We start from the raw sequence: 52,278 nt of genomic DNA, 5'->3' as shown, positions 1-52,278 counted from the left end.
GCCTGTATATCGCCGTTATGGTGCTCACCCTCGCCATTGGCGGCGGCGCTCAGTGGTACGTCACCACGATGCTGCACAAATACCAAAAAATCCCCTGCTCGTTCAACGTCACGGGCGCGCAAATGGCGCGCAAAATGAGCATCGACAAAGGCATTTCCAACGTCGGCGTGCTTTCTGGCGGTCCGAGCCAAGACTTCTTCGACCCGCGCAGCAACTCGGTCACCCTCGACCCCGATGCCTACCATACCACCTCCATTACCGCAGTTGCCACCGCCGTGCATGAAATGGGCCACGCGACCCAGCATGCTGAAGGCTACGGCATGATGAAGTTCCGCAGCGCGCTCGTCCCCGTCGTGAACCTGTGCTCAAACGCATGGATTATCATCTTCATGATTGGCCTGTTCGCAGGTGCCGCCGGCGGCGCATTCATCAAGCTCGCCATTATCATGTTCGCAGCCACGCTGCTGTTCCAGCTCGTTACCTTGCCCGTCGAATTCGACGCGTCGCGCCGTGGCCTCGCATACCTCAAGGCTTCTGGCATGAACGGCGCCGAACTCGCTGGCGCCTCCAACGTGCTTCGCGCGTGCGCGCTCACCTATGTCGCCGCCGCGCTCACCTCGCTTCTGCAGCTCATTTACATGGTGCTTTCGACGCGCTCGGAAGAGTAATCGCATATGCTCGCTTCTCAAGTCGAACAACAACAGGGCGATGACGAGAAAAAGCCCTTGAGCATTTCCGAGGCGCTCGATGTCGCAAAAGGTTCGCTCGAGAAGCTGAAGCTGCGCGTGCTCGGCGAGGTCTCGGAAGTCAACGTGAAACCGGGGTATGCCAACGCGTACTTCACGCTGAAAGACGAGACTGGCACGCTTCCTTGCCAAATGTGGCACGACCGATTCGAGAAATGCGGCGTCACGCTCGAAGTAGGCATGATGGTCGAACTCGTCGGTCGATTTTCGCTCTACCCGAAAAAAGGGCGCATGCACTTTCAGGTGTTCGCCATTTCCGTGGCGGGCGAGGGCATGCTGCGCCAGCAGGTCGCCATGCTCCAACGCAAGCTTGAAGCAGAAGGCCTTATGGCACCCGAACGCAAAGTTCCTGTGCCCGCATACCCCATGAAAATCGGCGTGGTGACCTCACCACGTGGCGATGCGATTCATGACGTTTTGCGCACAACGCGCCGCCGTTTCCCGCTTGCCCATATCTATGTAGCAGGCGTTCCGGTCGAAGGCGCGCATGCTCCTGAATATATCGTCGAAGGCATGCGTGCGTGTTTTCGCGCCCGCGTCGAAGTCATATTGCTCGTACGCGGCGGCGGCAGCTACGAAGACCTCATGCCCTTCAATGACGAACAGCTCGCCCGCGCCATTGTGAAATGCCCCATTCCCGTCGTAACGGGCATCGGACACGAACCCGACACCACGATTGCCGACTTGGTTGGAGACTTGCGCGCCTCCACGCCTACCGGCGCTGCCGAAGCGGTCACCGTGCAAACATCGCAGCTCGCAGCCCAGTTGCAAGCGATGGGGGAGCATATCGCTCAGCGTCAGCAGCAGCGCATCCAGCATGCATCGCTTTCGCTCGAACGATACGCCACACGCCCCGTATTCAAAGACCCTCGGTCGATGTTCGCAAGCGACCTCATCACGCTCGACATATTGCACGACAAGCTCTCTCGGGCGCTGCCGGCCAATATCGAACGAGATAAAACCCGCCTCGACGCATACGCATCACGACTTGCCGTAAAGCCAGCCGTGTTCGATCGCGCTTCGGCAAAACTCGAAAACTACTCTTCGAGGCTTCGCGGCTCCACCGCCTCGCTCGATCGCGATGCACTGCGCCTTTCCGCGCAATGCGACAGGCTTCGTGAAGTTTCCTCGAAACTGCTCACCCCCGCGCAGCATGAAGTAGCATTGAGGGCAGGACGCCTTCACGATTTATCGCCACTCGCAACCCTTTCCCGCGGCTATGCGATAGCGCGCGACGGGGAAGGGCGCATCGTGAAACACGCTACCGCGCTTTCACCTGGCGATACGTTTGAAGTAACCGTTGCCGACGGCAGCATCTGCGCGACCGTTGATTCCATTCGCGCTTCGGAAAGGAGCGACTCATGACCGACACAACCACCGCAACCGAGCCGAAACAGGTGAGCGACCTAACTTTTCGCGAAGCCATGGCGGAACTCGACGCCACGGTCACCACGCTTGAGAGCAACTCTCTTGAACTCGAGGAGAGCCTAAGAGCCTACGAACGAGGCGTCGCGCTGCTTGCCGATCTGCAGGCCCGACTCGCGAACGCCCAACAAAAAGTCGATGTGCTTATGGGCCAGCTCGACGCTCCCGCCGACGATGCGACCACTGACAGCACTCTTTCGTAGTATTCTTGGCATTTGCATTACACTAAAGTGCATAAAACTCTCTCAATGCGCGCATTGCGCGAGAAAGGCAGCATGGCATATGACCGACTGCGTATTCTGCAAAATTGCCGCTGGCGAAATTCCTGCCAGCGTAGTATACGAGGACGACAAGGTTATTGCGTTCGACGACCTTGAACCCCAAATGCCCGTGCATACGCTCATCATCCCTAAGCAGCATTTCGCCAACATTGGCGACGGTTTGCCAGACGACCTTATGGGCCATCTTTTCAACACCGTGAAAAAGGTCGCGGAAATCAAAGGCATCAATAAAACCGGCTATCGCGTCATCGTCAACACCGGCGACGACGCCCAGCAATCGGTTCATCACATCCATGTGCACGTTTTGGGCGGCGCCCCGATGAACTCTGGATCGCCTGCTCTCTAAAATCGTTCGACACGGGGGAACTTCGTGAAAATTCTCGTCATCAATGCTGGTTCTTCTTCATTGAAATACCAGCTCATCGACACTGAAAATAACAAGATGCTCGCCAAGGGCCTGTGTGAGCGCGTCGGAAGCAAAGATTCCTATATCAAGCACGGCGCCGACAAAGACGAACGCATCTTCGCTCAATACATGGCCGACCACGAAGAGGCCCTGGCCGTCGTGTTCGATGCGCTGTGCCACAGCGAGCGTTCGACCATTCATTCCATTAATGAAATCGACGCCATCGGGCATCGCATCGTGCATGGTGGCAATTATTTCGACTCCTCGGTGCTCATCACGCCCGATGTCATCAAGAAAATCGAAAGCCTCTGCACATTGGCGCCGCTTCACAACCCGCCCGCGCTCAAATGCATCAACGTGTGCCAGAGCATGGCTCCCGACATGCCGCAGGTGGCCGTTTTCGACACGTCGTTCTTCCAGTCGCTCCCGCCTTCGGCGTACATGTATCCGCTGCCATACGAACTGTGCGAGAAGCATCAGATTCGCAAATACGGCGCGCATGGAACGTCGCATCGCTATATCGCGCAACGCTGCGCAGCCCTCATGGAACAGCCAATCGAAGATTTGAAGATCATCACATGCCACCTGGGCAATGGTTGCTCGATTTCAGCCGTCGACCATGGCATCGCCGTTGACACGTCTATGGGATTCACCCCGCTCGACGGCCTTATGATGGGCACGCGTTGCGGCGCCATCGACCCAGCCATCATTCCGTTTTTGGAAGAAGCCGAAGACCTTACGCCACCTCAAATCAATGAGCTCATGAATAAGAAATCGGGTCTGTTGGGCGTTTCCGGCATCAGCAACGATATGCGTGACGTGCGCAAGGGCGCCGAAGAAGGCAATGAGCGTGCGGTGCTTGCCTACGAGATGTACGCGCACTCCATTCGTAAATACCTCGGCCAATATCTCGTTGAAATGGCCGGTTGCGATGCTATTGTGCTTACCGCGGGCGTCGGCGAAAACTGCGACCGCATGCGGCGCATCGTGTTCGCAGGTCTGCAGCCTCTGGGCATTATCCTTGACCAGGAGAAGAACCGCCGCGATTACCACGGCAAAGAGCGCTTCATTTCCCGTGACGATTCCCCAGTTAAAATCATCGTGATTCCAACCAACGAGGAATTCATGATTGCCCAAGATACATTGAGCATCGTGTCGAAACTCAAGTAATAACGAGCTCGACTCAAAGCAAAGGCCCCATGTTTTGACCCCAAGAATCGCGAACGATCGGGGAGCAAAACATGGGGCCTTTCTCGTTAAGAAAGCAACTTGGCGCCACGACCCTTGATTGCTTGACAAGGCATTCACGTTCATACGAGGCCGCACTTTAGACCACAACCATTGCGGACTCCTTCAGACAATCAATGACATGCAGTCCGGAGCGCGAAGATTAGGATCGAGGAACGCCTTTCGCCTTCCAAACGACACAAAAAGGGCCGCACGAGGCGGCCCGAAATATTTTCCATAAGAAGGTCAGCCCAAAAGGCGATTAGGCCTCCTGCGCCTGAACGGCGGTAATGGCAATAACGCCCAGCACGTCATCGGCAGAGCAACCGCGAGACAAATCGTTCATCGGAGCGCCCAGGCCCTGGGTAATGGGACCATACGCCTCCGCCTTGGCCAAACGCTGCACGAGCTTATAGCCAATATTCGCAGCATCGAGATCGGGGAAGACCAAAACGTTTGCCTTACCGGCAACGGGGGAGTCGGGAGCCTTGCTTGCGGCAACGCTCGGAACGAGCGCGGCATCGGCCTGAAGCTCGCCGTCAATAGCGAACTCGGGAGCCTTCTGCTTAGCAAGGGCAAGCGCCTCGACAACCTTTTGCGTATCGTCGTCTTTCACCGAACCGTAGCTCGAGTGCGAGAGCATGGCAACGCGCGCCTCGGCCCCGAGAAGCTTCTCGTAGCTCTTCGCCGTCGCGACGGCAATCTCGGAAAGGTCTTCGGCGTTCGGCTGAATGCACACGGCGCAGTCGCTGAACATGAACGTGCCGGCATCGCCGAACTCGCAGTTCGGCACTTCCATCACGAAGAAGGAGCTCACAAGCTTGCTGCCAGGAGCAGTTTTAATGATGCGCAAAGCAGGATGCAGCACGTCTTTGGTTGCATGGCAAGCGCCGCCAACCAAGCCGTCTGCATGGCCGGTCTTCAGCAGCATGGTGCCGAAATACATGACATCGTCCATCTGCGCATCGGCCTGTTCGGGAGTAACGCCTTTGCTCTTGCGCAACTCGTAGAAGGCCTCAGCCATTTCCTTACGAAGTTCGCCTTCGGTATTGTCGATAATGGTCGCGCTATCGAGTTTGAAGCCCTTCGCGGCGACTTCTTCAGGTTTACCGACGATCACGATGTTCGCAAGACCCTGCTCCAGCGCCTTTTCGGCGGCTTCCAGGATACGCTCGTCATTGCCCTCGGGCAAAACGATGGTCTTCTTATCGGCCTTAGCGCGGTCGATCATAGTGCTCAGAAACGTTGCCATGCAGCGTCCTTTCTCTTGAATCTGCATGCCCCCAATAATAACGCAGAGCCGCGCTTCAGAGATTTATCAACATTCAATCTGGTGATTTCATAGGCTGAACGGCGGCAGGGAAGAGACGGCGCGGTAAATCCCTATAATAAAGCGCGTTTAAGGTATCGCTGGTGCGAAAGGCGCATGTGATTCGCGTTTCGCACGGTCGATATGAATTATTCCCAGGTCGTATGCGTTTCTATGCATGGCCTCGAAAGGGCTCGAAAAATGAAAACCATTTCTTTCGCCGTTCCTTGCTACAACTCCGCAGCATACATGGACAAGTGCATCGAATCACTGCTCGCATGCGACGAGGGCAAAAACGACATTGAGATCCTTATCGTTGATGACGGCTCCACGAAAGACAATACGGCCGAAATCGCCGATGCCTGGCAGGAAAAGTACCCTGGCACGATTCGCGCAATCCATAAGCCCAACGGCGGCCATGGCTCGGCTGTCAATACCGGCCTCGCCAACGCTGAGGGCCGCTACTTCAAGGTCGTCGATTCCGATGACTGGCTCGACAAAGACGCCATGCATGAAGTTATGGCATACCTGCGCCGTCAAATGGAACTCGCCGAGCCTACCGATATGGTGATTGGCAATTATGTCTACGAAAAGGTGCATGAAGGCACTCGCACCGTCATGGGATACAAAAACGTTTTCCCCGTAGGCGAGGAATTTGGCTGGGACGACACGAAGCATTTCCGCCAATCGCAGTACTTGCTCATGCATTCGGTTATTTACCGTACCGAGCTTCTGCAAGATTTGGGCTTGAAGCTTCCCGAGCACACGTTCTACGTAGATAACATTTTCGTGTTTGAGCCTCTTCCAAGCGTTCGCACCATGTACTACCTCGACGTAGACATGTATCGCTACTTCATCGGCCGCGAAGATCAGAGCGTGAACGAAAAGATTATGTACGCCCGCCGCGACCAGCAACTTCGCGTGACGCGCATCATGATTGATGCGATGAACGCTGCCGAAATCGAGTCCAAAAAACTCGAACGCTACATGCTCAACTACCTCTCCATGATGATGTGCATCTGCTCGATTTTCCTGCGCATGGAAAAGACCGACGAAAATGAGGAGAATCGCGCTGCCATTTGGGAATACCTCAAGGAGAAGGATCCCGAGCTCTACAAGCGAGTCAAGAACACCGCGTTGAACTGGGGAACGAACATTCCCACCGAAGCAGGTCGACAGTTCGGCTTGGCGGCTTACCATCTCGCGCAAAAGATTTTCAAATTCAACTAGCAGCGAACTTCGCAGTACAGCAAACGGCCCCAATGGGGCCGTTTTTTCGGGCGAATGTGCAGCAGGGACGACGAGCGACGCGTTAGGGATTCCCGCCTCGAGGCCTCACGATTCGACCGCCGGCAAAACAATGCTCCGTTATGCCGCCAAGCGCCAAGAGCCGTAATGCGCGCTATCGAGAATAATCGGCAGGATTTTTAGCCGCAGTGCCTGTTGTTTTATCTTTGAAGCGCAGATCGCGCCCGAAAAAGACCGCGCCTTCACCAAAACGGTCTTTCACTTTATCGGTCGCTTTCGAAAGGCTCCTGCCAACTTCCGCATCGATCGACGACTTCTTGGCAGCACCTTGTTCATCCTGGGCGGACGCATCGAAAGGGGCCGTATCGAAAAGCGATTCTTGAACCACTTCATCTTTGTCGAAATGAGACACTGCGACGCCGACCAAGCGCACGCGCATTCCCGGCTTCCATATTTGAGAAATCATGCGGCGAATCTCGGGCATGAACACATGCTCGTTATCGTCTTGAGCGCGAAGTTGCGTTTGACAGCTTTTCGATGTGCAGTCGGCAAAGCGAAGCTTAAGGGCGAGCGTCGACCCCTTGAGCCCATTTTTGCGAAGCCGGCGCGCCACTTTAGTCGCGAGCATATTCGCTGCATTTTCTATCGCATCGAAGGTAACGAGATCTTGAGAAAACGTCATTTCATTTGAAACGGATTTCACGGTCTCGTCCTGCTTTACGGCAGTTGCATCGATTCCCAAGCATCGCATGCGCATCATTTCGCCGTTTTTGCCGTAAATCGAGCGTAAGAGATCTTCCGAAGCTTCAGCCATATCGCCGAGCGTGCAAATGCCATGCCGTAGCAGTTCTTCTTCAGCTCGCTTGCCAACGCCTGACATGACGCGAATGGGCAAAGGGAAAAGGAAATCAAGTTCCGAACCCGGGTATATCACGGTAAGGCCGCGTGGTTTATCCTGGTCAGAAGCGATTTTCGCAACCGTTTTACTCGTTCCGACGCCAATTGAGCACGTAACCCCAAGATGAGCAACTCGCTTTTGGATTCTAGCGGCGATGGCGGCTGGATGTTCAGAGTTGACTTCGGTAGGGGAGACGTCGACAAATGCCTCATCGATGCTCACTTGCTGCACGTAAGGACTCTCATCCTTCAAAATAGCCATGACTCGAGCCGACATTTCCTTATAGCGATCAAAATGACCATGCGTCCATATTGCCTGGGGACAGAGTTCTCGCGCAGCAGATGCGGCCATTGCGGAATGAACACCATAGGCGCGAGCCTCATAGCTCGCGGTTGAAACAACGCCGTGCTTGTCGGCATCTCCGCCAACAATTACCGGCTTGCCGCGCCACGCCGGGTGGTCAAGCTGCTCCACAGAAGCAAAAAATGCATCGAGATCAACGAGTAAAATCGCAGGTCCTGTCCATGGTTGCAGGTATGTCGAATCAAATTCCGCCATTGAGCTTTCTCACAGTACATCAACGTCGCGCAAGGCGCAGCTTTCTTAATTAGGTCCATGGTATCATGAAATCGGCAACTCCCCTGTTGCTATGTACAAATGTTCGATTTTCAAAATCGAACGGAAGGAGCACGCATGAATTTGAGCAAGTCAACCTGCCGCAACTTTGCAATCGGCGGCATCGTATGCGCTGGCATCAGTATTGTGATTGGCGGTGCTTTGCTCGATATCGTCGGCTTCGTTATCGGATTCATCGCACTTACCTCCGCCAAGAAAATGATTGCAGCAATGCCTGGCGACGCCTATGTCGAAAATGTTTTGAAGCTCGCAAAGATCGCTGTCGTCGTATCGCTGGTCGCATTCATTGCGAACATTTTGACCGCCGTTTTCCTGACGCCCGTTCTGGTCGATCAAGCGAACAGCATGGTTGCCAAGTCTGCATCCACGTTCTAGGAAATCGCTCGAAAGCATAGAACGAAACACGTCCGGCAACTCTTGGCCACACGTCTTTTCTTGGTCCGGCGACGACTTTTTCTAACAAGCCAAACGCGTGTCACCAAGCAGCAATCAAGCGAATCTCTTTCAAAGCCTTCCTTCGGCATAATCTGAAGGAAGGCTTTTGTTTGCGCCTTTTTGTTATCTATAATTCTGATAATACATGTTATGTAAAGTAACAACGTGAGGTCCCACGCGGCGTCACGCGGTTTCACGAGCGCATCGCCGCAGCTCAAAATACCGTTTTGCACCGTGAGCGCTCGCAACGCCGCGTGAGAGCTCGTATAAAACGCCGATTTTTGTTGGCATTTTGTTGGCATTTTTCAGAAGGCGTGACAAAGGGACGCCCGAAAGCGTCCCTTTGTCACAGCTTTGTCATAGCTTGTCGCAGCTCCTAGGCCTCCAGCGAGTGCGCGAGCATCTTGCCCGTCTCGTCGAAGCCGTAGAACTTGCCGTCGATTCGCAAAACCTCGTCGTTGCTCATGGAGCCGTCATCCTTGAGCCAGTACCACTTGCCGTCGACGAGCTGCCAGCCCTTGACCATCTCGCCGCTCTCGTCCATGTAGTAGTACGCGCCGTCGACGAGCTGCCAGCCCGTCGCCATCGCGCCCGATGGAGTGAAGTAGTACCACTTGCCCGAGATTTCGCGCCAGCCCGTGACCATCGCGCCGAAGGCGCCGTCGTGCTGGTCGTTGAGGAAGTACCACTTGCCGCCGTCGGAAAGCCAGCCAGCTCGCATGTAGCCGCTCTTGTCGAACCAGTACCAGGCGTCGCCTATCTTCGCCCAGCCCGTCGGCCAGGTGCCGTCGCCGTTGGCGTACCAGTAGCGGCATTCGGCGTCCTGCTGCCAGCCAGACGGGTAGTCCTCGCCGCCGTAGCCCAGGAGCTTGTTCGCCTGCGCGACCGCGTAGTCGACGTTGGTCGTGGACGGGCACGAGGTCGCGTATACCTCGCGGTGGTAGATGATGTTCTCGCCGTGCACGAGCTTCTCGCCCCCGAGGTGGCGCTTCGACATGTCCGCGAGCAGCTTCGCGCAGGTGTCCAGCGTCTCGGTGCTCGGCGGGTTCGCCGTGGTGCCGCAAAGCTCGATGCCGAGGCTTCGGCGGTTGTACCAGTAATTGCCGCAATGCCAGGCCGTGTCGTTCTCGCTCACCAGCTGCGCCACGTCGCTGCCGCTGATTACGTAGTGCGCTGAAGCCTGGCGCGCGGGGTTTTGCAGTGTCGCGATGCTGCCGTCCCACCATCCTTCGCAGATGTGCACGAAGATGTAGAAGCGGCCGTTGTTTCCGTAGCTGAAGTTCGGCGTTCCGTACCAGGTCAGGCTCATCGGCCTACCCCCTCGATTGGGCCGTCGCTCGGGTCGCCCTTGCCCATGCCCTTAATCTCTTCTTCGTCCATTACTCCCCCTTCGGCTCCGCGTATTCCATCGCTCGCTCGCTGTCACCCACGCCTTGCGTGGTCGGATCTACCACCACGCCGAGCGCCACGAGCAGATTCACCAGCAAAAACGCCGCCTGCGCCACCGCGTCCTGAGACACTGGCGGCACCACGCCGAAGATGCCCGCGACCTGGTAGCCGAAGGCCAGCGCCGCCGCGATGAGCGCGGTCAAAGTCGCCTTGTTCTTCAGCCGCAGAATCCAATTGATATTCATTCGTCCTCCTATCTCGGTATTTCCCCGCGGACTTCGAAGTCCTCGTTCGCGTGCCGCATGAGCGCGTGCACGTAGTTGTTCCCGCCGAGCGCGTAGTAGCTCTCGGCCCGTCGGTTCATCGTCTCCAGCTCGCACGCGCTTATGTAGCCGTCGCGCTGCGCCGCCTCGTACGACTGCACGATGGAGGCCTTGAGCGCGTTTCGCTGGGCGGTCCTCATCGCGCCCCACTCGTCCCGAATCTCCTCCATCTGCCTCGACATGAAGCCCGCAAGGCCAGTGATAGCGGCCAGCGAAAGGCCGCTGATAACGCTCGCGGCGATTGCCGCCATGTCCAATCCGTCTCCCTTCTGCCAGCCGTCCCTGCCTCGATTCTGCGCGAGTGGTCACGCGGCGCAGTTTTCGCCGCGCAAAAGAAAACCCAGGCGGGTTCGGCTTTGAAATCGCCTCCCGCCTGGGTCTCCAGCTCTCTTTGTGTGCTTTGTCTCAGTTTCTATCCGTCGGTGTCCAAGAACCACGTGACCTGCCCGCGCACGCCCGTGCACGTTCCGCCCATGGTCTTGACGTACACGTAGCCGTCAGACGACACGTCCGCGAGCATTACATTGTTGCTGCCGGTGTTCGCGCCCGCCGCCACGGCGGCGTACACGTCGAAGCTCGGCTTTAGGTCGTCCGAAATCTTCGTCCATTTTTTCCAATCCGTGCCGAAGCTGCCGGTGTCGGAGTAGATGAACAGCGTCACGCAACAGCCTACGCGCCGAATCTTGACGGTATGGTTGGTGTCGCTCCAGACTGTTCTCCAGCCGCTGTCGACGATCATGTTGGCAAAGCCCACCATGCTGATTCCACTGCTCTGGTCTGTTCCATCGGACTTCCTGGGCGGGTTGACGTACAACTTATCGCCGCCAATCATTACGATGCCTTCTTCCGGCCCAGCATCGGCGTAAACATACGCATAGCGCTCCACGCCTCCATAGTTCCCGCCAATCCCCGCCCCAGATACGCCCACGTTTACCGAGCCATTGAATCCGTTGGTCGTCTTCGAAGCTAATCTCACGCCGCCACCGTTCGTTCCGGAAATGACGCCGTATCCGTCACAAAGCTCTATAACGGCATCGGCTGAATTCTTTCCAAGCTCGATTTTTCTGTCCGAGAACTTCGACAGTACCGCTCCCATGCTGCTCAGAATCGAGAAGCCCGTCTCATCCGTCAGCGTTTTGGTGGACGTATAGGAGCCGTCCACCTTCTTGGCGACTTCGATGCCGTTGCCAGACTGGCGAATCAGCGTCTCAAGCGTGGTCGATTTGCTCAATGCGCTCGACGCGTTGGTCGAGGCCGTGCTTGCAGTCGATTTCGCTAACGAGGCATCCGTTGCGGCGGCATCGGCCTTAGTCAATGCCGACGAGGCATTGCTGGAAGCATTATCGGCCGCAGACTTGGCCGAGTCGGCGGTGCTCTTCGCGCCATTGGCAGTGGCTTCCACGGCCGCGATGGTCGTAGTGATGCTCTCGCTTGTGGCCGTGACTTCGGCCTTGGTGGCGAACTTCTTGTCGGCATCGGCCGTAGAGGTGTAGTTCTTGGACAGGTTGAGCGTAACCGCGTCGGCGGTCTGCTGCGCCTTGGACGCCGCCGTTACCGCGCCGTCGGCGGTTCCCTGGGCCTTCGTCACGTTGGCGGTGAGCGATTCGCTGGTGGCTTTCAAACTCGCCTGCGTGGCGTAGGTCGCGTCGGCCTGCGCCTTCGTCTGGTAGCTTTTCGACAATTCGGCGCTTATGCCGTCGGCCGTCTGCTGCGCCTTGGTCGATGCGGTCACGGCGCTGTCGGCGGTTTGCTGCGCCTTGGTCACGTTGGCGGTGATGCTTTCGGCGGTCTGCTCGAACGACGATTTGGTGACGTATGTCGCGGGAATGTCAACCTTGAGCTTGTCAACGTCGCCCTGGGCCTTGCTTGCCGCGCCCGCCGCGCTATCTGCCGCACTCTTGGCGGTGTCGGCGGCGGATTGGGCGGCGTCGGCCTTGCTGCCCGCGGCGTCGGCGGCGCTCTGCGCCTTCGATGCGGCGGTTGCCGCGCTGTCGGCTGTTGACTGCGCGGCGCTTGCGTCATTCAGCGCCTTAGTAACGTCGGAATCCTGGTTCAGCTCCCACGTGTACACAATGCCGTCGTCGCTGCCCCAGCGGTAGGCCTTGCCCGTGGCCTTGTCGTAATAGAGGTCGCCGTTGTGCTGCTTCTTGAGCGCGACGGTAGTCCAATCGCTCGCGGGCTTGTTCTCGGCCGTGGGCGCGCCGCTTCCGCGCCATGATTCGATGGCGTTGTCGGCGATGTTCTGCAAGGCGTCGACGGTCGCCTTTGTGGCGTAGGTCTTCGACACCTCGCTGGCGATGCTCTCGCTGGTGGCCTTGAGGCTAGCCTGCGTCGCATACACCTTGTCGGCATCGGCCTTGGTCTGGTATTCCGTCGCGAGCTTTGCGCTCATCTCGTTGGCCGTCTGGGTGGCCTGGCTCGACTGCTTCAGACTGTCATTGGCCGTCTCAGCCGCGCTCTCGGCGGTCGTTTGGGCCTTTGAAGCCGTCTGGGTCGCGGTCGTGGATGCGGTGAGCGCTGTTTGGCTGTCCTTGTAGGCCGTCTCGGCCTTGGTGGTGGCCTCGGTCGCGGTCTGCTTCGCCTCGGTTGACGCGACGAGGGCGGAATCCGCCTTCGTTGCCGCGTTGCTCACCTTGCTAGACAGCTCGCCAAGCTCGCCAGCGTGGCTCTCCACGGTGGCCTTCGTCGCATCGAGGTCGGAGGCCGTTGCATCTGCCTTTGACTGCGCTGCGGCTGCGGCTTGCTTGGCGGCGTCGGCCTTCGCATCGACTCTGCGCACCTCCTCGGCCTGTTTCGAGATGTCAGCGCTCGCCGCCGAGGCCATCTTCTTAGCCTCGTCGGCCGCAGCCTGCGCTTGGCTGGGAACATCGACCACATTGAGGGCGACGTTGGAAGACTTGACGCTCGCGTTGCCCTGGACGTCGAAGGCCACGGCCCAGCAGGCCAGATGGTCGCCCGCATCGAACAGCATGGAAAGACTGCCAGCTTCGGTCAGGCACCCCATCGTTGACGTCTTCTCGCCATTCTTTGCATAGAATTCCACGCGGTCGAAATCGGCGGGGACCCCGCCTTCGAGCCTGCCGTCCCAGTACGCCGTCGCGTCGCATGACACCGACGAGAACGTCACGCCGAGCGGCATTCCCGGCGGCACGGTATCGCCCCTGAAACTGTCAATTCCCTTCGGCGCGCCCGTCTCGTCAACGCCCGCGCCAGCGCCTATGACGGTAGTGGTTCCGTCGGCGTTGCGCACGCTCACGGTGCCGTTGCCCGCCGTTTCTTGCGAATTGGCGGCATGCAGGGCCTTTAGCGCCGTGCGCGCAACGCTCTCGCGGAAATCGGGCGTCAAATCCCTGTGTATTGCCATCCCCTATACCTCCATCGGGTCTATAAACGGGTCGAATTTGAGCCTCACCGACATGCCGAGGTCGCCAGACATCTGCATGAGCCTCAGGGCGTAGTCGCCGTCTGGCACAGTCGGAAAGCCCTGGAAGCGAACGTTCACAACATCGCCAGGCCAGAGGTCGCCTGGGCGCGGAGCGTCGGCGTCGCCCAGGTTCACCTCGCAGGTCAGCTGCGCCATAGGGCGCGAGTCGGCCGCGAGCCTGCCGCCGGCATGCGCGGCCAGGAGCGCGCCGTCCTCCGCCGACGAGTCGTTGAACGTCTCTTCCATGAGCGGCCACGGGTCGGCCGCATTCACGCGCGACAGGTCTTCGGCCAGGTGCACCAGCTCCTCGGCCTCGCTTCCCGCGCCCGTGGCGTACACGCGGGAGACTGGAGCCAAATGCGCCACGCTGGCGTTTCCCGCGTTTCCGCCAGGGCCTATGCGCAACGTCCTGACCGAACGCTGCCCTATATACGCGTCCGCGTCGCTGCCAGCCTCGAACCTGAGGCGCACGCGAGCGCCGTCGGCCATATACGGGCGAAACGCGATGTCTGGGCCTCCGATCACGTTCGCGATTTTCTCGAAGATGTCGGCGCATGCAAGGTTGGACACGTTGTACGGCCAGTACGTGCGCTCATGCTCGCCCTTCTCGTAGAAATCGCCCCAGTCGATGGGCAGAGACCCGCCAGGCTTGCCCTCCGTGCAGTACCAGCCAACATTCGCGGCGATAGCCCGCAGCGACAGGCCAGACAACGACAACGCCCCCGCGCCTTTGTAGAACTCCCCTTCGCGCACCATATAGCGGCTTGCGAGAATCTGCATCACCGAATCAAGCGAGAACGACGTGTCGTCAACGGTGTCGGTTCGAGCCCCGACCGCCCCGAACACCACAGGATAGAACGAGCCGCCATCGTCCCAGCCGAGCAGCAGCGCTCGCCTGCCCGCCGATAGGCTTGACGCCTTCTCGCGCCATGTCGAGCCCGGGACGGCCGACCACGGAACAACGATGGAGCGAGCCTCGCCCTCGCCAGTGCCCTTGCCCTTCGTTGTAGACAGGCTTGCATCGGATACCGTGAGCGACCACGAAAGGCTCGGGATGTCGATTGGCGACCTGACGGCTCCAGTTGCGGTGTCGCACAGATAGCAGCGCCACATCTATCCGTTCGCCCCCAAATCTATAAGACGCATGTAGCAGCCAGGGAAATAGCCGTCTTGGTATTGGGTCGTGACAGACGAAATAACGTCGGTCCCGCTTCCCCAAAGCCGAGCTGCGATAGTATGCTTGCCCTTCCTCAAGCCAATCGTCCAGAAGAAGCCCTTTGTCTCGGTGACGTAAGGCGAGCAGGTGAATCGGAATGTCTGTTCCACCTTCCCATCTACAAGGAGGTCGACGTATCCTGAGCCGAGCCATTCCTTCGTTTGGCAATCGCTCGCCCAAACGCTGACCGCCATGAGCGCCAGGTATTCGCGGTACGCCGTTCCGACAGACACCTCGCGCGTTGCGAAAGTCCATGCTTCGCCGATGTTGACCTTGCGGCCGTTCGAGTGGTTAAGCCATTGGCCGCTGCCATCGTCTCCACGCGATACATTGCGAAGGCTCGCCACGCGCTGGCCGTCCGTCAAGTTCGCGTCGTCCGCTGCCACTTGTCCAGCATCGACATACACGAAGCGAACTATCTCCGCGCCAGTCGGCAATGTGGGAACATCAGGCGCGCCGCTTTTCGGCGTTCCAGCGGTACACCCAACCTCTATGCGATTGTCCACGTCGCCCTGGCTCGCGTCGTGCGCGCGAATCCAGATAACGTCGAGTCTTCCAAGCGACGCGTCTGCGGGGTCTAGCTCGATTGTCCCGCCGCCAAAGTATGCCTCGGCATAGCCGTCGGCTTCGCTTCGACATACGACCGCAACGCCTTCCGAGACGTCGTACTTGAGGCCACCTGTCTTGGAAGCCGAAACATCAAGCCCCCAAACGATGCCAGGGTTCTCCCATTTCGCCTGGATGAGCTTGCGATGAGTCAGCGGGTCTAGCCCATTTCCGTCGACGTCTTGGGCGATGCCAAGCGCCGTCCTGTCTGTCGTGATGCATGTCATGATGCAACTCCTTAGATGTACGTATCCCTGCATTCGACGATCGCGGAGCCGGCCGCGCCGCCGCCCTGCAAAGCGAACCGCGCCCACGAGCCAGGCGGCACCGAATGCCAGCCAGCTATCGAGGCGTTTGCCGTCGCATCGATGCCTCCCGCCCTCGCCGTTCGCGACAGGAAGTCAAGCTCAACCGAACCGCGCACCGGCGCGGAATACTCCACAGAAGACGCCCAGCCATCGCCCGAGATATCGAGCCTGAATCCGTCGGGCATCGGCCCACGGGCGACAACAACGGGCCACGCCGGGGCGGTGCCCCTGTTCTCGACAACGCCGACGTTGCGCGCGTCGGTGGCACCCTTCCCATACGAGAGCGGGTAAGAGAGCCCTTGCGAATACCGCAGCCCCGCTCCCGCCCCCGTTCCAGACGGAAGCAGGATGGCAGTGCGCTTCTCCGACGAGCGGCGGCGCGGGTCGGGGCAAACAACGGTGACCGTCCCGGACGCAAACGCGCCGACAACATCATCGAGCTTCGTTTCGACATACCCGTCGCAATAGGTGTCCTCCCCGTCGGCATTGACGCGCACCCTGACGATGCGCCCCGCCATTGCCTGCAAGCCCGCGATGGCCTCAAGCGCTACCGACCTGGAATAGGCGGCGAAATCGATAGTCACGGTGCGGGCGGAATAAACCACAGCATCGGAGAGCACCGCGTGTGCGCCGTCAGCGCCCTGTCGTTCCGTCAAATCGACCTTTGCGTCAGGCGTGCCCCACCAGCCTTTGAGGGGCGTCCTGTTGGCAGTCCAAAGGCCCTCGGCTGGCGCGAGGGCGAGCCTTACGGCTTTGCTTCCGTCGGAAATCTCTATGAATCCATCGGTCATGCTAGGCTCGCCTCCCTCATGGCGTTTCGATAAATGATTGGCGCTGCCGTATATAAATCCGAGTCGGCTCGCACCACCTTCGTATTGAACGTCTGCACGATTGTGCGACCTCGGTCGCCGCCCGAAGCCGCGCCGTGTCCCCGATCAACCCCAACGACAGTTGCAGCGTCCGCAACCGCCTGCGTGGCGGAAATGCCCTCCATCACGGAGGCCATCGCGTCCGCAGGCTCGTCGGCCAGTTCCGCGATGCCCTCGGCCAGGCCGTGCACGATCGCGCGACCGCTGTACGGCGTCCAGCCCTTGCCGCTGAACGGGCCGCGCTTCGCGGGCGAGTGCGGCAGGTAGCTCGCTATCGTGTTCAAAACGCCCTCGATGGCGCTTCCCGCCGCCCCGATCATTCCCGTTATGCCGTCGATAACGCCCTGGATAATCGCCGAGCCAGCCGATTGCGCCTGGCCGACGATTCCCATCAATCCATTGATGAGGTTCGAGCCGAAGGTCGAGGCCGCTTCCGCCGCCTTCGAGCCCATGCTCGAAACCCAGCCTCCCACGGTGCCTATCACCGAGGAGAGGAAGCCCCCGACTTGCCCCGGCAGCTGTCCGAAGAAGCTCCCGACGCTTGAGAGGAATTGCGAGCCAGCCTGCACGGCCTGGGCCACGATTCCCGAGACCCACGCGCCGATGCTTGCTATCACGCCCGCGAGGAAGCCGCCGATAAGGTCAGGAAGCTGACCGAAGAAAGCTCCCACCTGGTCGACGAAGGATTGCACGCTTGCGGGGACTCCCAAAAGGAAGTTTACGAACTCGGTCACGGCGTTCACGAGCAGCGTCACAGTGTCGACCGCGAAGGTGAAAGCCGCCACCACGATTTCGAGCGCTGCCACCAGCACGTCGCCGAGGAACGTCGCGAGCGGCTCAAGCCACACCTGCGCGTCGGCCACGGCCTGGAAGAAGGCCGACATGGCCTCGCCAGCCGCCTCAAGCACTGGCATGAGGTATTCGCCCGCCTGGTCTGCCAGGTGCCCGATGAAGCCAGCCACCGTGTCTATGACGGTCGCGGCGGCCTCCATGGCGGATGTTCCGTCGAAACTCTCAAGGAACTGCGCGATTCCCTCAGCCGCCTTCGCGCCGAAGTCGGCGACGGTCTGCAGCGCCCCTGTTATCGCGTCGGCGAAATGGGAGTTGCCCGTAAGCGCCTCGATATCGCCGTTGAGCATGTTGAGCGCGTTCTTCGCAACGAGCGTGAACGATTCCACGGGGTTGTCGCCCATGCTCCAAAGCGACTTGAAGCCGTTGAACCTCTGCTCGATTTCGTCGAGCGCCGAATCGATGCCGTTCACCAGCCCGAGCGCGAAGTCGTTGCCCTCGAACGACGCTCGAAGCGCCTCGATTGCCGAATCGCCTATCTGCCCCGCGGAAGACACGAGCGTGGGCCCGATTTCGGCCACCATTCCAGGCACGGTGCCGATGAGCGTCCCCAGGATTTCGGCCACGCGCGGCACGACCTGCGAAGCCGCCGTTTCCACGCTCGTGACAAGGTTCTCAGTGAGCTGCGACATGTCCGCGTCGGAATCGCCCAGGCCAGTCAGCCAGTTCTCCCACGCGGCCTTCGCCATGTTCAGCGAGCCTTCAATCGTGGTCGCGGCCTCGCGGAAGGTTGTGCCCGCGATCTGCTGCTTCTGCTGGATGAGGTCGATTGCCGTGATGATGTCGGAGAAGCTGTCGATGCTCAGGTCAGAAGCCTCGCCGATGCTGGCGGCGTACTCGTTCGCGTCGGAGATGAGGCGCTTCATCTCTTCCTGCGTGCCGCCATAGCCCAGCTTGAGGTTGTCCAGCATCGTGTAATTCTGTTTGGCGAAGCCCTGGAACGCGTTCTGCACGTCCTGCATGTCGGTGCCGAACGTGTTCACGTTGTCGCTCATGGCGACCATGGCTTTCTGCGCCTGCGCAGCCGCCGCCTCGGTGTCTCCACCGAGCGAGCTGATGAGCGATGCCGAGAAGCTTGTCGCCTGCTCCATGTACTGGTTCGCCGACATGCCGCAGGTCTTATAGGCCTCTTGCGCCTGCGACAGCATGGTGTTCTGCGCGTTCTCCAGCGATTGCCACTTAGCGCTCACCTGGTCGACGCTCTGTCCCATGCTCGCGGCGTAGTCCTCAAGACTCTGCCCCATGTTGCCGAAGAGCTTCTGAATGCCGCCCACGTTCTGCTCGTAGGCCGCGTAGGCATCGAGCGACTGCTTCGTGACCGCCGCCGTGGCGGCAGTCACCGCCGCGCCCGCGGCCGCAACGCCCTTCGCAGCCAAGCCAGCAGCATTGCCCAAAGTCCCCGTGACCTTGGACGCTATTCCTCCGATTTTGTCCGACGCCTTGTCGTCCACGCCGATTTTGATAAGCAGGTCGAGCAGATTCAATCTGCACCACCTCCTAGATTTTCGCTTTAGCCAATACCTCCTCCGCGATTTCTTCTGCGCTTCGCCTGTCCACGGGCTTCCGGGCAGAACCTACGATTTCCCTCCAGGGCTGCTTTATGAATTTGTGCTGGGGCGTGAGCGCGGCCTGCGTGCTCATGTAGACCCGCCAGCTCCGCTCTTCGTCCTCGCGCTCGTGCCTGGCCTGGCAGTAACGCAAAAAAGGGCGAGCACGCTTTACTCCTGCGTACTCGCCCATGCAGAGCCATATAAGGGACGGGTCGCGGGCCGCTAATCGAAAAAACCCGACAGCATTTCTCGCAGCTCGCCGCCTTCGCCGAACGCCTTCTTGAGGTCGGCAACGTCCTTCACGATCTTTCGCACGTCGGAACACGCCTCGTACTCTTCCAGGCTTTGGCCGTCCACCGCCGCCAGAATCTTGTACAAGTCTTCGACGTTCTCCTTCATCAAGCGCGGAATGTAGTTCGCGACTACGCCCATCGCCCAATCGAGGGCGTCGCTCGCGTCTTTCTTCTGCAATCCTCGGTAGGCCTTGATTTCGCCCAGAATGTCTTCGCCTACGCCGCCTTGCATGATGTGCTCGGCGGCTTCCGCGATGAGCGCCATCGAGTCCATGGCTTGCTTTGCCGTGAGTTCATAGAATTTCATGCGGTTCCCTTTCGATTTACGCCGCGTCCGCGGTGCCTTGCTTGATATGAATCTCGAATGGGGCCTTCTCGGGGTCTTCCATCGAGTAGTGGCCAGTGAATTCGAACGCGAACTGGCCCTTCGCCTTGTCGCCTGTCTGCAACTGGAACCCGCCAGTCGAGAGCGCGTTGAGCACTTTGATGGCCAAGAAGCCAGCCTTGCCCGTGGTGCCGTCTGCGTTGATTTCCGAGTAGTCTCCAATAACCCACAGGTCTTTGAAGTCGGTGCTCTTCAGTACGGAACGAGGGATGATTCCGCCGCCAGACGCGTCAGCAGCGGCGCACAGCATCGTTCCAGCTGTGGTGTTTAGAGAAACGAAGGTCCCTGAGAGCTTCGTTTCCCAAGAATCGAGGCGCTTCATCTCCTTCATGTTCTTTGGACAGTTGTCAATATCCTCGCCGTAGTCCGAGAACGTCGGCGTGGCGGTGAAGTTGATGCCGCCAGACGTTGCGCCAAGTCGCGCATTCTCCGGAGCCTCTCCAGTCTCAAGGTTGAATTCGGTTACGATCATGCCCGCGTTGAACTGGATGTTCTTGAACATGTCAGCAGGCAGTTTGCTGTATTTCATTCGACCTCCTAGTAATTCGTGATGTACTCAATCGAGACGTTGATGTATCGGCGCTTGACGGCGCTGTCGCCCGAGTCCATGGGCTGGCAGAACGGCGTTCCGCGCTTGAGCCATAGAACCCCCTCGTCGCAAGCGGCAATCGCGCCGCCGCGCGCAAGCGCCTTTCCGATTTGTCGCGCCTTCGCGTTCGGAAGCGCCTCGCTCGTGGTGCGGTACCAAAGGCTCAGCGTCGCGGCCTGCTCCCCATCGCCGAACATCGCCGTGGGGAGGTAGTAGGTCATGTAGGGCTCTTTCGCGTCCTCGGGGACGGCGTTCTCCGCGTAGGCGGGAATGCCGAAGCCCTCGGCCCAGGCCTTGAAGGCCGCCTCCTTATTCATTGGGCACCTCCCAGGCCTCGGCGCTGTGGCGGTAGAACTCGAAGCTCGCGGCCTTCGGCGGCTTGCGGTCTTCGCCGTTCGACGTGATTCGGAAGGTCTGGCCGTCGGATGAGCGCTGGAAAACATCGTGGAATTTGAGCGGCGCTTTCGTCGTGACCGTGTAGCGGTCTTCCGCGCCCTCCTTGGCCGCGATGCGGGCCTCGGTGCTCGAATCGAGCTTGATGGCCGCCTCGAACGGAGCCGATGGCGCGTAGACGGATGCGAAGCCGCCCTCGCCGTCGCTGACGCGCTTCAGCTCGAAGAGCGTGCACGGCTGCATTGCAGCCTCCCAAAGGCTCATAGCTTCCTCCATCGGTTCAGCTCGGATCTAAACGCGCCGCGCCAATTCGCGGAGCCTTCCGCGCCTTCCGCCTTCGTGTAGCTGTAGCCGTCGAAGCTCTCCGAGGAATACGGGCTCGCCGCCTCCTCGCCGTACTTCGCCTGCCACTCGCCGATGCTTGCCGCCAGCTCGGTGACGGCCTTGGGAATCGCCAATGCCGCGACCTCGCCCGTGAACGTCTCGTCTTGCAAATCAACGGCGGGCCACTGGTGCAGCCCGTCGTTGAAAACGCTTCCCTCGATGCGGAAGTACTGCCCGTCGAGCAGCCAGCCCTCGGGAAGGCCGATGCTTCCGCCCGAGATTTCGAAAACGCCCGTGGCGTAGTCGCGCTCGAACCAGTTGTTCAGGCTTCGCAGCACTTCCTCAAGCATCGCTAGCCCAGCTTCGCTGCGGTGCCGATGCCCTTGAGCACGCCAGCCTTGAGCGTGTTCTTCAGGACAACGCCAGCGACAAGCTCGACCTCGCCAGTCTTGACCGCGCCAGGCTCGGACATGTTGGGCATGAAGGACTGGATGACGCCAGTGCCGGTGGGGGAAATGCCGTGGAAGCCGTCGAGGCCAAGGGAAACCGCATAGATGTCGGACTTGCCGAGCGCGGATGCGGTGGCCGCGGTGTCCGCGACAGTGTCTACGGCGGTGGTGCCGTTGAAGTACTTGCCGAGGTTGACCATCGGGATGCCGTTGTACGTCTCGATGACGTTGCCAGCGTCGTTCTTCGTGCGCTCGTAGTAGCCAGCGCGGCGTGCGATGCCGCGGAACTTCGTCAGCATCTTGCCGTTCATCATCAGCATGTTCGCGCCGTCGACCTGCGAGAGGAGGGCGTCGATTTCGTCGAGGAACGCCTGCGCGTTCTTGGTCATGAGGTCTCCGGTGGAAACGTCGACCTCGGAGGTCAGCTCGTTGGAGGAGCCGGAAAGCAGCTTCGCGAGGCCGTCGAACGTGCCGTCGGGCTTTCCAGGGGTCGCTGTGCCAGCCGCCTTGCCGTTGATTGCGTAGTAATGGAACTCGTTCGCGGTAGCCTTGATTTTCTGCTCAAGCTGGAAAGTCAGCTCGTCGACGGCGCCCGAGGTGTTCTGGAGCACGCGGTCGACGGAGAACTTGCCGCCCATGATGATGGCGTTCGCGGTCTTCTTCTCGCGCTTGGCCTCGTTGGCGGTGTACTCGCTGTTGATTGCGCGGACTCCTGCGGTCGCGGGGGTCTTGAGCTGGGTGTAGCCGTACGCCAGCGTGGAGCCGCCAGTGCCGGGGGAAATCGCGTTGTCGAACGTCAGCTTGTCGAGCAGCAGCGAAGAACGCTGGAACGTGTCGATAACCTTCTGGTCTACGTGGTCGGCCATTCCGACCTTTGCCTCTTGGAGGGTGATAGCCATTCTTAGCCTTTCTGTTCATAGCGCTCGCGCAAAGCGTCGCGCAGGGTCTTCGGGGCCGCGGTTCCGCCGTCGCCCGCTGGGGGCTTGGCGACGCTCGCGCCCTCTGTCGTGATTACGGGAATGAAGTCCGCGAAGTCGGCCTTGATGCCTTCGACCAGCTTGTCGGCGTCCTTGATGGCCCCGTCCGCGACCTCGACGGAATCCAGGTCGGAAATCTTGAGCACCGCGTCGATGCGCTTCGCGTCAACGCCAGCCTTGGCGATGAGGTCGCGGTAGAGCGCCTTCTTCTGCGCCGCCGCCTTCTCCCCCTCGACCTTGGCCTTGAAGTCCTCGAAGGCCTTCTCCGTGGCCTCGAACTTCTCCTTGTACTCGTCGCTCGGCTCGGCCTTCGGCTCCTGCTTCGGGGCGGGCTTCGCTTCGAGCTGCGCCTTGTACTCGTCTCGCTGCGCCTTGAGGGCGTCCGTGCTCTCGATGTGCGCCGAGATGATTTCCTCTGCCTTCTCGTCTTCGATGCCCAGTGCCTTGAGCATGCGTCGGGTCAGTGCCATATCCCAATTTCTCCTTTGCCTCGGAATGTCGCCACGCTGCCTCGTGGCTGGTTGCGGGCATTGCCTTGCCCGCGTCTTGGTACGATTTTGCGCCGCTGGTCACAGCATCAAAAAAGCGCCCCCGAAGGGACGCTCCAATGGGGCATGCTCACTTGCCCATGTTGCTGCGAAGAATCGCGCGGTATTTGTCTCCGTGGTTCGTGGCCGCGTTCTTGAGGAAGTGCACGCCCTCGACCTTCGTTCCGCTCCTGGTCGAATGGCCTTCCTCGACGTACACGGCGTATTCGACGTTGGTTCCGATGTACGCGGCCCGCCCGCCGTCTCCCACGAGGTGCGTGATGCTGTTACGCAAGCGGCCAGTGTCCACGGGGCACGCCTTCTTCGCGTACCCTTCCGCCACGAGCCCGATTTCCTCCATCGCCTTCGCGAGCGCCTTGTTTATCGCCTCTACAATCGCCTGCGTGTTGTTCTCCCGCACTTCGAGCAGCCCGCTGATGTCGGAGGCGAGCAGGCCTTTGGTATTGCCGCTCGTGAAGCCGTTCTCGCGCATCCCATGCACCACGTCGCCGTTGCGGTCGGTGTACGTGTCGTTCTTTCCGCTGAAGCCCTGCTTTCCCGCCATATGTCCCCCTAAAAACGAAATGCCCCAAGTTTCCCCAGGGCACTCCGCGCCGCCCGAACCGCACGTAGCACGAACGCGGCGACTTCCCGCAGGCCCAGGGTTGCGGCCCCTGTAACTCGAAGCCTGCGGGCTTAGGGCTCAATTGTCGCGGGATTGTCACAGCAAAGGAAAAGGCCCGCCGAAGCGGGCCTTTCTTAGTACAGAGCACCCTCGTCGTACTCGGGCACGTACTCCCTACCTGTCCTTATGGATTTCTCGACTAAATCGACGAGTTTTGCGCAGTCCATACCTTGAAACGCCCACGGCACTCCGCCAAAGCGTTTTTGGTACTCGCGAATCGCCGCATTCGCCTTCTCTTCTTCGGCCTGCTCGGACTCTAGTTGCTCTGGGAGGGGGTTCCCTTTCTCGACCGCATCGTTTGCAAGCTTCACGAATTCCTCGTCGCTCAAGCGGAGCATCCAGCCGGGGATTTCGTAAAAGGCGGCGCGGTATGCATCCTCGGCCTCAATCACCTGCTCTTGCGTCAGCATTCGAGAACCTCCTTGACTATTCTTTCGAACCGCCCCATTGCCGTCGGGAACAGTTCGCGCAGTATCTCCAACGACCCGTCATTCATGACCTTCGCAGAACACGCCTCGGCGAAGAACTCCGTGGCTCGTCTTTCCTCGCCGCTCAGCGCATCCGTGAAATAATCGCCGCCGTGTCCCGCCCCAAGCGGAAACGGTACTCCCGTTGCTCCTTCGATAACGTCGCTCGCATCGTAGTACGAATGCTTCGTCCTTTCGTTTACGAGCTTCTTCAAGTCGGCAATTACCAGGTTGTTCAGCTCCCTTCTATTATACTTTAGCTCCCATCGCGCATTAGAGTCGAGCAAGGAATCTGCGACCTTTGCAAATCTCTCGTCGTCCATCAGCTGAACGAGGAGCGTGCGCCAACCAGTGCCATATTCCCTATTCGCACGCGTTGCTTCTCTGCAAAGTCTGACCACGCTGCGCTCGCCGATTTCCTTCGCCCGTTCGCGAATCAGTTTGATTGCCTCACTCGGGTCGCTTTTCGACAGTTCGTTGAACTTATTCGATGCCTTGCGCTTTGCAGCCTTGCCGATATACGAAGTCCAATCGTTGTCGATGCATTCAACGATTCCACTGCCATTTGACGTAAGCCCTTTCCGTCCAGAAGAAAGCCAATCTATCATATGGCCGAACTCATGGAAGGCTACCTCGTGATGCAAGTAGACCTCGTTACCGCGTTTCACTCTGGCTATATCGAGCTCTACGCCGCCGAGTTTGCGCTTGAACGAGCATCCGATTCCGGGCTCGTCGATTGCAATCACCAGCTGCGGGCCATACTTCCGGTATAGCGCCTTTATGTCAGCGTCCTTCGACTTCGCCAGTATATGGGCCATATCGACGGCCAAATCTCGCTGCGCCCTGGTTTCAGACATACCTACCGGGACGAAGCCTCCAAGTGGCCCCATCTCAATACTCTTAAGGGCGTTGCTCCATGCCCTTTGCTGTTCAATCCTCTGCAATGACTTGAACGTGCTACTGCTTGCCCCTCGCGTTTTCAAGTGCTCAGACAACGCCTTGCGGCCCTGCGCCTCGGTCATGCCGCGCTTCTCTAGCTGCGCCTTCACGCTCGGCTGCTCGAAGAACTCTCCCATCGTGCGCCCGCTGCTGTCGTGCGGTGGCCTCGCCGCATCCCCAGCCTTCCATTCCTCATACGTCATGTCCTCTGGCAGCTTGCTCCACCGCTCGGCATCGTCCGTCTCGAAGCCCTCCACGGCTGCGATCACAGTGCAGCGGCAGTTGCAAATCTCGGCGTAACGCCCCTGCGGGTCTCCAGGATAGCGGCACCCGTTCGAGAACTTGGCGCTCTCCTTGTTGTCGATGCGCTCGCCGTCGAGCTGCCTGTGGCTGTGTCGCGTGCGGTTGTCGAGCGTCGAGAGCCATTCCTTCTTGAGCTTGATGCCCATGCCCTTCGCCCGCTTGTAGCTGCTCATGCGCCCCGCGCATTCAGCTCCCGTCACGGCAGTCCTGGCCGTGCGCATGGCCGTTGCCATGTTGCTGCCCGTGACGTTCTGCACTCGGCGGGCTATCTTCGGAATGGATTCGCCCAGCAAAACGCCCTGGGTCAGCTGCGATGAGACAAGCTTGCGGTTCCACGCCATATCCTTCGCCACGTCAACGGCGGGGAGCAGCGCGGCGCCAGCCGTGAGCATGTGCCCCACCGTGTCGGGGTCTACGAGGTCGAACGCCACGGCCACGCCAGTGTCCTTGCAGATGGAGAAGGCGGCGTAGTTGGCGTTCTCGGCGTACACCTCGGGCAGCTTGCCGCTCAGCGCAGCCATGGCGACCTGGTTCGCATCGGTCATGGCCTGCGAAACCTGGTCGAGCGTGCTCGAGAGCTGCCTTGAGCGCAGGATTTTGCCCTTGCGCCAGGCCTTGTAGTCGGCCTCGGAGAGCTCGCCAGCCTCCACCTTCGCCCGCTGCTCCCCGTCCTCCTTCTCGAAGCGCTTGAGGAACCGCGAGAGGGCTTCCTGCGCGTCCGCCTGCGCCTGCTGGTACGTCTCATAAACGTCGGCCTGGAACTCGGCTATCTTCCGCTCCGCGAAGTCGTGCGCCTGGTCGCTCATGCGCTACTCCTCGGCTTCCTCTTCGCCATCGTCCTGCTTGGCGTTCGCCTGCAACGCTGGGGGAAGCGCGGCCATCTTGTCCGCCGCCTCCTCGTCCTTGCGCTTCAGGATTTCGGCCACCTCGTCGGGCGTTATGTTGGGCAGCTTGCGCAGAATGGTCTCGTCGTCCAGGTATTCCGCCTCCATCAGAACCGTCTCCACCTGGTCGCGCACGTTGCTGATGCGGTTGCGGGTGAAAACGGGCGTGTCGACGATGCCCTGCAACGCCACCAAATCCATGATGCCCTCGCGGATATGGCGCTCGAACTCGTCGGCCTCCTCGTCCATCGGCTGGTACGCCGCGTCGATGTGGTCGTTGGTCGCGCCTGCTGCCACGGTGTGCACGTCCAAAGCGCCGAAATCCTCGTACATGTCCGCCTTGATTGCGTCGAGCACGGCCTTGCGGGCCGCATACGGCACCTCCTGCGTGTACGGCGAAATCCTGCCGCCGTCCTCGGTGTCGGCGTTCGCGATGTGCGTCAGCTTCAGCCGGTCTCGCAGCTGCTGCAAGTCCTCGTCCTTCATGCCGCCAGCGTTCTCCACGATCCAGTAAATCTCGGCGCAGTCCTGCGTGTCGTTCGCCAGGCCAGACTTGATTAGGTCGTAGGCGTCCACGCTCTCGCGCAGCCCCACGAGGGTAGATTGATGCGCGTCGCTGCCCCAAATCGGGATGATGGGGAGGCGCGAGTAGTTCTCCTCGTCCACGGCCAGCTTCAGGCCGTCGGCCGGCACCTCTGCGTATGTGGCCTTGTACGGGCGCTTTCCCTCTGGGCATACCTGCAAATCGTCGGTGGTCTTCGCGTCGAAGGCCGTGTAGCCGTCCTGCTCGTACAGCACCGCGTGAAGCGGGCGCGTCGAATCCAAGCGCCAGAAACGGATGCCAGCCATCAGCGCGCCAGAGGTCTCGTCCCAAATCGGAGCGAACTCGGTCGCGGAGAAAACGTCGATGTGGTCGAGGTTCCAGAATGGAAAAGAGATGCCGTGAATCAAGGCGTTGAGGCCTATCTGCTTCACGTCGTCGTCGAAGCGAGGCCCCATCTTCGCCTTCGTGGTGTCCTCGCCGCCCTCGCCGACCTCAACGAAGCTCACGCCCTTGCCCAGCGAGTACATGCAGCGCTGAACGTTCAGGCGCTTGAAGAGGTTGCTCGCGATTCGCAGCTTCGATGCCGTGAAATCGTCGAATCGGCTGCCGTCGGTGCCGAACAGCGTGCGCGTGAAATTGCAGATTGTCTCGTTACGCTGGCGGTAGTAGTTGTCGGCGCTTCGGGCATTCTTGTACATCTCGCTCGCCTTGTGGCGCTCGATGGCCTCCTTGACGAAGCCAGGCGTAGCGCCATCCTCCAAAAGCTCCTGATACGTGATGATTGTCGAATTGGAACCCATCAAACCCCCTTGAACGGTGAAATGTACGTGCTCTTTTCCTTCCACATGCGCAAGGTCGCGACCCCGTACCTCAGCGCGTCCATCAGGTGGTCGTTCACCTTCACGGGCTTGTCCCCGTCGGCCTTCGCGTCCCACACGTAGCCAGCGAATTCCTTCGCCAGCTCTGGCAAATCGTCGGCGTACTTCACCTTGCCTTTGGCCATGCACATGGCCGTCTCCCTGATGCCGTCTGCCACGTCGTTGCGCGCCTTGCGCACCTTGAAGCCAGCCTGCCGCATCGCCGCGTGGAAGCTGGTCGCGCTCGGGTCGATTATGAACGGCGTGTCCCTCGGCAAACCGCCCAGGAACGCCGCCATGTCCGCCGCGTAGTCCGCGTCGGTCTTCTGGTGCCCCGTGTCGCGCCCGCTGTATCGGTACTCCTTCACCACGTGCCAGCAGCCCCCGCCGCGTGCCCACAGAAGAGCGGCGAAGGCGTTCTGAGTGCCGTAGTCGCACGACACCGCGTACTCTTCCGCATCGCCCTCGAATCGGGCCTCTGCTGCGTTCTTGTGGTCGGGATAGATAAGGCCCTCGGCCTGCGTCCACAGGCCCTTGATGTATCGGTCGTAGTAGATGGTGCCCGCGTAGTCGGCTTCGAGCTGCGCCACGACCTCGGGAAGCAGGGCGCCGTCCCAGATGGTGTAGTCCTGGCGGTATATGTCGATTCCCTCTGAATCGAGGAACCTTTTGAACCAGTGGTTAGGCGAATCGGGGTTACACGTGCCGTCGAAATGGCTGTGGGGGCAGCGCAGGCGCGATTTGAGCATCTGGAACACGGGCTCCGCCCACGTGGTCACCTCATCGCCGTAGACCCACTCGAACGTCGCGCCCTGAATCTTGCTGACGCTGTTGCTCTTGTCCGCGCCCAGGCAATACACCTTCTTGCCGAAGATTATCGCCGTGTTGTCCACGCGGATGTTCCCCACCACGTCGTCGCTGTAGAGCGAGCGCATGGGCTCCAGGATGTTGCGCTCCAAGGTGGAGCGGGTGTTTCCAATCATCACGAGCAGGCCTTCGCCCCTCGCCGCCATGATTCGCTGCGGAATCGTCACCGCTATGTCGAGGTACGATTTGCCGCTGCCCGTCGCGCCGCATTTCACGTTCCATCGGTGCGTGCACTCTTGCAGGTACTCCTGCTGCATCCTCGTCAGCATGGCTACCTGATCGCGCTAGGGACGGCCGAGACGAGCTCCTTGGCCGCCTTGAGCACGGCGGTGTCGGTGTTGTCCTCTGGCCTCGTCGGCCTTGCGTACCGCTCCGGGTATCTGCGCTCAAGCAGCCACGCAGCCGCCTGCCACGTGTCATCGGATGCCCTCATGATGCGCGAGACAAGGTTCGCCTCGCGCTCCGCGTCGGCCTTTTTAAGGCGTTCGCACAGTTCTCGCTGGTTCGCCGTCGTGGGGTGGTTTATCCATCGGCTGTATGTAGTCTTCGGAACGCCGAGAATCGCCGCTATCTGGCAGTCAGGAAGCCCGGCGCGGCAGTACTTCACCGCCTTCTCGATTCCCTCTTTGGTAAGTTTCTCTTTAGACATTGGCTCACGTTTCCGCAGGTAGATATCCGTTGCTTGCCAGAAACGTTACGCCAGCAGTCACAAGAAAGCCCCAGCTTGCGCCAGGGCTTTTTTAGTGCTGTCAGCCGATTCTCTCGGCGCTTCCACCCGTCAGGCGCTCCCATCTGTCGACTATGACGCTGGCGTAGTGCGGGTCGAGCTCGATGCATGCGCAGTGCCTCCCCGTCTGCTCGCACGCGACGACGCTGGTTCCGCTGCCGCCGAACATGTCGAGGACGGTCTCGCCGCGCCTTGTGCTGTTCATGATTTGGTACGCGAACAGGCCGACGGGCTTCATCGTCGGGTGCAGCTCGCTTCGCGTCGGCTTGTCGAATTCGAGCACCGTTGTCGCGCCCTTCTGCGCGAGCAGGTCTTTGACGAACTCGACGAGCTCAGCCTTGCTCATGCCGTTTGGGCTGCGGTCGTCGGTAATGACGGTCGATTCCTTGCGGCTGTCTGTGAAGTAATGCGCCGCGCCGCCCCTCCAGCCGTACAGGCACAGCTCATGCCGCCACTGGTAATCCTGCCGCCCAAGCGCGAAGGTGTTCTTGGCCCAGACGAGAATCTGCTTCACGTCCATTCCGGCCCTCTTTGCGGCCTCGAGGAAGTTGGCGCTCTGCGTAGATGCGTACCAGACGTAGAAGGCCGCGCCGGGCCTCATTGCCGACAAGGCGCTGCAAAGCACGGAGCGTAGGAACTCGACGAATGCCTCGTCGCTGCTCCAGCTGTCGTTCGCAATGACCAGCCCATCCGTGCGCCTGTGCAGCTGCTTGGCCTCGCTCGGACTGTCGTGCTGCCCCAATGCGACGTTGTATGGCGGGTCAGTCAGAAGCAGGTCTGCGCTCGCCGCCCCCCGCGCTGGGCATCGCCGACATCAAGCGACCGACGGCTTTCGCGTCGGTCGAGTCGCCGCAAAACAGCACGTGCCCTCCCATGCGCCAAAGCTCGCCAGATTGCACTCTGCCGCTGGCGTCGTTGTCAGGCTCGTCCTCGGTTATCTCCACATCGTCGTCGCTTGGAAGATCCATATCGTCGAACCCGAAGTCTGCCATGTCGAACTCGCCCGCAAGCTCGTCCAGCTCAGCGTCGAGCTTCGCGAAGTCCCAGCCGGTGTTCATCGTGAGCTTGTTGTGCGCCAGCCCGTAGGCCTTGCGCTCTTTGTCGTCCATGTGGTCGAGGCGGATGATAGGCACCTTCGCCATTCCCAGCTTCTTCGCAGCCATGACGCGACCGTGGCCCGCCACGATTTCGGTTCCCTCGGGGCCGTCCCAAACAGCCACGGGGTCGTTGAACCCGAACTCCTCGATGGAGCTGCAAATCTGGTCGATTTGCTCGTTGGTGTGAATCTTGGCGTTTCGCGCGTATGGAATCAACTCGTCGGTCGGCACTTCCTCGACCGACAGCTCAGGCTGCTCTTTCATGCCGTCTCCTTCCTGGTCAGTAACTCCATTGTCGCAGGTCGGTCACAGCAAAAGAAAAGGCCCAGGCATGAGCGAACCTGGGCCAAAAGGAAGGAAACCGCTCTCGCGGCCTCCCTAATTATCCGTAACGTGTCACAAAGTACCGTAAAACGCCGTAAAACGCCGTCGTGAACCGTTCATAGCCACACGGCGGGCATCCCGCCAACCTCCTTCGCATTCCTTCGCCTCGCGCTGCATATCTTCCCCTTGGTTATGCCCGTCTCCCTCGCGGCCTGCGCGATGCTCCAGTACTTCACGCCCCCGATAATCATCGGCGAGCTGTTCGGCATCGATATGAAGCTCACCTTGCTCGACAGCGCGATGGAATGGCCGTCGAGCTCCGTCATTCCGCGCTTCAGCGCCGAGCTCAACCGCGGCTGGCTCCAACCCATCGCCCTCGCGGCGGCCGTTATCGTCGGGTACTCCTTCCCGTCGACCAGGCACCAGCGCGGCAGCCTCTTCATCGGCGGCTCCCGCCTCGCGCCAGGCTCGTACGGCTCCTGCACCGTGGGGCTTTTTCTGCCGTCCTTGCGGTTCCCGTATACGATCATCTTGCTTCCTCGTACTCTATCCTCTTCCCGCGTATCTCGCCGCCGCGCTCTGCGGCCCTGGATACCTCGCTGCAAAGGCACCCGAGGGCCAGGGCGGCGCTCCGCCTCGAAGGATACGGAACGCCTCCCACGATTACGCCGCGGCGCGGGTTCTGCGGATTCCTCACTTCTTCCTCGACATGAGCATCGTGAAGGTCTTCCGCGAGATGCTGAGCGGCTTCTCGTAGCCGCCAGCGCGCCACTTGACGGCATTGTCTATGTCCGCCTTCTTCTCCTCGATGTACGACGACGGCTTGCCATTGAAGACGTACTCGCGGAGCGTGTAGCTGCCTGCGCTTGTGACCTTCACCGCCTCGGTCTCGATGTCGACGATTCGAACATCGAGCAGGCCATCCGTGACGCTCGGCTTCGAAAGCTCGGCCACTTGAGCCTTGAGGCTTTCGTTCTCTTCCTTGAGCTTCTCGTATTCCGAAATGAAGAAATCTTCGAGATTCATCTCTCCTCCTCTTTGTCTCCAAAATCCACGAGCGGGATTTCCCGCACGCCGCTGTTGCTGTAGTCCCACATCGGGCCGTACTCGTCGTACTGGCGAATCTCGCGCTTCGCCGCGCACTCTTCAGCGCGGGCCTTGTCGGTGAAGGCGATTACGGGCCGCTCCCACGCGTCCTCCCATTCGCCGCCGAAGTCGGTGACGAGCCAAATCGCCCGCTTATTCGTGCTCATCGTCCGCCGCCTCCTTCGCCTCATTCATCCATCGGTCGAAGCTATGCGCGCACTTCTCGCAAAGGTGGCGCTTCTTTCCGAAGCGGTAAATGCCCTTTGTCGGCTTGCGCACGAAGAAGCGCTTCGCGCTCACCGGCACGTACTCGCCGCATCGGTCGCATCTGTAAAGCCTCATCGCTCGACCACCTTCCTCCGGCAATGCGGGCAGTACTCGTATTTGCCGTACATCTCTTCGTGCGATTGCCCGCACTCTCGGCACTCCCAACCGCGCACCTCTTCGCCATGGACGGTGCGCGTGGTCTCGGTGAGGTCGAGCACGGTCGTCGGCACGTCGATGAGGTCGGCCAGGGCGGCGTAAACTTTGCTCTCGGCCTCGTGCGTATACATTCCGCTCACATCTACACCGATGCTGCCCGCGATCACGTCAAGCGCATCGACATGGCGGAATTCCCCACCAGCGGCCGTTCGCAGCTCTGTCGCCGCACGCCTGCGCTCTTCGTCGCTAATCATTACGCGCCTCCTCGTAGAAAACCTCCCTTGACGTGCGCCACGACTGGGCGCTGTCCAGCACCATTTGCAGCAGGAGCGCTGCGGTCGAGAGCTTCCTGAAGCTTCGCCCGCGCTCGCTGGTGTCGTACGCGACGCGCAGGTTGCCTGCGGCGTCGGGGCAAAGCACCTTGCAGTTCCTCGGGAGTTGAAGCTTCCCATGCAGTGCGTCGGCAAGTTCCCTCGGGCACACGAGCCAGTTCTCGTCGCCATCGAACGTCCGCCCGTGTCCGCTCGTGAAATCATCCATGCACGACTTCACCTCGACGAAGCAGAACGCGCCGCGCTCGGCTGCGGCGTTCGTGTAGCCGCTCCCGATGCGGTATGCCACGAAATCAACCCTGTGGGCTTCGTCGACCCATACCTCACTCGAAACCAAATTGAATTCTTTCCTGAGCCTCTTGAGCGCTTTCGCGGAAAGCTCGGCCGTTATCTCTCTGCGGTCGCTCATTTGCGCACCTCCCGAAGCAGCTCAATCAGCTCGCGCCATTGCCCGCCGATGCCCTCAAGCTCGCGCTCAATCGCAAGAGCTAGCTCGCGAATCTCCCATTGCGCGCGGCTGTCGAGACGCAGCGTCAGGAAGTTTTGCAGGCTGCTCGCGTTGACGGTCATCACGAGGCTCGTGTTCGTGGCCTCGGGGAGCAGATAGCGGGCGTCCTCCCTCGCGTTGAACGTCAGCGCTTCTTCGTAGTCCATTTTCGCCGCCGTCATGGCGGCCTTGAACCTTCGCTCGAATTCCGTACCCGCGATGCTCGGCGGCATCACGTACCAGTCTTCGCCGCCGACCTTGCAATATCGCTGCGACGTGACCGAGTACGACGCGATTCGATGGCGCGTGAGCTGCGCCAGGCAGGCGCGCGAGATTCCCTCAACCATGAGCGTCGCGGAAGCATGCTCGAAAACGCTCATATGGCCAGTCTTCGCGCATCGGCGCACGCGCTTCGGCGAAGGCGTGGGCTTGCCGTAGCACATGCCGGCGGCGATGCCTATCACGTCCATCGGGTTCGCCGTGGCGGCCAGTACGGTTACTTGCATTCGCTATCGCCTCCCATTTCGCAAGCTACGAGAATCCCGCTCGCGATGCTCTGAACCATGTATGCCAGGATTTCATGGCCGGGGTTTTCTTCTCCCATCATGTCGAACAGGTCGAGCGCCGCGTGCGTGGCCTCATGGGCGGCAACTCCGAATAACGCGTCGCGCTTGAGCCCCCTATCGACCCACACGACGATGCCTTCGCCCCTGACGGCGACCGTCTTTCCGTCGCACGCTTCGATGCTCGGCGGGTCGATTCCGAGGTTCCGCACGCATTCGCGGTATTCGGTCTCGTCCCTCGCGACGCTCACTGGAAACGGTAGGATGAAAGGGTTGATTTGGACGCCCATCACTCCGCCTCCTCTTCGATTCCCGCGAGCTTCTTGGCTCGCTTCAGTATGTCGACGCGCTCGTTCTTCCAGCAGGGCATTCCCGACTTCTCTATCCCATGGGGGCAACAAAAGCAATCTTCCGTAGATTCTTCGCATCCGAAATAGAAGCACGTGGTTCCCTTCATCATGTCCGCTTCCAGCTTCTCCCAGCTGTCGGCTTGGTCATCCTCTAGCGGCGCGGGATTCTTTCGCGACAGATACTTTGGGTTCACCGACGGAAGGAACGCGCCCTCGTCGGTATGCACGCCGACGCATGCCTCGTCGGCTTTTACGGTGATGCTGACCACGCGACACTCGTTTCCGCTCGAATACAAGACATCGCCGATGCGAATCGGCTCGCCGTCGGCATCGAGCGGCAGCTTCATATACGCATCGGGCTCGAAGCCCTCGGCGTTGCCCTTCCAATCGTCGAGCTCCGCCTTCAGCGCGGCGTTCTCCTCTTCGAGCGCCTTGAGCTTCGAGATGTGGTCGCTCATGATGCCGTTCGCCTTGCTCATGTGGGCTTTCGCCTGCTTTAGGTGCTCGATTCCGCTTCTCAAATCTTTCATTTACTCAACCCCCGTGCTTCCGAAGCCGCCTTCGCCGCGCTCGGTCTCTTCCAATTCGTCCACTCGTCGGAATGTCGGCAATTCACACGGCACGATTACCAGCTGCGCGATGCGCTCGCCCGCCATCACGATGTTCGGAAGATTGCCCGCGTTGTAGAGCGGAACCTTGATTTCTCCCGTGAATCCCGCGTCGATGATGCCGACTCCGTTCGCCATGAGCAGCCCGCGATTGCAAAGCGAGCTCCGCGCCGCCAGCAGGCCGAAGCAGCCCTCGGGGATGCTCACGCGCACGCCAGTGGGCACCGTGACGAATTGCCCGATTCCGATGGAGTAGGACTCGCTCGCGCGGAGGTCTGCTCCCGCGTCGTGCGCATGCGCTCGCGTCGGCATCTGTTCGACGGCGCACACGGTTCCGATTTCCATTCGCGCGATCGGCTCGCCGCAGGCTGGGCAATAGCTCGGCTTCTCCGTCGCGTCCGCGTCCTCGCCGATATGCACGTCGGACTCGGCTCCGCATTTCGGGCACTCGTGCGTGTACACCACAGCGTCGCACCAGCCGATGTGTTCCTCGATTCTCATTTCCAATCCTCTCCCGCTCGGCGGTTCCATTCCTTCGCGGGGTTCTCGGCGGCGAACGACGTGCTCGCCCCGCAGCTCCCGCATTTCACGATTCGGCCAGCGCCCACGTGCAGCAGCTTCGCCTCGCCGCCGCAGAACGGGCACGGCTTCAATTCCTCGCTCATTCCATTGCCTCCAGCTTGTCCAGGCGCTGCTTCACGTCGCGCATCTTCAGCTCAATTGCCGCAAGCGGCAGGAGGTCGGAAGCCTCGTCGTGCTCCAAAACCTCGCCGCAGTACTCCTCTGGCGACAGCTGCATATCGCTGTCAAGGCAAAGCATCTCGGACACTCGCCCGGGCTTGTGGCGCTCAAGCGTTTCGGCCCTCAGCTTCTTGTAGCCCCTCGAACTTCCGAAGCTCACATACGCGTCGCCCGACAGCGCGAACTCGATGCAGGCGACCTGCCCGGTGAACCCCGACGGGCCGCGCACGATATCGCCGAGGCGTATCGGCTCGCCGTTCTTGTCATTCGGAAGCTTCATTCCCGCTCGGCGGTTCCACTTCTCGGCGGCGTTGTCGAGGTCGAAGCTTTTATCCGTTCTCGCGCCGCATTCGTCGCACTCTATCCACCACACGTCACCGCCAGCGATGCCGCTCGCCTTGTGGACTTCGGGGAGGCCGTCGCAATGCGGGCACCTTCCGAGCTTCATTACCGTTGCCATTTCTCTTCCTTCCTCTCGCGCCCTGTGCGCCCCGATTCCGCTCGGGGCGGGCGCATACTCGTCAAACCTACGAAGCGCGGCTCAGGCGCGATTCTGTGGCTTCCTGCGGGCATTCCGCGGGCCTCGGGAACGAGGGAAGCTCGCTTGACCGCTTCCATCCCGTCGGCTCCACCAGCCCGTCGCGGAGCTCGTAGCACTCTGGGTGCCTCGCCGCGTCGATTACGAACGCCGCGCAAGTCACGTCGTTCGCCTCCGAATTCCACGGGCAGCCCTCGAAGCACTTCTCGTCCCCCGCGCCGCCGCAGCGCTCCGCGTACAGCATCACCAGCGTTTCGAGCTGTTCTTCCGTCAGCATGGCCGCACCTCCTTCTCGCCGCCGCCAATCTCGATCACGTAGCGCCCCATGGCGAACAGCCGTTCGTCGTTGCGGTAAAGCTCCTCGGCGAGCCTGCCTTCGAGCCATTCGCGCTCGAAGAACTCGCTGTCCCACTCCCAGCGCACTTTCGCGATTCCCTTGTGCAGCATCGCGTGGCACCCGTCGGCGTTCCCACTGCCGCACACGGCCAGAAGCGGCGGGCGAAGGATTCGCGGCCCCTTCGGCGCGTCCAATCGGAACGCGCTCCCGCCCATGCCCTTCGGCGGCTCGTGGTGGGCGTTGGCCGCTGGCCTGCCGCAGATGCAGCAGGCGGCCCCTTCCTCCAGCCGGTGCGCGTCCCCCTTGCCCGTATACGCCGCGCCCACGCACGGCTTTCCGAGCATCGAGAAGGCACGGACGGTGCGGCCCTTCAGCTGGGCCGCCGTGTACGTCAATGGCATGACACCACCTCCGCCTTGTGGTCGCCCATGCCGAAGACCCTGCGCACGATGGCCTCGGCGGTCTCCGCGTCCCCGCCTTGCGACATGAGCCGATTGCCGAGGTCGCTGGGCGTCTTGTACTGCGTCGTGAAGATGGTCGGCCTGCCGTGGTTGTACCTGTGGGCCACGAGGGCGAAGAGCTTGTCGAGCACGTCCTGGGTCGGCCGCCCCTTGCCCAAATCGTCGAGGCACAGGACGGCGCAGCCCTCCCATTTGCCCATAACACCCGCCTCGGTGCCGTCGGCCCCGTAGGTGGCGCGGACTTCGCGCAGGATGTCCCCGAAGGTTGCGAAGCGGCATCGGACGTGCGGGGCCATGGCTCCGAGCAGGGCGCAGGCGGCTTCCGTCTTGCCCTCGCCCGAATCGCCGATGAGCACCAGGTTGCGCGAATCGCCCTTCCAGCATTTCCGCGCCCAGTCCTGCGCGCGCTTCGGGGCCACCTCGAAGGGGACGCGCTCGAAGATGGTCGGCATCCCCACGGACACGATCGCCTTGCGCTTCGCCAAGTCGCGCTGAATGGCGAGCTCCGCGTCAATCTCGGCCTGCCGCTCTGGCGTGACCCCCGCCCGAATCTCCTTGAGCCGTTCCACGAGGGGATTAACCGAATCGGCTAAAGTCTGCATCGCTCGCCACCGCCTTCCCGCTGTCCCGGCGCTCCCAGGTCGTGAGCGCCGACTTCCACGACTTCATCGGGTTCTTGCCAACCTTCCAGCCGTTCGAGTCGTAGAAGGCGATGAACGAGCGGGCATCGACGTGGTAGCCCCTCGCCTTGATTTCCGCCTCGACCTCTTGGAGCGTGGGCCGCGCCATGCGCGCGCCCCCCTCTCTTTTCTTTGGCTTGGTATGGCTTGGCTTGGTTTGGTATATATAAGAGGGGTTTTCTTCGGTTTCGGTAGGTTTCTCGAAACCAGAAACGGGGGTTTCTTGGGTTTCCGAAACCTCCGAAACGGGGGTTTCCTCTTGTTTTGAAACCTCCGAAACCTGGGTTTCTTCCGTCTCGCAATGCGTCGAAACCTGGGTTTCGTCCTTCTGCTTCGGAGGTCGCCCGCCTTTGTTCTTGGTTCTAGCGGCAACGGAATTGTCGATATCCTCGCGAACCCCCTCGAACACGGCTCCCATGAGCGCGTTGTCAAAGCTCGGCTCCGTGCCGTTGGTTCCGTAAGCTGCCACGGCGGCGGCGAACACGCCCGCAAGCTCCGGCGGGAGCTTCGCCATGACGCGGGTCAGCTTCGGGAACCATGTAAAACTTCTCTCTTCCATGGCGCTTCCTAGAACGGAATCTCATCGTCATACACGTCGGCGGTCTGCGGCTGCTGGTACTGCGGCTGGTCGTACTGCTGCGGCTGGTCGTACTGCTGCGGCTGGTGCTGCGGCTGCTGTCCGCCGTCGCGGCTCGTCATGAACTCGATTTCGTCGACAACGACTTCAAGCTTGCTGCGCTTGCCGCCGTCTTGGGCCTCCCATTGCGACCAGCGCAATTTGCCCTCGATGGCGACCTTGCTGCCCTTGCCCAAGAAGCGGGACACGCTCGCGGCGCGATTGCCGAACATCGTGCAGTCGACGAAGTTCGCGTAGTCCTCGTACTGGCCCGTCTGCTGGTTCTTGCGGCGGTCATTGACGGCCACGCCGAAGCTCAGAATCTGGAAGCCGCTCGCCGTCTCGCGCAGCTCGGGGTCGCGGGTCAGATTGCCCGTGATGCAGACTTTGTTGATGCTCATTTGTGAGCCTCCTTCTCGATGTAATACTCGGCCACGGTCACCTTGCCGCGCCTGGTTTGAACTCGCTTGTTCCTCGTCTGGATGGGCACGCCGTCGGCTCGCAGCATGCACACGTAGCTCGCCAGCCTCGTCGTTCCCCATTCCCTGATAGCTATCTGGCTATCGAGCGTCAGCCCCGCTTCGAGGGCCGTCCTGATTTCTGCCTTCACGCTCATTGCGCCTCTTTCGCCGCGCCCCATTCGCGGGCGTATTGCTCGCGGAGCATGTCGAGCTGCTTCTTGTAGGTCATGATCGCCTCGTTGGCGTTGCGGTACTCGACCTCGCGGCGGTGGTACAGCTCCATGGCCTCGCTCACGTCTGGCATGCCCTTTATCACCATCCCGATGAAGCTCGCCGATTTGCCGTCTCGCTCCATCTGGTAGGCGACCCGCGCCTTCGCCGTGTAGTAGGCCGCCTCGGCCTCTACCATCTGGATGCCTCGGCTCTTGGCAAGCCCCAACGAGACGTTGAGCATTCGCGAGCATTCCTGAATCTCTTCCCAAAGGTCGAACCCAGCCATTACGCCGCCTCGAATTCAGACGCAACGAGGTTGAGCCAATCGGGGTCGCCCATCTGCGCCCCCGGGCGCTTCTTCACGCCCTCAAGCAGCGCGTCGGCTATGCCGCCGTGCTCCGCCGCGTAGTTCTGCAGCGCGTGCCATAGGCGCACCTTCGCCGCCTTCAACTCGCCGCCCTGGGGCTGCGGGGCGGCCTTGGGCTTCGGGGCCTGCTTGGGCTTCTGGGCGGCCTTGGGCTTCTCATTCGTCGCGTCCGCGTCCTTCGTGTCGTCGATTAGGAACAGGCCGTTGAGCGCGTACTTGCGGGCGTAGCTCGATGCCGTGCCCGTGATCTGGCTCTCATCCATTCCTTTCTTGGTCTCGGCCTCGCGGGCGTAGCCGCTCACCGTGGCCGTCTCGCTGCCGTCGGTGACGGTCGCGGTGGCCTTGATGTAGATGCGCCCGCCAACCTCCACGGGCTCGTCGGTGATGGTGAGCTGCAAGCCCTGCTCGAGAAGCAGCGGCTTCACCGCTTCGAGGATGTCCTCGCAGCTTCGGTACTTGTATCCGCCGAACTTGTTGAACTGCCCCTTGGGGGCCTTGAGAGCAGCCTGAACGGCCACCAGCTTCTTCATTCCTGAACCTCCTTCACCTTCTGGATGCGCCCCGTGATTCCACGGGAGCGGAGCACCTTCGCGACCTCTTCCATCTGCGAGCGCGTCGCGCCCCGAACGTCAATCGTCCAATCGCAAAGCGGCTCGCCGCATTGCCCCATCGGCTGCGGCGCTGCGGGAGCGGGCTGCTGCCCTATCGGCTCAGACTCAACCGGCTCAGGCTCCATCGCCGCCTTCATCTCCGCGATGCGCTCGTCGTACTCGGTCGCGCGGCGTGCTGCGTTGAGCGCGGCCCCCAGGTCGAGCGTTCGGAAGAACTCGCGCTCCGCCTCGTCGTAGTGCGCCATGCCGCTTTGCGCCTTCAACGTCTCCCAGTCGCGGGCGACCGCCGAAACCTTCGCATCGAGCGCCTTCTCGGCCTTCACCTGGCCGAAGCTCTTGTTGAGCCATTGCTTCTCGTGCAGCTGCTCGTACGGCACCACCGGCGCGAGCAGCTCGGCGAACTCCTCGTAGTGCGCCTTGAGGTTGCTGTAGATGAACGCCTTGCGCTCCTCTTCCGCCTGGTCGAGCTGCGCCTTGATGTTCTGGGCTGCCCCGTCGATGATCGACGTGATTCCCTTGCATCGCGCCTCGAACGCGTCGAGGGGCATGCAATACGCCTTCTTGACCGCCTTGCGTCGCGCCTCAATCTCGCCCTTGAGGCCGTTGAGATAGGCGCGGTCGTTCTTCGCGCCTGCGAGAACGGTCTTGTCCGTGAGGTCGTACTTCGCGCCGTCGTACGCGGCCACGATCTTGCGGACATGCGCCTCCAGCGCGTCGAAGTTCGCGGCGATTGACGGAGCCGAATACTCGACCGCAAGCTCGCTCGCCTCTTCCTCAATCACTTCTGCCTCAAGCACCTGCTCTTCGGCCATGTCGGCTCACCTTCCTCGTAAATCTGAACCACCAAGCGGGGGTTCCCTTTGTCGTGCCCGTACCAATCGTCGAGGTCGAGCACGTACCTCTGCGAATCGTTCGGTATCACTTCGGCCTTTTGCAGGCCGTCGAGAACGAACTTCATTCCCGTGCGGACGTTGTCCCAATCGCGCCGCGCGTCCTTCTCAAGCCACCCGACGCGAACCATGCAGCGCCCGACTGGCCGTATTCCCGCCTGCTTCGCAGACCAGGCCACGCGGTTGTCAAGCTCGCGCTTCATGCGGTTGCGCTGAACGCCGTTCTTGATTCGCAGCACGTCGTTCAGGCTCGGGAAGCGCCCAGGCACTTCGAACTGCTGCATCTACAGCACCAGCCCGAGCACTAGCAGCGCCCCAAGGCACAGCACCGAAGCGGCGACCATGCGGGGAACGTCGATTCCCCCTCGCCACAGCTCGCCGACATTCAGCGCCGACAGCGACCAGAACAAATCGGTGGTAAACTGGCGGTGCGCTCCAAGCGTCGCGGCCTTCGGGTTCCAATCGCGGGCCGCGTTTTTCTTTGCGCTCATTTCTCTCCTCCTATCCGTGGTTGCTCTTGAAGAAGGCTCCGCAACAGCCTTCGAATTGCCTTGAGGTCGGCGCAGACGATTGCCGTGCAACCGAGCGCGATTGCCGCCATCTGAAATGCTTCCATCACTCCCCCAATCAACTTTTCTTGAAAATTTCCAGGCCGTTTGACCTGCGTCTTTACGGTTTGGTTTACAAGTTCACGATTCCTTCAAACGCGCTCTCTGGCGGCGTTTGCGTTCACGCGCCCGGGCCCTTTTCGCGTCCGCGATGGCGGATAGGTACTCGGGGTCGCTCTCGTTCGCCCGAACCTCACGCATGGCTTCCGCGCGCACTCTCACGGGCGGCACGAAGCTTCGCTCGTGGCACAGGTCGCAAAGTCCCGTGGTCGGCTGAAGCCTTGAAACCTTGCGCCCGCACTGCGGGCAAATCGCCACAGGGAACAGGCTCACGCCGATTCGGCTCGCCCTTGCCTGAACCGCGCCGACGCTTCGGGCGTGGTGGCAGTTCTTGGCGATGAGCGTCGCGCAGTACTTCGCGCCACGGTTGCCGAACTCCATCAAGATTTGGTCTTCCTTGCGGCTCCATTGCTTCAAGCCCCCGTCACTCCTTCGCCAACTGCCTGTCCACGTACTCCTGGGCGAGCACCTTCCAACGCTTCCCCGCCTTCATTGCGGGAAGCTCACCCTTCTTGCACTTCTTCCGAACCGTCCACACCGAGCAGCCAGAGAACTCGGAGAACTCCTCGACGGTCATCGACTTCTTCACGACCATGGCTACAGGTACTTCGCGAAGTCGCGCACCATCGCCGACTTGGTTTTCGCCTTGTCGGCCTCGGCGATATCCCCGAGCGCGGCGTGCAGCCATTCCGCTGCGTCGCGGTAGCGGCCAGCCTTGACGTGCTCCAAGGCCTTCTCGATGCCGTGCTCGGCAACTCGCGCCGACGCGTACTCGTCTTCCGCGAAGCGGCCCCAAAGCTCGCCAGCCTCGGCCGCGTCCATGGTTTTCTTCTCTTCGCTCATCGTTCTTCCTTCCTGGTTGCTAAACGGCCTTTTCGGCTGCTTCCTCGTTCTGCTTCTGAAACGTGCGGTCGATTGCCGCGCCCTTCACGTTTTCAGCAGCCGCCTTGAGCAGGTCGAGGGCTTCTTCAAGCTCGCCCGCCTTGATGGAGGCTATCGCGACCTCCGCCGCGTTGATTGCGCCCGCCTCAAGCTCGTCTGCCTCGTTCGCGTAGTCATTCGCAAGTTCGAGCAGATGCTTCTTTTCCATGCCGGTTCCTTCCTCGTTACCAATTTTAATTTGGTAGCCTTATTCAAAAAAAGAGGACACGTAGTCCTTCAAGTACTGCTTGCCGTCAGCCCCGACGGCTTCGTAGTACTTTTTAAGCTTAATCGGCGTGAACCACTCGTCGGGATTGTTCTCCCACTTGCACAAAGTGGTGGCCGTCGTGCCCATCATCGCAGCGAAATCTTCCTGCGTTTTCAGGGAAGATTGTCGCGCCTTCGCTACCAGGGTTGCCATTCTTGCACCCCCTCTCAAACCTTTTGTTTCTCAGTACGCTATTAATTATAATTAAATGGGCGTCTTTGTAAACTATTAATTTTAATTTGCGTTTAATTTTTTTTAATTTGCTCTCAAAATTGGTAGTGGCCGTTAGGAAGGAAACCGCCATGGAAGTGAGCAACTTTGGGCGCAACGTGAAAGCGCTGCGAGAACGGGAGCGAATCACCCAAAACGAGCTGGCCGATAAACTTGAAATTACTCAAACGACCGTCAGCAATTGGGAGACGGGCGGCAAGCAACCACGCTCCAAGGAATTAGTCGAACGCATATGCGAGATGTTCGGTGTGAACCGTCAAGACCTCTACGGCTTCAATGACGGCCTCTACGCCAAAATCCACGGGCTGACCGAGGCCCCGGCTGGGGCCATCGCGCCCTCGCCTTCGAAACCCGCGTTCCTGCCCCTTCGCGGCAAAGTCCACGCTGGCGACCCGCAAGACCCCGACATGCTTGAAGGCATGGTCGAGCTGCCTGAGACTGTGGCGAAGAACCACCCGAACGCATACTTCCTCGAAGTCGAGGGCGATTGCATGAATAAGGTGTATCCCGAAGGCTGCTTGATTCTCGTCGACCCCGACCGCATGCCCGCCGACGGCTCGATCGCGGCGGTGTCCATCGACGGAACCGATTACGTAATGCGCAGGCTCCGCCGCGGCGCGTCGAGCATGATGCTCTCTCCAGAAAGCACAAACCCCGAGTACAAGGACATAGTAATAACCCAAGAGGACGGCCATACCGTCAGCCTCGTCGGAACCGTTGTCTGGTACCAGCCTGTGAAGGAGCTGGATTAGCCATGGTCTTCGGAATCGGGAAAATGATTGCCTCGACGAAAGAGGCATTTATAAAAGCACGCGACGGCCAGGAAGAAACCGAGCAGCCGACCATCGACCGGCACATCAGCCGCGCTATGCGCGAAGCCGAGTGGGAGGAAGAATACCTCGAAGCCCTGCGCGAGCGGCGCTACGAGGAAGAAAGCAGACAGAGCAAAATGCGGCGGCGCATTTTGAAGGAGGCGGGCGCGAAAGTAGACCTGCTCACCGACGAATGGATCGTAGGCGATGCCCGCGACATAGTGGGCGGCCCTTGCCAAATCGAGGTTCGCGCCGACAAAGAGCCGAGCCAGATAGAGGTCGAGTGGCAACCGCTCACCAAGGCGGGGAAGCTGCCGAAGAAGATAGCCAAGGCGAGCGTTATATGGGACTACTCCCGCCGCGACAGCGTTATATGCCATATCGGCTACACAGCCGAATGCGAGCCGTACACCGCCGACGTGTACCTGTGGCTCGACGGCGAATGCGAGGAATTCAAGCTCCGCATGTCCGAAGGAGTGTTGTCTATACAGTAAGGAGGCCGCGCTATGAAGCGCTACGAGGTCAATGGCGCAGGCTCAAAGCGTCCCCTTGACGGCAACCCGCCGCGCAAGTGCCGCAAGTGGCAGCTGCGCGTGAGCGTCTACGACATGGCGCAGGGAGGCCGCAAGCGCCTGCTCTCCCGCACCTTCCCCTCGAAGGCCCAGATTCGCGACGGAATCACGGGCACCATGCGCCAGGCGGATGCGGCGCTGTTCGAATTCGTGCGCGAGCTTGACGCGGAAGAGGCCAAGACCGAAAGCGAGGCGACTTTCGCAGAGTACGCCGCGGAATGGCTCGACGAGCGCGACGATTCCAAGCAATACAGCCCCCGAACCTCCGAGAACTACCGAAACGCCATGAAGGCCGTGTGCGAGCTGATAGGCGACGTGCCTTTGCGGGAGGTCGATTCGAGGACGCTCGACAAGCTTTGGGCAGACCTGCGCAACGGGCGCAGGCCGAACGGCAGGCCGCTCTCGCCGAACACCGTCGTCAATTACCACGCCATAACCAAGGCAATGCTCCACCACGCCATCGAGCGCAAGGTGCTACCGATGGACGCGCTGCTGGGGTCGCACGCGCCGAAGGGCGCTCAGCCGAACCGACGAGCCATGACCGACGAGGAGGCGGCCGCGTTCCTGGAAAGGCTCCAACCGAACGACGCTCGGCACGTGGCCCTGATGATGTACCTATGCATGGGCCTGCGACGCAGCGAGGCCCTGCGCGTGGAATGGAAGGACTACGACGGCTCGTCCATCGACGTGTACGACAACCTCGCCGACGACGGCACGCCGATAGGCAGGCCCAAGACCCCCGCCAGCGTGGCACGCGTCCCCGTGCCCGAGTTCGCCGCCGACTTCCTGGAAAAGTGGCGCGCGCAGCAGGCCCGCATATTCGATGCCGACGGCGATACCCCGATATGCTCGTGGGACGGCTCATTCCTCAAGCCCGAGGCGATGAGCGTGTGGTGGCAGCGAGAAAGCGTGAAGTGGGACGTGCCGTACACGATGCACGAACTGCGCCATACCTTCATCACGCTGCTCGCTCGCGCTGGGGTTCACCCGCGCACGATGCAGGAGCTCGCGAGGCAGGCGACGCTCTCCGTCACGATGCAGGTCTACACCCATGTGCAGGACGATCAAAAGCGCGACGCGGTGGCGAAAATAAGCATTCTCGGGAAGAAGTGATGGCATTTTCTATCGTGAGGGCGAAAACACCACGCCCGACCTGGGGTTGCAACTTATGAGCCGTTTCTGTTATGTAAAGTTGTGCAGTTTTCGCACTTTTACGCCAATTACAATCGCAGCAACAATACGCACCACAACGGCCAAGGCGACCAGCACGACACCGATAAACAAGCCGCAAGCAATCGATGGGTCGAACGTTGAAATGTCGCGCCATGGAATCCCGAAATCACGCGGCATGGACAAAAGCCACGCAAATAAGCACGCGTAGAGCGCGCCATCGATTACCGCGGCACCAAGCACCATGGTTTTCCTTGCTTTACGCACCAATATACGCGCAACACAGCACCACACGGGAGTTAGCAGCAACGGAAGCGCACACATCAGCCAGAAATGCGCCCATTCCACATTTGTTTCGGCATGCGCCTCGTCATATTCGGATTGATCGAGGTCAACGGCGTTGTTGCCCATAGCGACATCAAGAACGCCACTCGCCAAATGAAAGAACAGCGAATTGCCCGCTACGGAATCATAGCCATCGCCAAGCACCACCACTCCAATGCCGCGGTCCGGCAGAATTGCCATGCTCGCCACGTTGGTCTCAACATCGCCATCGTGGCAAAATACGAGTTCGCCATCGTTATTGTACGAAGTCCACCCCATACCGTAATACGAATCGCCGTCCGGATCAGGCACGCGGCTCATGAACATTTGCATAACGCTATCGTAATCGAGCACGTTCTTGCCGCCGCCCAAATACATTTGCAAGTAATTCGCCATGTCGCGAATGCTCGAGGAAACATACCCCGACGAAGGCCCACCCCACGCATCATCGTTTTCAGCGTGCTGGAAATCATCTTGGATATAGCGCCCGAAATAATTTCTGTGGCCAAGCACATCTCTTGAGTCGGAATACGTCGCAGCATCATCGGGATCATCGTCGTTGATGCCGCCGAAGGTGTTGCTGTCGTATTCCCCAAGCACATCGTTCGTGCGCAAGCCCTGGGCGGAAGAGTCGACCATATTGAGCGGAGCGAAAACATGCTTCGCCATGTATGCGGAATACGACTCCCCCGACACATGCTCAACGATGCGCCCGAGCAAGTCATAATTGGCGTTCGCGTACGAAAACTCGCCGAAGCTGTCCCCTACCGTTGCCTCGTTGAGCGACTCGTAATACCCGAACCCGCTTGTCTGATTGAGCAGCATTCGAACGCTGACCTCGGGCGAGATGAGATATTCAGGAGCATAATCGCTCGCAGGGGCATCAAGATCGATTTTTCCCTGCTCAACAAGCTGCATAATCGCAACAGCGCACATCGACTTGCTCAACGAGCCAATATAGAACGCATCGCCAGCGCTCTCGCACGTTCCAAATGTGCGCATATACGCAACCCCTTGGCTCGTAACAACAGCGACAGCAACTCCAGGCTCATGAGTGCGATCAACGTTGCGCGAAAGATACGAATCTAACGCGGCGGAAAGCTCGTCGGCATCCAAATCGGCTGATGAGTTGCCGATTGATGAGGTTGCAGATGAAACGCTCTGTTTCGCGGGCTCATCGGCGTACGCCGCATGCAAATTCGATGCCGCAGCAAAGCAAAGGACGCCGACGAAAATCACCGTGACGAGCCTTGCCCATGAGGAATATGAAAAACGAACTGAGTGCACCGCGCCGCATCCTCTGCTAAAACGCGGCATAAATGAATTGAACGGGCTCTGCGAAGCCCGAAAATACTTCGTACCAAAACACAAGGCAACCCGCCATCAGCAAGAATAGCCCAGCGCCAACAGTCAGGGCAATTGGGTGGCTGCAGGCGAATGCGGTGACTTCGCACGAAATCGTATGCAGGTTTGAACGCTCTCTCAAAACGTCGCGAAATGTCATTCTGCACCACCTTCTTGAACAACGGAATTTGCGTCAGTTGCAGCGTTATCGGAAGGCGTCGAAGGTTCATCGCCTGCGCCTGAATCGCCCGAAGCACCGTTCAAATCGCCCGAGGCTCCGTTCGCAATCGCCGCATCGCTCTCGCTCGAATCGGCAGACATCGCAGCCTTAAGGCCATCAACGCTCCCAAAGCCTGCTCCGCCTAGAAATGCGTTGTCTTGGCCATTCGCGAAGTCATACACAGCATGCTCGATGCGCACCCAGCCAATCCAGCCCGGATGCACCGTATCGCACAGGAAGTATTTCTCATATTCGCAGCTTGAAAAATCGGCGTAAGCAACGCCCGCCTCATCGCATAAAGAACGCGCCTGGTCGTAGAATTGAGCACGCGTATCGGAAGTCACGCCCATTTCGTCATACCAGCTGCCATGCATGGGCAGAATCACAACGAGTGGCTCGAGACCCGCCTCCTTGCACACCTTCAAGAAGCACTGGAAATCGGCCCATTCGTCATCGGCATGCACGAAATCTTGGTTTTGCTCGCTTTTGTACTGAGAGTTTTTATCCCAGTAGGCATCGTGAATGCCGTAATCGTTGTTCGTGCACGATTGCTCGCCCTGCGCTTGCGCATCGGAAAGCAACGCATCCCAATCGGGCTCCCCCGTCGGCTCGCCAGCTGATCGCACCTGAGAATTCTTAGGCGACCCTTTCACCAACGCGTCGATTTTGCTGCGAATACGCAGGTCATTTGAGAATTGATAAGCAACATCATTCATGGCGTCGACGAAAGTATCGTCGTTTGCGGCCGCAATTTGCGTTTCTTCAACGCCAAGCGCCTCAAGACGCTGGCGAACATACGCTTTCGTGTCGTCGCTGATGGAGTCGTTTTCCAAGAAGCCCTTATACAGCTGATAAGAAAACTTCGACGAGAACTTCGACTGCTGGCCATTGCCTTTGAAGAACCATTGCGGCGAAAGCATGAGCACCACTTTGCGATTCTTCGACGATGGCGCATACGCCCCAGCGGCAATTGCCTGCCAGAGGCTTTGGTCGAACGCCTCGCCCACGTACGTCATATCGACGCGGCTCACGCTTTCGCCAAACACTTTCTGAGGGCATTGGTTCACCAGCGGCGATGAAATATAGAGCTCCGACGTGCCAAACGTCAGAATACCGTCGTCGCTCATGTTCGTCGTTGTGAAGTCGACGCTTTCCGATTTCGTGCCCGAATAGACGTAATCGTAGAGGCGCGTTTGGTCGACCACATCGCTCTGGCGTGGAAGCGCACAGCAAACGCCGCCCACCACAAGGGCGATCGCGACAAGACCGGCCACAACGCCCTTAAGAAGAAGCATGCCCGAAACCTTCTTTTCAGGTTCCTTTTCAGCCAAAACGCACCTCCTTTCCTTCGCCGTTCGTGCGAGCCTTACAGGCGTTTCTCAACCTGTTCGATAATCAGGTTCACCGTATTCATCTCTTCACGCTCAACTTCGGTAGGCGCAATCGAAACGCCGAATTCATCCTCGATATCGACGAGCAGCTCAACCGCCGCCATGGAATCGAGGAAGCCGAGCTCGAAAAGGTCCTCATCGCGATGATCGCGAACCTCTTCGTCGCCGCATACCTCCTCGAGCATGTCGAGCATCTTCTCTTCGACTTCCCCGTGAGTCATCGTTGCCATTGCCGTCTCCTTTCTATCAACGCCTCGCGGCGCTCTTCTATCATCCTCGCGGCGCTCGTCACAATTCAGTCCACTTCACGCATGGCACGCGTCACGCACCGCACGCAAGTTGTGTGATTTGGCCCGAGAACAACGCAAAGCCGAAAAACACCGCCTGCATCGTCGCGAACCACGATACGCCTCGAAACCATAGTTCTTTCTTATGCGCTTTATAGAATTTCGTTTTCTGAAACGCTTCCGTCGCCGCCAGCAACACGCCGTGGAACAGGCCATACAGCAAATAATCGGCGGCCAAACCATGCCATGCGCCCATAAGCAGCATGTTCACCATGAAGCCGCATTGGGCAACGCGAAGGCGTTTTTTAAACAGCTTATGCTTCAGCGCGAGACGCGAGAAACGCATGAACACGAAGTCACGCAGCCAAAACGAGAGCGTGATGTGCCAGCGATTCCAGAAATCTTTAATATCGACCGCCAAAAACGGTGCGCGGAAGTTGCGCGGCGTGCGAATGCCGAAGCAATAGCTCGCACCCATCGCCATGAGGCTGTAGCCAGCGAAATCGAAGAACAAATACAGGCCGTATTGATATGCAATGACGATCTGCTGCCACAGTTCAATGCCGAACCCCGCATTTCCCCACCCGTGCGGGTCATAGAAGCGGAAGATATAGGCGGCGATAACCATCTTATAGACCATGCCTGCCGCAATAAGCACTATGCCTCGAGCAAGAAGCCCTGCGTATTCGTCGCGCGAACGCGTCGCATGAAGATCCTCGACAAAACGACGGCTGCGGTCGATCGGCCCCGAGGTGAACACAGGAAAGAACACGATGAAGCATAGCCAATCGCTTGGGCTCATGCGCTCGATGATGCCATCGTGCACCTCAATAACAACCTGGGTTGCCTTGAACGTCAAATATGAAATGCCCACAAATCCAAGCAGGCTCGCGTCAAACGCACCGCTCACCTTGCATACGACAAGGGGATACAGCGTAAGCGCAAGCGCTATGCGAAAGCGCCATTTCGACTTCGGTGCGCGCATGAGCAGGGCGCATCCCGCAGCAGACGAAGCCAAAAACAGCACGAAGCAGGCAAGTTGGCGCACATCGTTCATAAAAAGCAGAGCCACAAAGAACAATGACGCAATAAGGCCATACCACTTCAGGGGCTTTTCGAGCAAGCCAAGCACCGCCGCGCCTACGACGGCAACGGAAAGCAGAACGAAAAAACTGGGGTCAGCGTAAAACGACATAACGACCAGCTTAGGCGCGTTTGCTGCGCGAAGACGCCGCGAGCGCCTTGCGGTCGATTTTCCCATTAGGGGTCAGCGGCATTTCGTCAATAAGGGCGAAGCGACGAGGAACCATATATTCAGGAATGCGCGCAGCAAGCGACGCTTTAAGCGAACGCTCCAGGTCGAGCTTCGAGGGAATTTCGACTTTCCCTTCCCCATTGCCGCAATGGCCAGCGCAATCCGACGCGTCGGACTCGAGCTCCTCGTATGCCGGAGTTCCATCGGGGTGCTTTTGCAGAACGATGAACGCCTTCAGGTATGCGATGCTTTCCTTATGGACAACCGGCACGACGCACGCTTGCTTCACGCCCTTGAGCGCGCGGATGTTTTCTTCGACATCTTCAAGCTCAATGCGGAAGCCATGGAGCTTGATGAGCGAGTCGAAGCGGCCTTCACAATGCAAAACGCCCTGCTCATCCACATGCCCCGCATCGCCCGTGCGATACGCGCGCACCTGCGTTCCGTCACAGAGCGCCGATTGCGAAAACGCCTTTTGAGTTTTCTCGGGATTGCGATAATAGCCCTTTGCCACCGTGTCGCCCACGATAACGATTTCACCCGAATCGCCGGTCGCGCGCGGCTCGCCCGTCTCCGGGTCGCAAATGCGAATCTCGGTACCAAGTCGCGGCGTACCCGCCGGCAGAGGCGCGTCGCTCGCAAGTTCGGCTTTACCGATCTCGCAATACGTCACGGCCACGGTCGATTCGGTTGGGCCATACGTGTTCGCCACGATGGCATGCGGAAAACGCTCGCGGAGCGCGGCGGCCGTCGCATGACGCAACGCCTCGCCGCAGAAAAGAAACAGCTTCACGCTCGGAAGCATGCTTTCGGAAAACGAAGGGTCGACCAGGCACAAATCAGCGAACGAAGGGGTCGAAACCCATACCGAGACGTCGGATTTCGCCAAATCGGCGAACAACGAGCGCGTGTCAGCCGTGAGCTCATGGGAAACGGCGTGCAGGCGGCCACCCGTCGAGAGCGCGCCGACCAATTCGTATTCGGAAAGGTCGAACGAATACGGTGGCTGATCGAGAAACACCTGGCCACCATCGCGAACAACGGGGAACGTGCGCACCCATTGCATGAAATTGCACACATTGTTCGCCGAAATCTCGATGCCTTTCGGCTTGCCCGTAGAGCCCGACGTGAAAATAATATATTGCGTTTCCTCGCCGCTCACCCATGCATCGCTCGCGGGCGCGTCACAACCAGAAAACGCGTCAATAAGCGCAGTGGGATTGGAAAAGCAAGAGATATCAAGCACGCGATCGGTGGCGACGTACGGCGCCAATGCTTCAGACAAAGGAGCGGCGCACACGACGAATGGGGAATCGAGCTGGGATAGGATATCGCCGATACGCGATGCAGGAAGCTCCACGTCGACAGGAACGAAGGCATGACCGCTTTTCAAACAGCCAAGGAAGCTTGCTACCATGCGAAAATCTTTATGCCCGAAAACCACGACCGGGAAACGGTCGGACGTCATCTCGTGAAGCTTTGCGGCAATGGCGTTCGACGCCGTTGAAAGCTCGCCATACGTCATGTGGCAAGAATCGGCCTCAAAAGCAACCGCCTGGGGTGCGATGGCAGCCTGCGTTTCAACCGATTCGACGAAAGCGTTCGACACCATATATTCCCCCAACAACACGAGACCTTTAATGGGGTCACTTTAGTTCTGTTGCGAGAATGTTTCCATGCCCGTTATCGTTTCGACGCATGACGTACAAAGCGCCACCACACCGAGACCGCATAAAATCAACGCTCTATGCATGAAGAATTCAATCGTAATAAACAAGGTACGCTCGCCTGCGCACATGGAAGAAATTGCCGAGCGTTATTCAACGCCCCAAGAGAGTCAAAGCGCAAGCGGGCCCATGCGCTTGACAAAGCGAATTGATTGACGAATTAATCGATGAACTTCGGCGGCATGGTGCCAATTCCAAGATATTCCGCAGCGAGGGACATGGGCTGAATCGTGGGCGAAGCAAATAATTTCGACGTGCCATAGGCGATGAGGGTTCCCTTTTCGTCGGTGATACGCCCTTCAGTAAGACTTATGGTTCGGCCGTGCTTGATAACTTCACCCTCGGCATAAATGATTCCACTCTGAGCGGAATGCATATCGTTCACCGTAAGGTCGATGGTGGTATAGCCCACGTCTTCGGGCATGCAGCACAAAAGGCACCAATACGTCACCGAATCGAGAAGCCCGGCGTTCACTCCCCCGTTAATGCCGCCGAACATGTTCGTATGTTTTCGATCTAGCTCCATGCGACAGCGATAATGGCCGGCA

70 protein-coding genes (2 of these 70 running past the window's edge) are annotated in these 52,278 nt (G+C 59.8%); 11 read left to right on the top strand and 59 right to left on the bottom strand.

Annotation, left to right across the window (positions count from 1 at the left end):
* The 5 genes from Q0D41_RS01585 to Q0D41_RS01565 form a co-directional block, all read left to right on the top strand.
* A protein-coding gene (locus tag Q0D41_RS01585; protein WP_367113797.1) for a zinc metallopeptidase crosses the window boundary here: on the top strand, positions 1 to 668 show its 3' portion. Its footprint begins 25 nt before the window's first position; only the last 668 of its 693 coding nucleotides appear in the window; its start codon lies off the left edge, out of view; its stop codon occupies positions 666 to 668.
* 6 nt (positions 669 to 674) lie between these two features.
* A complete protein-coding gene (xseA, locus tag Q0D41_RS01580) occupies positions 675 to 2,111 on the top strand; it encodes an exodeoxyribonuclease VII large subunit (protein WP_294374178.1) in 1,437 nt (478 codons plus the stop codon).
* Complete coding sequence (xseB, locus tag Q0D41_RS01575) at positions 2,108 to 2,374, top strand: exodeoxyribonuclease VII small subunit (protein WP_294374174.1); 267 nt, start codon at positions 2,108 to 2,110, stop codon at positions 2,372 to 2,374. Before xseA ends, xseB begins: the two co-directional genes overlap by 4 nt.
* Positions 2,375 to 2,453: 79 nt before the next feature.
* Positions 2,454 to 2,798, top strand: coding sequence for a histidine triad nucleotide-binding protein (locus Q0D41_RS01570; RefSeq protein ID WP_281669045.1), 345 nt, complete (start codon positions 2,454 to 2,456; stop codon positions 2,796 to 2,798).
* 24 nt (positions 2,799 to 2,822) lie between these two features.
* Positions 2,823 to 4,028 carry an acetate/propionate family kinase gene (locus Q0D41_RS01565; protein ID WP_294374164.1) on the top strand — a complete coding sequence of 402 codons (1,206 nt, stop codon included), beginning with the start codon at positions 2,823 to 2,825 and terminating at the stop codon, positions 4,026 to 4,028.
* A 319-nt stretch (positions 4,029 to 4,347) separates the two neighbouring features.
* On the opposite strand, the gene pta is transcribed toward Q0D41_RS01565, so the two are convergent.
* Positions 4,348 to 5,337, bottom strand: coding sequence for a phosphate acetyltransferase (pta, locus tag Q0D41_RS01560; RefSeq protein WP_294374163.1), 990 nt, complete (start codon positions 5,335 to 5,337; stop codon positions 4,348 to 4,350).
* A 258-nt stretch (positions 5,338 to 5,595) separates the two neighbouring features.
* Here pta and Q0D41_RS01555 point away from each other — a divergent pair, with 258 nt between their 5' ends.
* Complete coding sequence (locus Q0D41_RS01555; protein WP_294374130.1) at positions 5,596 to 6,624, top strand: glycosyltransferase family 2 protein; 1,029 nt, start codon at positions 5,596 to 5,598, stop codon at positions 6,622 to 6,624.
* Between the two features lie 172 nt (positions 6,625 to 6,796).
* Here the strand turns inward: Q0D41_RS01555 and dinB are convergent, their stop codons facing one another.
* Positions 6,797 to 8,098 carry a DNA polymerase IV gene (dinB, locus tag Q0D41_RS01550; RefSeq protein ID WP_294374129.1) on the bottom strand — a complete coding sequence of 434 codons (1,302 nt, stop codon included), beginning with the start codon at positions 8,096 to 8,098 and terminating at the stop codon, positions 6,797 to 6,799.
* Between the two features lie 135 nt (positions 8,099 to 8,233).
* Between dinB and Q0D41_RS01545 the strand changes: the two genes are divergently transcribed.
* Positions 8,234 to 8,551, top strand: a complete 318-nt coding sequence (locus Q0D41_RS01545; protein ID WP_294374126.1) for a hypothetical protein — start codon at positions 8,234 to 8,236, stop codon at positions 8,549 to 8,551.
* Between the two features lie 436 nt (positions 8,552 to 8,987).
* Here Q0D41_RS01545 and Q0D41_RS01540 read toward each other — a convergent pair whose 3' ends face one another.
* The 51 genes from Q0D41_RS01540 to Q0D41_RS01290 all read right to left on the bottom strand — a co-directional run bounded on the left by Q0D41_RS01540 (position 8,988) and on the right by Q0D41_RS01290 (position 42,550).
* On the bottom strand, positions 8,988 to 9,920 hold the full coding sequence (locus tag Q0D41_RS01540) for an N-acetylmuramoyl-L-alanine amidase (RefSeq protein ID WP_294374121.1): 933 nt from the start codon (positions 9,918 to 9,920) through the stop codon (positions 8,988 to 8,990).
* Positions 9,921 to 9,990: 70 nt separating this feature from the next.
* Positions 9,991 to 10,245, bottom strand: a complete 255-nt coding sequence (locus Q0D41_RS01535; RefSeq protein WP_294374118.1) for a phage holin — start codon at positions 10,243 to 10,245, stop codon at positions 9,991 to 9,993.
* 8 nt (positions 10,246 to 10,253) lie between these two features.
* On the bottom strand, positions 10,254 to 10,574 hold the full coding sequence (locus Q0D41_RS01530; protein ID WP_294374116.1) for a hypothetical protein: 321 nt from the start codon (positions 10,572 to 10,574) through the stop codon (positions 10,254 to 10,256).
* Between the two features lie 161 nt (positions 10,575 to 10,735).
* On the bottom strand, positions 10,736 to 13,687 hold the full coding sequence (locus Q0D41_RS01525) for a hypothetical protein (protein ID WP_294374115.1): 2,952 nt from the start codon (positions 13,685 to 13,687) through the stop codon (positions 10,736 to 10,738).
* Between the two features lie 3 nt (positions 13,688 to 13,690).
* Positions 13,691 to 14,860: a hypothetical protein gene (locus Q0D41_RS01520; protein WP_294374113.1), complete on the bottom strand. Its 1,170-nt coding sequence runs from the start codon at positions 14,858 to 14,860 to the stop codon at positions 13,691 to 13,693.
* Positions 14,861 to 15,796, bottom strand: a complete 936-nt coding sequence (locus tag Q0D41_RS01515) for a hypothetical protein (protein WP_294374110.1) — start codon at positions 15,794 to 15,796, stop codon at positions 14,861 to 14,863. It abuts the gene before it with no gap.
* Positions 15,797 to 15,807: 11 nt separating this feature from the next.
* Positions 15,808 to 16,668, bottom strand: a complete 861-nt coding sequence (locus tag Q0D41_RS01510) for a hypothetical protein (RefSeq protein WP_294374109.1) — start codon at positions 16,666 to 16,668, stop codon at positions 15,808 to 15,810.
* Positions 16,665 to 19,079: a hypothetical protein gene (locus Q0D41_RS01505; RefSeq protein WP_294374106.1), complete on the bottom strand. Its 2,415-nt coding sequence runs from the start codon at positions 19,077 to 19,079 to the stop codon at positions 16,665 to 16,667. Before Q0D41_RS01505 ends, Q0D41_RS01510 begins: the two co-directional genes overlap by 4 nt.
* Positions 19,080 to 19,367: 288 nt before the next feature.
* Entirely contained in the window at positions 19,368 to 19,745 is a 378-nt protein-coding gene (locus Q0D41_RS01500) for a hypothetical protein (RefSeq protein ID WP_294374102.1), read from the bottom strand.
* Positions 19,746 to 19,761: 16 nt separating this feature from the next.
* Positions 19,762 to 20,352, bottom strand: coding sequence for a hypothetical protein (locus Q0D41_RS01495; protein WP_294374099.1), 591 nt, complete (start codon positions 20,350 to 20,352; stop codon positions 19,762 to 19,764).
* Between the two features lie 8 nt (positions 20,353 to 20,360).
* Positions 20,361 to 20,729, bottom strand: a complete 369-nt coding sequence (locus Q0D41_RS01490) for a hypothetical protein (protein WP_294374097.1) — start codon at positions 20,727 to 20,729, stop codon at positions 20,361 to 20,363.
* Positions 20,722 to 21,069, bottom strand: coding sequence for a hypothetical protein (locus Q0D41_RS01485; RefSeq protein ID WP_294374094.1), 348 nt, complete (start codon positions 21,067 to 21,069; stop codon positions 20,722 to 20,724). Before Q0D41_RS01485 ends, Q0D41_RS01490 begins: the two co-directional genes overlap by 8 nt.
* Positions 21,066 to 21,479, bottom strand: coding sequence for a hypothetical protein (locus Q0D41_RS01480; protein WP_294374092.1), 414 nt, complete (start codon positions 21,477 to 21,479; stop codon positions 21,066 to 21,068). The genes Q0D41_RS01485 and Q0D41_RS01480 overlap by 4 nt, the downstream gene beginning before the upstream one ends.
* 2 nt (positions 21,480 to 21,481) lie before the next feature.
* Positions 21,482 to 22,477, bottom strand: coding sequence for a major capsid protein (locus tag Q0D41_RS01475; protein ID WP_294374090.1), 996 nt, complete (start codon positions 22,475 to 22,477; stop codon positions 21,482 to 21,484).
* Positions 22,478 to 22,479: 2 nt separating this feature from the next.
* Positions 22,480 to 23,025, bottom strand: a complete 546-nt coding sequence (locus Q0D41_RS01470) for a hypothetical protein (protein ID WP_294374088.1) — start codon at positions 23,023 to 23,025, stop codon at positions 22,480 to 22,482.
* A 148-nt stretch (positions 23,026 to 23,173) separates the two neighbouring features.
* Positions 23,174 to 23,647 carry an HK97 gp10 family phage protein gene (locus Q0D41_RS01465; RefSeq protein WP_294374085.1) on the bottom strand — a complete coding sequence of 158 codons (474 nt, stop codon included), beginning with the start codon at positions 23,645 to 23,647 and terminating at the stop codon, positions 23,174 to 23,176.
* Between the two features lie 194 nt (positions 23,648 to 23,841).
* Positions 23,842 to 24,177: a hypothetical protein gene (locus Q0D41_RS01460; RefSeq protein WP_294374083.1), complete on the bottom strand. Its 336-nt coding sequence runs from the start codon at positions 24,175 to 24,177 to the stop codon at positions 23,842 to 23,844.
* Entirely contained in the window at positions 24,171 to 26,282 is a 2,112-nt protein-coding gene (locus tag Q0D41_RS01455) for a phage minor head protein (RefSeq protein ID WP_294374079.1), read from the bottom strand. The genes Q0D41_RS01460 and Q0D41_RS01455 overlap by 7 nt, the downstream gene beginning before the upstream one ends.
* Positions 26,283 to 26,285: 3 nt before the next feature.
* On the bottom strand, positions 26,286 to 27,704 hold the full coding sequence (locus Q0D41_RS01450) for a phage portal protein (RefSeq protein WP_294374074.1): 1,419 nt from the start codon (positions 27,702 to 27,704) through the stop codon (positions 26,286 to 26,288).
* Entirely contained in the window at positions 27,704 to 28,897 is a 1,194-nt protein-coding gene (locus Q0D41_RS01445; protein ID WP_294374072.1) for a PBSX family phage terminase large subunit, read from the bottom strand. Before Q0D41_RS01445 ends, Q0D41_RS01450 begins: the two co-directional genes overlap by 1 nt.
* Before the next feature lie 2 nt (positions 28,898 to 28,899).
* Positions 28,900 to 29,277, bottom strand: coding sequence for a helix-turn-helix domain-containing protein (locus tag Q0D41_RS01440; protein ID WP_294374068.1), 378 nt, complete (start codon positions 29,275 to 29,277; stop codon positions 28,900 to 28,902).
* Between the two features lie 100 nt (positions 29,278 to 29,377).
* Positions 29,378 to 30,097 (bottom strand): site-specific DNA-methyltransferase, encoded by a 720-nt coding sequence (locus Q0D41_RS01435; protein ID WP_294374065.1) that lies wholly within the window; start codon positions 30,095 to 30,097, stop codon positions 29,378 to 29,380.
* Positions 30,098 to 30,116: 19 nt separating this feature from the next.
* Entirely contained in the window at positions 30,117 to 30,716 is a 600-nt protein-coding gene (locus Q0D41_RS01430) for a ParB/Srx family N-terminal domain-containing protein (protein WP_294374062.1), read from the bottom strand.
* A gap of 176 nt (positions 30,717 to 30,892) precedes the next feature.
* Positions 30,893 to 31,306: a hypothetical protein gene (locus Q0D41_RS01425; RefSeq protein WP_294374059.1), complete on the bottom strand. Its 414-nt coding sequence runs from the start codon at positions 31,304 to 31,306 to the stop codon at positions 30,893 to 30,895.
* Between the two features lie 163 nt (positions 31,307 to 31,469).
* Positions 31,470 to 31,802 carry a hypothetical protein gene (locus Q0D41_RS01420; RefSeq protein WP_294374057.1) on the bottom strand — a complete coding sequence of 111 codons (333 nt, stop codon included), beginning with the start codon at positions 31,800 to 31,802 and terminating at the stop codon, positions 31,470 to 31,472.
* Positions 31,799 to 32,029, bottom strand: a complete 231-nt coding sequence (locus Q0D41_RS01415; protein WP_294374055.1) for a hypothetical protein — start codon at positions 32,027 to 32,029, stop codon at positions 31,799 to 31,801. Before Q0D41_RS01415 ends, Q0D41_RS01420 begins: the two co-directional genes overlap by 4 nt.
* Positions 32,016 to 32,204: a hypothetical protein gene (locus Q0D41_RS01410; protein WP_294374053.1), complete on the bottom strand. Its 189-nt coding sequence runs from the start codon at positions 32,202 to 32,204 to the stop codon at positions 32,016 to 32,018. The genes Q0D41_RS01415 and Q0D41_RS01410 overlap by 14 nt, the downstream gene beginning before the upstream one ends.
* The gene (locus Q0D41_RS01405; RefSeq protein WP_294374049.1) at positions 32,201 to 32,539 is read right to left on the bottom strand and encodes a hypothetical protein; all 339 of its coding nucleotides are present in this window, start codon (positions 32,537 to 32,539) and stop codon (positions 32,201 to 32,203) included. The genes Q0D41_RS01410 and Q0D41_RS01405 overlap by 4 nt, the downstream gene beginning before the upstream one ends.
* Complete coding sequence (locus tag Q0D41_RS01400) at positions 32,532 to 33,026, bottom strand: hypothetical protein (protein ID WP_294374047.1); 495 nt, start codon at positions 33,024 to 33,026, stop codon at positions 32,532 to 32,534. The genes Q0D41_RS01405 and Q0D41_RS01400 overlap by 8 nt, the downstream gene beginning before the upstream one ends.
* Positions 33,023 to 33,610 (bottom strand): FAD-dependent thymidylate synthase, encoded by a 588-nt coding sequence (gene thyX, locus Q0D41_RS01395; protein ID WP_294374044.1) that lies wholly within the window; start codon positions 33,608 to 33,610, stop codon positions 33,023 to 33,025. The genes Q0D41_RS01400 and thyX overlap by 4 nt, the downstream gene beginning before the upstream one ends.
* Entirely contained in the window at positions 33,601 to 33,960 is a 360-nt protein-coding gene (locus Q0D41_RS01390; protein ID WP_294374040.1) for a hypothetical protein, read from the bottom strand. The genes thyX and Q0D41_RS01390 overlap by 10 nt, the downstream gene beginning before the upstream one ends.
* The gene (locus tag Q0D41_RS01385; RefSeq protein WP_294374035.1) at positions 33,957 to 34,547 is read right to left on the bottom strand and encodes a hypothetical protein; all 591 of its coding nucleotides are present in this window, start codon (positions 34,545 to 34,547) and stop codon (positions 33,957 to 33,959) included. Before Q0D41_RS01385 ends, Q0D41_RS01390 begins: the two co-directional genes overlap by 4 nt.
* A complete protein-coding gene (gene dut, locus Q0D41_RS01380) occupies positions 34,548 to 35,126 on the bottom strand; it encodes a dUTP diphosphatase (protein ID WP_294374032.1) in 579 nt (192 codons plus the stop codon). It abuts the gene before it with no gap.
* Complete coding sequence (locus tag Q0D41_RS01375; RefSeq protein ID WP_294374030.1) at positions 35,123 to 35,290, bottom strand: Lar family restriction alleviation protein; 168 nt, start codon at positions 35,288 to 35,290, stop codon at positions 35,123 to 35,125. Before Q0D41_RS01375 ends, dut begins: the two co-directional genes overlap by 4 nt.
* A complete protein-coding gene (locus tag Q0D41_RS01370) occupies positions 35,287 to 35,826 on the bottom strand; it encodes a Lar family restriction alleviation protein (protein WP_294374027.1) in 540 nt (179 codons plus the stop codon). The genes Q0D41_RS01375 and Q0D41_RS01370 overlap by 4 nt, the downstream gene beginning before the upstream one ends.
* A gap of 67 nt (positions 35,827 to 35,893) precedes the next feature.
* Positions 35,894 to 36,181 (bottom strand): hypothetical protein, encoded by a 288-nt coding sequence (locus Q0D41_RS01365; protein WP_294374022.1) that lies wholly within the window; start codon positions 36,179 to 36,181, stop codon positions 35,894 to 35,896.
* Positions 36,175 to 36,642 (bottom strand): hypothetical protein, encoded by a 468-nt coding sequence (locus Q0D41_RS01360; RefSeq protein WP_294374019.1) that lies wholly within the window; start codon positions 36,640 to 36,642, stop codon positions 36,175 to 36,177. Before Q0D41_RS01360 ends, Q0D41_RS01365 begins: the two co-directional genes overlap by 7 nt.
* The gene (locus tag Q0D41_RS01355; RefSeq protein ID WP_294374016.1) at positions 36,633 to 37,304 is read right to left on the bottom strand and encodes an ATP-binding protein; all 672 of its coding nucleotides are present in this window, start codon (positions 37,302 to 37,304) and stop codon (positions 36,633 to 36,635) included. The genes Q0D41_RS01360 and Q0D41_RS01355 overlap by 10 nt, the downstream gene beginning before the upstream one ends.
* Positions 37,279 to 37,941, bottom strand: a complete 663-nt coding sequence (locus Q0D41_RS01350; protein WP_294374014.1) for a hypothetical protein — start codon at positions 37,939 to 37,941, stop codon at positions 37,279 to 37,281. Before Q0D41_RS01350 ends, Q0D41_RS01355 begins: the two co-directional genes overlap by 26 nt.
* Before the next feature lie 8 nt (positions 37,942 to 37,949).
* The gene (locus Q0D41_RS01345; RefSeq protein WP_294374012.1) at positions 37,950 to 38,399 is read right to left on the bottom strand and encodes a single-stranded DNA-binding protein; all 450 of its coding nucleotides are present in this window, start codon (positions 38,397 to 38,399) and stop codon (positions 37,950 to 37,952) included.
* Positions 38,396 to 38,614, bottom strand: a complete 219-nt coding sequence (locus tag Q0D41_RS01340; RefSeq protein WP_294374010.1) for a helix-turn-helix domain-containing protein — start codon at positions 38,612 to 38,614, stop codon at positions 38,396 to 38,398. Before Q0D41_RS01340 ends, Q0D41_RS01345 begins: the two co-directional genes overlap by 4 nt.
* A complete protein-coding gene (locus Q0D41_RS01335; protein WP_294374008.1) occupies positions 38,611 to 38,958 on the bottom strand; it encodes a hypothetical protein in 348 nt (115 codons plus the stop codon). The genes Q0D41_RS01340 and Q0D41_RS01335 overlap by 4 nt, the downstream gene beginning before the upstream one ends.
* Positions 38,958 to 39,569: an ERF family protein gene (locus Q0D41_RS01330; protein ID WP_294374007.1), complete on the bottom strand. Its 612-nt coding sequence runs from the start codon at positions 39,567 to 39,569 to the stop codon at positions 38,958 to 38,960. Before Q0D41_RS01330 ends, Q0D41_RS01335 begins: the two co-directional genes overlap by 1 nt.
* Entirely contained in the window at positions 39,566 to 40,462 is an 897-nt protein-coding gene (locus Q0D41_RS01325) for a DUF1351 domain-containing protein (protein WP_294374005.1), read from the bottom strand. Before Q0D41_RS01325 ends, Q0D41_RS01330 begins: the two co-directional genes overlap by 4 nt.
* Complete coding sequence (locus tag Q0D41_RS01320) at positions 40,429 to 40,824, bottom strand: hypothetical protein (protein WP_294374004.1); 396 nt, start codon at positions 40,822 to 40,824, stop codon at positions 40,429 to 40,431. The genes Q0D41_RS01325 and Q0D41_RS01320 overlap by 34 nt, the downstream gene beginning before the upstream one ends.
* On the bottom strand, positions 40,825 to 41,031 hold the full coding sequence (locus Q0D41_RS01315; protein ID WP_294374002.1) for a hypothetical protein: 207 nt from the start codon (positions 41,029 to 41,031) through the stop codon (positions 40,825 to 40,827).
* Between the two features lie 198 nt (positions 41,032 to 41,229).
* The gene (locus Q0D41_RS01310; protein WP_294373998.1) at positions 41,230 to 41,625 is read right to left on the bottom strand and encodes a hypothetical protein; all 396 of its coding nucleotides are present in this window, start codon (positions 41,623 to 41,625) and stop codon (positions 41,230 to 41,232) included.
* A gap of 7 nt (positions 41,626 to 41,632) precedes the next feature.
* Entirely contained in the window at positions 41,633 to 41,803 is a 171-nt protein-coding gene (locus Q0D41_RS01305; protein ID WP_294373995.1) for a helix-turn-helix domain-containing protein, read from the bottom strand.
* 2 nt (positions 41,804 to 41,805) lie between these two features.
* The gene (locus tag Q0D41_RS01300) at positions 41,806 to 42,051 is read right to left on the bottom strand and encodes a hypothetical protein (RefSeq protein WP_294373991.1); all 246 of its coding nucleotides are present in this window, start codon (positions 42,049 to 42,051) and stop codon (positions 41,806 to 41,808) included.
* 19 nt (positions 42,052 to 42,070) lie between these two features.
* Positions 42,071 to 42,298 (bottom strand): hypothetical protein, encoded by a 228-nt coding sequence (locus Q0D41_RS01295; RefSeq protein ID WP_294373989.1) that lies wholly within the window; start codon positions 42,296 to 42,298, stop codon positions 42,071 to 42,073.
* 39 nt (positions 42,299 to 42,337) lie between these two features.
* A complete protein-coding gene (locus Q0D41_RS01290) occupies positions 42,338 to 42,550 on the bottom strand; it encodes a helix-turn-helix transcriptional regulator (protein ID WP_294373987.1) in 213 nt (70 codons plus the stop codon).
* 149 nt (positions 42,551 to 42,699) lie between these two features.
* On the opposite strand from Q0D41_RS01290, the gene Q0D41_RS01285 reads away from it, so the two are divergent.
* The 3 genes from Q0D41_RS01285 to Q0D41_RS01275 are packed head-to-tail and all read left to right on the top strand — an operon-like array spanning position 42,700 to position 45,125.
* Positions 42,700 to 43,380, top strand: a complete 681-nt coding sequence (locus Q0D41_RS01285) for an XRE family transcriptional regulator (RefSeq protein ID WP_294373985.1) — start codon at positions 42,700 to 42,702, stop codon at positions 43,378 to 43,380.
* A gap of 2 nt (positions 43,381 to 43,382) precedes the next feature.
* Positions 43,383 to 43,934 carry a hypothetical protein gene (locus Q0D41_RS01280; protein WP_294373983.1) on the top strand — a complete coding sequence of 184 codons (552 nt, stop codon included), beginning with the start codon at positions 43,383 to 43,385 and terminating at the stop codon, positions 43,932 to 43,934.
* A gap of 12 nt (positions 43,935 to 43,946) precedes the next feature.
* On the top strand, positions 43,947 to 45,125 hold the full coding sequence (locus tag Q0D41_RS01275) for a site-specific integrase (RefSeq protein WP_294373981.1): 1,179 nt from the start codon (positions 43,947 to 43,949) through the stop codon (positions 45,123 to 45,125).
* A gap of 69 nt (positions 45,126 to 45,194) precedes the next feature.
* On the opposite strand, the gene Q0D41_RS01270 is transcribed toward Q0D41_RS01275, so the two are convergent.
* On the bottom strand, positions 45,195 to 46,622 hold the full coding sequence (locus Q0D41_RS01270) for a serine hydrolase (protein WP_294374452.1): 1,428 nt from the start codon (positions 46,620 to 46,622) through the stop codon (positions 45,195 to 45,197).
* Between Q0D41_RS01270 and Q0D41_RS01265 the strand changes: the two genes are divergently transcribed.
* A complete protein-coding gene (locus tag Q0D41_RS01265; protein ID WP_294374472.1) occupies positions 46,573 to 46,902 on the top strand; it encodes a hypothetical protein in 330 nt (109 codons plus the stop codon). The two genes, Q0D41_RS01270 and Q0D41_RS01265, sit on opposite strands and share 50 nt — an antisense overlap.
* A 104-nt stretch (positions 46,903 to 47,006) precedes the next feature.
* Here Q0D41_RS01265 and dltD read toward each other — a convergent pair whose 3' ends face one another.
* From dltD to Q0D41_RS01240, 5 genes are all read right to left on the bottom strand, one after another.
* Positions 47,007 to 48,401 (bottom strand): D-alanyl-lipoteichoic acid biosynthesis protein DltD, encoded by a 1,395-nt coding sequence (gene dltD, locus Q0D41_RS01260; RefSeq protein ID WP_294373978.1) that lies wholly within the window; start codon positions 48,399 to 48,401, stop codon positions 47,007 to 47,009.
* 35 nt (positions 48,402 to 48,436) lie between these two features.
* Positions 48,437 to 48,691: a D-alanine--poly(phosphoribitol) ligase subunit DltC gene (dltC, locus tag Q0D41_RS01255; RefSeq protein WP_294373976.1), complete on the bottom strand. Its 255-nt coding sequence runs from the start codon at positions 48,689 to 48,691 to the stop codon at positions 48,437 to 48,439.
* Between the two features lie 91 nt (positions 48,692 to 48,782).
* Positions 48,783 to 49,943, bottom strand: coding sequence for a D-alanyl-lipoteichoic acid biosynthesis protein DltB (dltB, locus tag Q0D41_RS01250; protein ID WP_294373973.1), 1,161 nt, complete (start codon positions 49,941 to 49,943; stop codon positions 48,783 to 48,785).
* 10 nt (positions 49,944 to 49,953) lie between these two features.
* Positions 49,954 to 51,615 carry a D-alanine--poly(phosphoribitol) ligase subunit DltA gene (dltA, locus tag Q0D41_RS01245; RefSeq protein ID WP_294373969.1) on the bottom strand — a complete coding sequence of 554 codons (1,662 nt, stop codon included), beginning with the start codon at positions 51,613 to 51,615 and terminating at the stop codon, positions 49,954 to 49,956.
* Between the two features lie 275 nt (positions 51,616 to 51,890).
* A protein-coding gene (locus tag Q0D41_RS01240) for a PaaI family thioesterase (protein ID WP_114615483.1) crosses the window boundary here: on the bottom strand, positions 51,891 to 52,278 show its 3' portion. Its footprint extends 95 nt past the window's final position; the window shows 388 of its 483 coding nt (coding positions 96–483); its start codon lies beyond the right edge, outside the window; the stop codon is at positions 51,891 to 51,893.

The sequence above is a fragment of the uncultured Slackia sp. genome, from assembly GCF_934630525.1.
GTDB lineage: Bacteria > Actinomycetota > Coriobacteriia > Coriobacteriales > Eggerthellaceae > Slackia.
The sequence above is the reverse complement of the archived record's forward strand: the minus strand, read 5'-3'. Positions and strand labels throughout refer to the sequence as shown.

Excerpts from the sequence above, each read along its gene's own strand:
- Q0D41_RS01530 (WP_294374116.1), bottom strand. The coding sequence starts at position 10,574 with ATGGCGGCAATCGCCGCGAGCGTTATCAGCGGCCTTTCGCTGGCCGCT.
- xseB (WP_294374174.1), top strand. The coding sequence starts at position 2,108 with ATGACCGACACAACCACCGCAACCGAGCCGAAACAGGTGAGCGACCTA.
- Q0D41_RS01305 (WP_294373995.1), bottom strand. The coding sequence starts at position 41,803 with ATGGTCGTGAAGAAGTCGATGACCGTCGAGGAGTTCTCCGAGTTCTCT.
- Q0D41_RS01360 (WP_294374019.1), bottom strand. The coding sequence starts at position 36,642 with ATGCCATTGACGTACACGGCGGCCCAGCTGAAGGGCCGCACCGTCCGT.
- Q0D41_RS01300 (WP_294373991.1), bottom strand. The coding sequence starts at position 42,051 with ATGAGCGAAGAGAAGAAAACCATGGACGCGGCCGAGGCTGGCGAGCTT.
- Q0D41_RS01425 (WP_294374059.1), bottom strand. The coding sequence starts at position 31,306 with ATGATCGTATACGGGAACCGCAAGGACGGCAGAAAAAGCCCCACGGTG.
- Q0D41_RS01470 (WP_294374088.1), bottom strand. The coding sequence starts at position 23,025 with ATGGCACTGACCCGACGCATGCTCAAGGCACTGGGCATCGAAGACGAG.
- thyX (WP_294374044.1), bottom strand. The coding sequence starts at position 33,610 with ATGCAAGTAACCGTACTGGCCGCCACGGCGAACCCGATGGACGTGATA.
- Q0D41_RS01540 (WP_294374121.1), bottom strand. The coding sequence starts at position 9,920 with ATGAGCCTGACCTGGTACGGAACGCCGAACTTCAGCTACGGAAACAAC.
- Q0D41_RS01450 (WP_294374074.1), bottom strand. The coding sequence starts at position 27,704 with ATGGGTTCCAATTCGACAATCATCACGTATCAGGAGCTTTTGGAGGAT.
- Q0D41_RS01490 (WP_294374097.1), bottom strand. The coding sequence starts at position 20,729 with ATGAATAAGGAGGCGGCCTTCAAGGCCTGGGCCGAGGGCTTCGGCATT.
- dinB (WP_294374129.1), bottom strand. The coding sequence starts at position 8,098 with ATGGCGGAATTTGATTCGACATACCTGCAACCATGGACAGGACCTGCG.
- Q0D41_RS01420 (WP_294374057.1), bottom strand. The coding sequence starts at position 31,802 with ATGAATCTCGAAGATTTCTTCATTTCGGAATACGAGAAGCTCAAGGAA.
- Q0D41_RS01525 (WP_294374115.1), bottom strand. The coding sequence starts at position 13,687 with ATGGCAATACACAGGGATTTGACGCCCGATTTCCGCGAGAGCGTTGCG.
- Q0D41_RS01520 (WP_294374113.1), bottom strand. The coding sequence starts at position 14,860 with ATGTGGCGCTGCTATCTGTGCGACACCGCAACTGGAGCCGTCAGGTCG.
- Q0D41_RS01405 (WP_294374049.1), bottom strand. The coding sequence starts at position 32,539 with ATGATTAGCGACGAAGAGCGCAGGCGTGCGGCGACAGAGCTGCGAACG.
- Q0D41_RS01415 (WP_294374055.1), bottom strand. The coding sequence starts at position 32,029 with ATGAGCACGAATAAGCGGGCGATTTGGCTCGTCACCGACTTCGGCGGC.
- Q0D41_RS01365 (WP_294374022.1), bottom strand. The coding sequence starts at position 36,181 with ATGCTGACGGAAGAACAGCTCGAAACGCTGGTGATGCTGTACGCGGAG.
- dltB (WP_294373973.1), bottom strand. The coding sequence starts at position 49,943 with ATGTCGTTTTACGCTGACCCCAGTTTTTTCGTTCTGCTTTCCGTTGCC.
- Q0D41_RS01465 (WP_294374085.1), bottom strand. The coding sequence starts at position 23,647 with ATGGCGGGAAAGCAGGGCTTCAGCGGAAAGAACGACACGTACACCGAC.
- Q0D41_RS01370 (WP_294374027.1), bottom strand. The coding sequence starts at position 35,826 with ATGGCAACGGTAATGAAGCTCGGAAGGTGCCCGCATTGCGACGGCCTC.
- Q0D41_RS01410 (WP_294374053.1), bottom strand. The coding sequence starts at position 32,204 with ATGAGGCTTTACAGATGCGACCGATGCGGCGAGTACGTGCCGGTGAGC.
- Q0D41_RS01275 (WP_294373981.1), top strand. The coding sequence starts at position 43,947 with ATGAAGCGCTACGAGGTCAATGGCGCAGGCTCAAAGCGTCCCCTTGAC.
- Q0D41_RS01385 (WP_294374035.1), bottom strand. The coding sequence starts at position 34,547 with ATGAAAGATTTGAGAAGCGGAATCGAGCACCTAAAGCAGGCGAAAGCC.
- Q0D41_RS01500 (WP_294374102.1), bottom strand. The coding sequence starts at position 19,745 with ATGAAATTCTATGAACTCACGGCAAAGCAAGCCATGGACTCGATGGCG.
- Q0D41_RS01330 (WP_294374007.1), bottom strand. The coding sequence starts at position 39,569 with ATGAAGAAGCTGGTGGCCGTTCAGGCTGCTCTCAAGGCCCCCAAGGGG.
- Q0D41_RS01440 (WP_294374068.1), bottom strand. The coding sequence starts at position 29,277 with ATGTCTAAAGAGAAACTTACCAAAGAGGGAATCGAGAAGGCGGTGAAG.
- Q0D41_RS01555 (WP_294374130.1), top strand. The coding sequence starts at position 5,596 with ATGAAAACCATTTCTTTCGCCGTTCCTTGCTACAACTCCGCAGCATAC.
- Q0D41_RS01350 (WP_294374014.1), bottom strand. The coding sequence starts at position 37,941 with ATGGAAGAGAGAAGTTTTACATGGTTCCCGAAGCTGACCCGCGTCATG.
- Q0D41_RS01510 (WP_294374109.1), bottom strand. The coding sequence starts at position 16,668 with ATGACCGATGGATTCATAGAGATTTCCGACGGAAGCAAAGCCGTAAGG.
- Q0D41_RS01570 (WP_281669045.1), top strand. The coding sequence starts at position 2,454 with ATGACCGACTGCGTATTCTGCAAAATTGCCGCTGGCGAAATTCCTGCC.
- Q0D41_RS01355 (WP_294374016.1), bottom strand. The coding sequence starts at position 37,304 with ATGCAGACTTTAGCCGATTCGGTTAATCCCCTCGTGGAACGGCTCAAG.
- Q0D41_RS01325 (WP_294374005.1), bottom strand. The coding sequence starts at position 40,462 with ATGGCCGAAGAGCAGGTGCTTGAGGCAGAAGTGATTGAGGAAGAGGCG.
- Q0D41_RS01480 (WP_294374092.1), bottom strand. The coding sequence starts at position 21,479 with ATGCTTGAGGAAGTGCTGCGAAGCCTGAACAACTGGTTCGAGCGCGAC.
- Q0D41_RS01400 (WP_294374047.1), bottom strand. The coding sequence starts at position 33,026 with ATGAGCGACCGCAGAGAGATAACGGCCGAGCTTTCCGCGAAAGCGCTC.
- Q0D41_RS01445 (WP_294374072.1), bottom strand. The coding sequence starts at position 28,897 with ATGCTGACGAGGATGCAGCAGGAGTACCTGCAAGAGTGCACGCACCGA.
- pta (WP_294374163.1), bottom strand. The coding sequence starts at position 5,337 with ATGGCAACGTTTCTGAGCACTATGATCGACCGCGCTAAGGCCGATAAG.
- Q0D41_RS01495 (WP_294374099.1), bottom strand. The coding sequence starts at position 20,352 with ATGAAATACAGCAAACTGCCTGCTGACATGTTCAAGAACATCCAGTTC.
- xseA (WP_294374178.1), top strand. The coding sequence starts at position 675 with ATGCTCGCTTCTCAAGTCGAACAACAACAGGGCGATGACGAGAAAAAG.
- Q0D41_RS01515 (WP_294374110.1), bottom strand. The coding sequence starts at position 15,796 with ATGACATGCATCACGACAGACAGGACGGCGCTTGGCATCGCCCAAGAC.
- Q0D41_RS01295 (WP_294373989.1), bottom strand. The coding sequence starts at position 42,298 with ATGGAAAAGAAGCATCTGCTCGAACTTGCGAATGACTACGCGAACGAG.
- Q0D41_RS01430 (WP_294374062.1), bottom strand. The coding sequence starts at position 30,716 with ATGAAAGAGCAGCCTGAGCTGTCGGTCGAGGAAGTGCCGACCGACGAG.
- Q0D41_RS01535 (WP_294374118.1), bottom strand. The coding sequence starts at position 10,245 with ATGAATATCAATTGGATTCTGCGGCTGAAGAACAAGGCGACTTTGACC.
- Q0D41_RS01290 (WP_294373987.1), bottom strand. The coding sequence starts at position 42,550 with ATGGCAACCCTGGTAGCGAAGGCGCGACAATCTTCCCTGAAAACGCAG.
- Q0D41_RS01455 (WP_294374079.1), bottom strand. The coding sequence starts at position 26,282 with ATGAGCGACCAGGCGCACGACTTCGCGGAGCGGAAGATAGCCGAGTTC.
- Q0D41_RS01320 (WP_294374004.1), bottom strand. The coding sequence starts at position 40,824 with ATGCAGCAGTTCGAAGTGCCTGGGCGCTTCCCGAGCCTGAACGACGTG.
- Q0D41_RS01485 (WP_294374094.1), bottom strand. The coding sequence starts at position 21,069 with ATGAGCCTTTGGGAGGCTGCAATGCAGCCGTGCACGCTCTTCGAGCTG.
- Q0D41_RS01345 (WP_294374012.1), bottom strand. The coding sequence starts at position 38,399 with ATGAGCATCAACAAAGTCTGCATCACGGGCAATCTGACCCGCGACCCC.
- Q0D41_RS01285 (WP_294373985.1), top strand. The coding sequence starts at position 42,700 with ATGGAAGTGAGCAACTTTGGGCGCAACGTGAAAGCGCTGCGAGAACGG.
- Q0D41_RS01460 (WP_294374083.1), bottom strand. The coding sequence starts at position 24,177 with ATGCTGACGCAAGAGCAGGTGATTGAGGCCGAGGATGCATACCGCGCC.
- Q0D41_RS01280 (WP_294373983.1), top strand. The coding sequence starts at position 43,383 with ATGGTCTTCGGAATCGGGAAAATGATTGCCTCGACGAAAGAGGCATTT.
- Q0D41_RS01475 (WP_294374090.1), bottom strand. The coding sequence starts at position 22,477 with ATGGCTATCACCCTCCAAGAGGCAAAGGTCGGAATGGCCGACCACGTA.
- dltA (WP_294373969.1), bottom strand. The coding sequence starts at position 51,615 with ATGGTGTCGAACGCTTTCGTCGAATCGGTTGAAACGCAGGCTGCCATC.
- dut (WP_294374032.1), bottom strand. The coding sequence starts at position 35,126 with ATGAGAATCGAGGAACACATCGGCTGGTGCGACGCTGTGGTGTACACG.
- dltC (WP_294373976.1), bottom strand. The coding sequence starts at position 48,691 with ATGGCAACGATGACTCACGGGGAAGTCGAAGAGAAGATGCTCGACATG.
- Q0D41_RS01340 (WP_294374010.1), bottom strand. The coding sequence starts at position 38,614 with ATGAGCGTGAAGGCAGAAATCAGGACGGCCCTCGAAGCGGGGCTGACG.
- Q0D41_RS01375 (WP_294374030.1), bottom strand. The coding sequence starts at position 35,290 with ATGAGCGAGGAATTGAAGCCGTGCCCGTTCTGCGGCGGCGAGGCGAAG.
- Q0D41_RS01545 (WP_294374126.1), top strand. The coding sequence starts at position 8,234 with ATGAATTTGAGCAAGTCAACCTGCCGCAACTTTGCAATCGGCGGCATC.
- Q0D41_RS01335 (WP_294374008.1), bottom strand. The coding sequence starts at position 38,958 with ATGGCTGGGTTCGACCTTTGGGAAGAGATTCAGGAATGCTCGCGAATG.
- Q0D41_RS01315 (WP_294374002.1), bottom strand. The coding sequence starts at position 41,031 with ATGAGCGCAAAGAAAAACGCGGCCCGCGATTGGAACCCGAAGGCCGCG.